General features: G+C 71.4%; 51 protein-coding genes (1 of these 51 cut by a window edge). 28 read left to right on the top strand and 23 right to left on the bottom strand.

What is annotated here, in order from left to right; all coding sequences use genetic code 11:
• Window positions 1–774, top strand: the 3' portion of a protein-coding gene (locus QSK26_RS00250; protein ID WP_285773511.1) for a tyrosine recombinase XerC. 144 nt of this gene lie to the left of the window's left edge; the window shows 774 of its 918 coding nt (coding positions 145–918); its start codon lies beyond the left edge, outside the window; the stop codon is at window positions 772–774.
• Window positions 775–997: 223 nt separating this feature from the next.
• On the opposite strand, the gene QSK26_RS41665 is transcribed toward QSK26_RS00250, so the two are convergent.
• The gene (locus QSK26_RS41665) at window positions 998–2,269 is read right to left on the bottom strand and encodes a murein hydrolase activator EnvC family protein (protein WP_352244272.1); all 1,272 of its coding nucleotides are present in this window, start codon (window positions 2,267–2,269) and stop codon (window positions 998–1,000) included.
• On the bottom strand, window positions 2,203–4,131 hold the full coding sequence (locus tag QSK26_RS00245) for an MFS transporter (RefSeq protein WP_285772851.1): 1,929 nt from the start codon (window positions 4,129–4,131) through the stop codon (window positions 2,203–2,205). The genes QSK26_RS41665 and QSK26_RS00245 overlap by 67 nt, the downstream gene beginning before the upstream one ends.
• Before the next feature lie 374 nt (window positions 4,132–4,505).
• Between QSK26_RS00245 and QSK26_RS00240 the strand changes: the two genes are divergently transcribed.
• The 6 genes from QSK26_RS00240 to QSK26_RS00215 all read left to right on the top strand — a co-directional run bounded on the left by QSK26_RS00240 (window position 4,506) and on the right by QSK26_RS00215 (window position 9,856).
• Window positions 4,506–5,090, top strand: coding sequence for an ArsR/SmtB family transcription factor (locus tag QSK26_RS00240; protein ID WP_285772850.1), 585 nt, complete (start codon window positions 4,506–4,508; stop codon window positions 5,088–5,090).
• Window positions 5,091–5,337: 247 nt separating this feature from the next.
• On the top strand, window positions 5,338–6,321 hold the full coding sequence (gene rpsB / locus QSK26_RS00235) for a 30S ribosomal protein S2 (protein WP_285772849.1): 984 nt from the start codon (window positions 5,338–5,340) through the stop codon (window positions 6,319–6,321).
• A 185-nt stretch (window positions 6,322–6,506) separates the two neighbouring features.
• Window positions 6,507–7,340, top strand: coding sequence for a translation elongation factor Ts (gene tsf / locus QSK26_RS00230; RefSeq protein WP_285772848.1), 834 nt, complete (start codon window positions 6,507–6,509; stop codon window positions 7,338–7,340).
• Window positions 7,341–7,452: 112 nt separating this feature from the next.
• Window positions 7,453–8,148, top strand: coding sequence for a UMP kinase (gene pyrH, locus QSK26_RS00225; RefSeq protein WP_285773510.1), 696 nt, complete (start codon window positions 7,453–7,455; stop codon window positions 8,146–8,148).
• Window positions 8,149–8,202: 54 nt separating this feature from the next.
• Window positions 8,203–8,760, top strand: coding sequence for a ribosome recycling factor (frr, locus tag QSK26_RS00220; protein WP_285772847.1), 558 nt, complete (start codon window positions 8,203–8,205; stop codon window positions 8,758–8,760).
• Window positions 8,761–8,869: 109 nt separating this feature from the next.
• Window positions 8,870–9,856 (top strand): phosphatidate cytidylyltransferase, encoded by a 987-nt coding sequence (locus tag QSK26_RS00215; protein ID WP_285772846.1) that lies wholly within the window; start codon window positions 8,870–8,872, stop codon window positions 9,854–9,856.
• A gap of 50 nt (window positions 9,857–9,906) precedes the next feature.
• Here the strand turns inward: QSK26_RS00215 and QSK26_RS00210 are convergent, their stop codons facing one another.
• The 4 genes from QSK26_RS00210 to QSK26_RS00195 form a co-directional block, all read right to left on the bottom strand.
• The gene (locus QSK26_RS00210; RefSeq protein WP_285772845.1) at window positions 9,907–11,013 is read right to left on the bottom strand and encodes a CU044_5270 family protein; all 1,107 of its coding nucleotides are present in this window, start codon (window positions 11,011–11,013) and stop codon (window positions 9,907–9,909) included.
• Window positions 11,010–11,507: a SigE family RNA polymerase sigma factor gene (locus tag QSK26_RS00205; protein ID WP_285772844.1), complete on the bottom strand. Its 498-nt coding sequence runs from the start codon at window positions 11,505–11,507 to the stop codon at window positions 11,010–11,012. The genes QSK26_RS00210 and QSK26_RS00205 overlap by 4 nt, the downstream gene beginning before the upstream one ends.
• A 136-nt stretch (window positions 11,508–11,643) precedes the next feature.
• Window positions 11,644–12,021: a YbaB/EbfC family nucleoid-associated protein gene (locus tag QSK26_RS00200; RefSeq protein ID WP_285772843.1), complete on the bottom strand. Its 378-nt coding sequence runs from the start codon at window positions 12,019–12,021 to the stop codon at window positions 11,644–11,646.
• The gene (locus QSK26_RS00195) at window positions 12,018–12,410 is read right to left on the bottom strand and encodes a YbaB/EbfC family nucleoid-associated protein (protein ID WP_285772842.1); all 393 of its coding nucleotides are present in this window, start codon (window positions 12,408–12,410) and stop codon (window positions 12,018–12,020) included. Before QSK26_RS00195 ends, QSK26_RS00200 begins: the two co-directional genes overlap by 4 nt.
• A 155-nt stretch (window positions 12,411–12,565) precedes the next feature.
• On the opposite strand from QSK26_RS00195, the gene QSK26_RS00190 reads away from it, so the two are divergent.
• Entirely contained in the window at window positions 12,566–12,814 is a 249-nt protein-coding gene (locus tag QSK26_RS00190; protein WP_285772841.1) for a hypothetical protein, read from the top strand.
• A 118-nt stretch (window positions 12,815–12,932) separates the two neighbouring features.
• Window positions 12,933–13,103 (top strand): hypothetical protein, encoded by a 171-nt coding sequence (locus QSK26_RS00185; protein WP_285772840.1) that lies wholly within the window; start codon window positions 12,933–12,935, stop codon window positions 13,101–13,103.
• A 181-nt stretch (window positions 13,104–13,284) separates the two neighbouring features.
• On the opposite strand, the gene QSK26_RS00180 is transcribed toward QSK26_RS00185, so the two are convergent.
• Complete coding sequence (locus QSK26_RS00180; protein ID WP_285772839.1) at window positions 13,285–14,373, bottom strand: suppressor of fused domain protein; 1,089 nt, start codon at window positions 14,371–14,373, stop codon at window positions 13,285–13,287.
• A 78-nt stretch (window positions 14,374–14,451) separates the two neighbouring features.
• On the opposite strand from QSK26_RS00180, the gene rlmN reads away from it, so the two are divergent.
• Window positions 14,452–15,582: a dual-specificity RNA methyltransferase RlmN gene (gene rlmN / locus QSK26_RS00175; protein ID WP_285772838.1), complete on the top strand. Its 1,131-nt coding sequence runs from the start codon at window positions 14,452–14,454 to the stop codon at window positions 15,580–15,582.
• A gap of 1 nt (window position 15,583) precedes the next feature.
• Here the strand turns inward: rlmN and QSK26_RS00170 are convergent, their stop codons facing one another.
• The 3 genes from QSK26_RS00170 to QSK26_RS00160 are packed head-to-tail and all read right to left on the bottom strand — an operon-like array spanning window position 15,584 to window position 18,593.
• A complete protein-coding gene (locus QSK26_RS00170) occupies window positions 15,584–16,264 on the bottom strand; it encodes a hypothetical protein (protein ID WP_285772837.1) in 681 nt (226 codons plus the stop codon).
• Window positions 16,261–17,079, bottom strand: a complete 819-nt coding sequence (locus tag QSK26_RS00165; protein ID WP_285772836.1) for an ABC transporter ATP-binding protein — start codon at window positions 17,077–17,079, stop codon at window positions 16,261–16,263. Before QSK26_RS00165 ends, QSK26_RS00170 begins: the two co-directional genes overlap by 4 nt.
• Window positions 17,080–17,129: 50 nt before the next feature.
• On the bottom strand, window positions 17,130–18,593 hold the full coding sequence (locus QSK26_RS00160; protein WP_285772835.1) for a PucR family transcriptional regulator: 1,464 nt from the start codon (window positions 18,591–18,593) through the stop codon (window positions 17,130–17,132).
• A 308-nt stretch (window positions 18,594–18,901) separates the two neighbouring features.
• Here QSK26_RS00160 and speB point away from each other — a divergent pair, with 308 nt between their 5' ends.
• On the top strand, window positions 18,902–19,849 hold the full coding sequence (gene speB, locus QSK26_RS00155) for an agmatinase (protein ID WP_285772834.1): 948 nt from the start codon (window positions 18,902–18,904) through the stop codon (window positions 19,847–19,849).
• A 104-nt stretch (window positions 19,850–19,953) separates the two neighbouring features.
• Window positions 19,954–20,685 (top strand): cyclase family protein, encoded by a 732-nt coding sequence (locus QSK26_RS00150; RefSeq protein WP_352244271.1) that lies wholly within the window; start codon window positions 19,954–19,956, stop codon window positions 20,683–20,685.
• Here QSK26_RS00150 and QSK26_RS00145 read toward each other — a convergent pair.
• Window positions 20,645–21,139 carry an Lrp/AsnC family transcriptional regulator gene (locus tag QSK26_RS00145; protein WP_285772833.1) on the bottom strand — a complete coding sequence of 165 codons (495 nt, stop codon included), beginning with the start codon at window positions 21,137–21,139 and terminating at the stop codon, window positions 20,645–20,647. The genes QSK26_RS00150 and QSK26_RS00145 overlap by 41 nt on opposite strands.
• 204 nt (window positions 21,140–21,343) lie before the next feature.
• On the opposite strand from QSK26_RS00145, the gene QSK26_RS00140 reads away from it, so the two are divergent.
• From QSK26_RS00140 to QSK26_RS00115, 6 genes are read left to right on the top strand one after another with little or no spacing between them, the layout of a single operon-like run.
• The gene (locus QSK26_RS00140; RefSeq protein WP_285772832.1) at window positions 21,344–22,777 is read left to right on the top strand and encodes an aminobutyraldehyde dehydrogenase; all 1,434 of its coding nucleotides are present in this window, start codon (window positions 21,344–21,346) and stop codon (window positions 22,775–22,777) included.
• A gap of 25 nt (window positions 22,778–22,802) precedes the next feature.
• Window positions 22,803–23,948 carry an ABC transporter ATP-binding protein gene (locus tag QSK26_RS00135; RefSeq protein ID WP_285772831.1) on the top strand — a complete coding sequence of 382 codons (1,146 nt, stop codon included), beginning with the start codon at window positions 22,803–22,805 and terminating at the stop codon, window positions 23,946–23,948.
• A gap of 44 nt (window positions 23,949–23,992) precedes the next feature.
• On the top strand, window positions 23,993–25,201 hold the full coding sequence (locus QSK26_RS00130) for an ABC transporter substrate-binding protein (RefSeq protein WP_285772830.1): 1,209 nt from the start codon (window positions 23,993–23,995) through the stop codon (window positions 25,199–25,201).
• 4 nt (window positions 25,202–25,205) lie between these two features.
• Window positions 25,206–26,057, top strand: coding sequence for an ABC transporter permease (locus QSK26_RS00125; protein ID WP_285772829.1), 852 nt, complete (start codon window positions 25,206–25,208; stop codon window positions 26,055–26,057).
• Window positions 26,054–26,842 (top strand): ABC transporter permease, encoded by a 789-nt coding sequence (locus tag QSK26_RS00120; protein ID WP_285772828.1) that lies wholly within the window; start codon window positions 26,054–26,056, stop codon window positions 26,840–26,842. Before QSK26_RS00125 ends, QSK26_RS00120 begins: the two co-directional genes overlap by 4 nt.
• On the top strand, window positions 26,839–28,233 hold the full coding sequence (locus QSK26_RS00115; RefSeq protein WP_285772827.1) for an NAD(P)/FAD-dependent oxidoreductase: 1,395 nt from the start codon (window positions 26,839–26,841) through the stop codon (window positions 28,231–28,233). The genes QSK26_RS00120 and QSK26_RS00115 overlap by 4 nt, the downstream gene beginning before the upstream one ends.
• Window positions 28,234–28,248: 15 nt before the next feature.
• On the opposite strand, the gene QSK26_RS00110 is transcribed toward QSK26_RS00115, so the two are convergent.
• The gene (locus QSK26_RS00110) at window positions 28,249–29,022 is read right to left on the bottom strand and encodes an SDR family oxidoreductase (RefSeq protein WP_285772826.1); all 774 of its coding nucleotides are present in this window, start codon (window positions 29,020–29,022) and stop codon (window positions 28,249–28,251) included.
• Window positions 29,023–29,103: 81 nt separating this feature from the next.
• Here QSK26_RS00110 and QSK26_RS00105 point away from each other — a divergent pair, with 81 nt between their 5' ends.
• The 3 genes from QSK26_RS00105 (at window position 29,104) to QSK26_RS00095 (ending at window position 32,798) form a co-directional block, all read left to right on the top strand.
• Entirely contained in the window at window positions 29,104–29,694 is a 591-nt protein-coding gene (locus QSK26_RS00105; protein WP_285772825.1) for a TetR/AcrR family transcriptional regulator, read from the top strand.
• Between the two features lie 65 nt (window positions 29,695–29,759).
• Window positions 29,760–31,541 (top strand): thiamine pyrophosphate-requiring protein, encoded by a 1,782-nt coding sequence (locus QSK26_RS00100; RefSeq protein ID WP_285772824.1) that lies wholly within the window; start codon window positions 29,760–29,762, stop codon window positions 31,539–31,541.
• A gap of 108 nt (window positions 31,542–31,649) precedes the next feature.
• Window positions 31,650–32,798 carry a DUF418 domain-containing protein gene (locus QSK26_RS00095; RefSeq protein WP_285772823.1) on the top strand — a complete coding sequence of 383 codons (1,149 nt, stop codon included), beginning with the start codon at window positions 31,650–31,652 and terminating at the stop codon, window positions 32,796–32,798.
• A gap of 4 nt (window positions 32,799–32,802) precedes the next feature.
• Here QSK26_RS00095 and QSK26_RS00090 read toward each other — a convergent pair whose 3' ends face one another.
• The 8 genes from QSK26_RS00090 to QSK26_RS00055 form a co-directional block, all read right to left on the bottom strand.
• On the bottom strand, window positions 32,803–34,680 hold the full coding sequence (locus QSK26_RS00090) for a propionyl-CoA synthetase (protein ID WP_285772822.1): 1,878 nt from the start codon (window positions 34,678–34,680) through the stop codon (window positions 32,803–32,805).
• A 110-nt stretch (window positions 34,681–34,790) separates the two neighbouring features.
• Window positions 34,791–35,534 (bottom strand): SDR family oxidoreductase, encoded by a 744-nt coding sequence (locus QSK26_RS00085; RefSeq protein WP_285772821.1) that lies wholly within the window; start codon window positions 35,532–35,534, stop codon window positions 34,791–34,793.
• A 34-nt stretch (window positions 35,535–35,568) separates the two neighbouring features.
• Window positions 35,569–36,516 carry an acyl-ACP desaturase gene (locus tag QSK26_RS00080; protein ID WP_285772820.1) on the bottom strand — a complete coding sequence of 316 codons (948 nt, stop codon included), beginning with the start codon at window positions 36,514–36,516 and terminating at the stop codon, window positions 35,569–35,571.
• A 91-nt stretch (window positions 36,517–36,607) separates the two neighbouring features.
• The gene (locus QSK26_RS00075) at window positions 36,608–37,279 is read right to left on the bottom strand and encodes a DUF998 domain-containing protein (RefSeq protein ID WP_285772819.1); all 672 of its coding nucleotides are present in this window, start codon (window positions 37,277–37,279) and stop codon (window positions 36,608–36,610) included.
• Complete coding sequence (locus tag QSK26_RS00070) at window positions 37,276–38,508, bottom strand: glycosyltransferase (RefSeq protein WP_285772818.1); 1,233 nt, start codon at window positions 38,506–38,508, stop codon at window positions 37,276–37,278. Before QSK26_RS00070 ends, QSK26_RS00075 begins: the two co-directional genes overlap by 4 nt.
• 14 nt (window positions 38,509–38,522) lie before the next feature.
• On the bottom strand, window positions 38,523–39,341 hold the full coding sequence (locus QSK26_RS00065) for a DMT family transporter (RefSeq protein WP_285772817.1): 819 nt from the start codon (window positions 39,339–39,341) through the stop codon (window positions 38,523–38,525).
• 262 nt (window positions 39,342–39,603) lie between these two features.
• A complete protein-coding gene (locus tag QSK26_RS00060) occupies window positions 39,604–40,242 on the bottom strand; it encodes a DedA family protein (protein ID WP_285772816.1) in 639 nt (212 codons plus the stop codon).
• Between the two features lie 221 nt (window positions 40,243–40,463).
• Window positions 40,464–41,114, bottom strand: coding sequence for a VC0807 family protein (locus QSK26_RS00055; RefSeq protein WP_285772815.1), 651 nt, complete (start codon window positions 41,112–41,114; stop codon window positions 40,464–40,466).
• Between the two features lie 260 nt (window positions 41,115–41,374).
• On the opposite strand from QSK26_RS00055, the gene QSK26_RS00050 reads away from it, so the two are divergent.
• Window positions 41,375–41,767, top strand: coding sequence for a luciferase domain-containing protein (locus QSK26_RS00050; RefSeq protein ID WP_285772814.1), 393 nt, complete (start codon window positions 41,375–41,377; stop codon window positions 41,765–41,767).
• Here the strand turns inward: QSK26_RS00050 and leuE are convergent.
• Window positions 41,700–42,386, bottom strand: a complete 687-nt coding sequence (gene leuE, locus QSK26_RS00045; protein WP_285772813.1) for a leucine efflux protein LeuE — start codon at window positions 42,384–42,386, stop codon at window positions 41,700–41,702. The two genes, QSK26_RS00050 and leuE, sit on opposite strands and share 68 nt — an antisense overlap.
• A gap of 196 nt (window positions 42,387–42,582) precedes the next feature.
• Between leuE and QSK26_RS00040 the strand changes: the two genes are divergently transcribed.
• The 5 genes from QSK26_RS00040 (at window position 42,583) to QSK26_RS00020 (ending at window position 50,223) form a co-directional block, all read left to right on the top strand.
• Complete coding sequence (locus tag QSK26_RS00040) at window positions 42,583–43,341, top strand: siderophore-interacting protein (RefSeq protein WP_285772812.1); 759 nt, start codon at window positions 42,583–42,585, stop codon at window positions 43,339–43,341.
• A 123-nt stretch (window positions 43,342–43,464) separates the two neighbouring features.
• Window positions 43,465–45,057 carry a chitinase gene (locus QSK26_RS00035; protein WP_285772811.1) on the top strand — a complete coding sequence of 531 codons (1,593 nt, stop codon included), beginning with the start codon at window positions 43,465–43,467 and terminating at the stop codon, window positions 45,055–45,057.
• Between the two features lie 17 nt (window positions 45,058–45,074).
• Window positions 45,075–46,637, top strand: a complete 1,563-nt coding sequence (locus QSK26_RS00030) for a cellulose binding domain-containing protein (protein WP_285772810.1) — start codon at window positions 45,075–45,077, stop codon at window positions 46,635–46,637.
• A gap of 97 nt (window positions 46,638–46,734) precedes the next feature.
• The gene (locus tag QSK26_RS00025) at window positions 46,735–48,552 is read left to right on the top strand and encodes a chitinase (protein ID WP_285772809.1); all 1,818 of its coding nucleotides are present in this window, start codon (window positions 46,735–46,737) and stop codon (window positions 48,550–48,552) included.
• A gap of 309 nt (window positions 48,553–48,861) precedes the next feature.
• Window positions 48,862–50,223, top strand: coding sequence for a putative hexosyltransferase (locus tag QSK26_RS00020; protein ID WP_285772808.1), 1,362 nt, complete (start codon window positions 48,862–48,864; stop codon window positions 50,221–50,223).
• Between the two features lie 4 nt (window positions 50,224–50,227).
• Here QSK26_RS00020 and QSK26_RS00015 read toward each other — a convergent pair whose 3' ends face one another.
• Together QSK26_RS00015 and QSK26_RS00010 are read right to left on the bottom strand one after the other, a co-directional pair.
• Window positions 50,228–50,902, bottom strand: a complete 675-nt coding sequence (locus tag QSK26_RS00015) for a helix-turn-helix domain-containing protein (protein ID WP_285772807.1) — start codon at window positions 50,900–50,902, stop codon at window positions 50,228–50,230.
• Window positions 50,903–50,987: 85 nt separating this feature from the next.
• Window positions 50,988–52,148, bottom strand: coding sequence for an AI-2E family transporter (locus tag QSK26_RS00010; protein WP_285772806.1), 1,161 nt, complete (start codon window positions 52,146–52,148; stop codon window positions 50,988–50,990).
• A gap of 364 nt (window positions 52,149–52,512) precedes the next feature.
• On the opposite strand from QSK26_RS00010, the gene QSK26_RS00005 reads away from it, so the two are divergent.
• Window positions 52,513–55,839, top strand: a complete 3,327-nt coding sequence (locus QSK26_RS00005) for an ATP-binding protein (protein WP_285772805.1) — start codon at window positions 52,513–52,515, stop codon at window positions 55,837–55,839.
• The last annotated feature ends 397 nt before the right edge of the window (window positions 55,840–56,236 follow it).

The raw sequence follows: 56,236 nt of genomic DNA, 5'->3' as shown, positions 1-56,236 counted from the left end.
ACCGGTCTCGACATCGGGCTGCTGCGGGAGTGGCTGGCGGACCAGCATCGCGCCGGACGGTCGAGGGCCACGCTCGCCCGCCGTACGGCATGCGCCCGCACGTTCACGGCTTTCGCCCACCGCAAGGGTTGGCTGCCGGGTGATCCGAGTCTGCTGCTGGGATCGGCGAAGGCCGGCCGGACACTGCCCAAGGTCCTCGCGCAGGACGCGGCGCAGGCCGTTCTCAACGGCTCCGTGACGACGCTCAATGGCTCCGTGACGACCGAGCCCAAGGACCTGCGGGACCAGGCGATCATGGAGGTCCTCTACGCGACCGGCATCAGGGTCGGCGAGCTGTGCGGACTAGACGTGGACGACGTCGATCGGGACCGGCGTACGCTCCGCGTCCTCGGCAAGGGGCGCAAAGAGCGGACCGTGCCCTTCGGGTTGCCCGCGCTGCACGCGCTGGACAAGTGGTGTGTGCAGGGGCGCTCCCGGTGGATCCGTGAGGGCACCGGTCCGGCGCTGTTCCTGGGCGCCAGGGGCGGGCGAATCGATCAGGGCACTGTGCGTCGAGTCGTGCACGCCCGCCTGGGCGAGGTCGAGGGAATTCCGGACATGGGGCCGCACGGCCTGCGGCACACCGCGGCGACCCATCTGCTGGAGGGCGGCGCAGACCTGCGCAGCGTCCAGGAGATGCTCGGCCACGCCTCGCTCAACACCACGCAGATCTACACCCACGTCTCCACCGAACGTCTCCGCGCCGCCTACCGCCAGGCACATCCACGGGCGTAGATCACATCCACGGGCGTAGAACACATCTACGGATGTAGATCACCTGCCTGGAGTGAACCGCCATGGCCGGCCGGAGTGGCCACCGAGCTCTGGTCCTGGCTGCCGGCTGGCATTCCCGGGACATGTTCAGGGGCGTTGTCGCGCGGGTGGGCGGAGCGGCCCCCGACGTCCCGTCTCCGGGTGCTCAGAGGGCGGATGGTCAGAGGGCGGATGGTCAGGGCCTTCAGGAAGTGGTTGTCCAGAGGGGGAGGAGGCGGGGGTGGGTGGCGCCTACGAGGAGGAGGGGGTCGAGGTAGAGGGGGCCACGGCGCAGTCCCCAGTGCAGGCATGAGGTCGGACAGTGGGTTGTGAGACCTGTAGGAAGCGCTGGGATCTCAGCGCCTCTGGAGGCCGCAGTGCCTTGCGCGTCTTGGAGGACCGGAGCGTTTGCAGGGATGTTCGCTCTATTGGAGACCGCAGTGTGGTCCATGCCGTAGAGCGGAGCGCGTCCAGGGATCTCTGCGCCTCTGCAGAACGCAGCGGCATGCGTGTCTTGGGGGACCGGAGCGTGTGTAGGGAGCTCAGTGCCTACGGAGGCAGTGCGGTGTGTTTCGTAGGTCACTGGAGCGTACGCAGAGGTGCTCGCGCCTTGGGGTACCGCAGCGTGGGCCGTGCCAGAGACGGAAGCGCGTACAGGGATATTCCCGTCATCGGAGACCGGAGAGTCTGTAGGGAGAGGAGTGGTTGGGGTGGGGGCTGTTGTGGCTGTGGGGAGTGGGGGCGTTGTGGGGGTGGCGAGGGTGCCTAGGGGGTCGCCTTTTTGGACTTGTTGGTTGCGTTTCACGGTGGGGGTCAGCGGCAGGTATGACGTGCGGAGGCCGTTTTCGTGGGTGATCGTGACGACGCCTCGCCCGCCGACCGGTCCGGCGAAGCCGATGACGCCGTCGCCTGCCGCGTAGACGGTGTCTCCCGGGTTCGCCGCGAGGTCGACGCCGCGATGGCCGGACAACCACGGCTCCGGCGGCGGATGGAAGCGGCGGAGGACGCGCGGTTGCCCCGCCACGGGCCAGCCCCATCGCCTGGCCTGGCCACCCTCTGGTGCGGTTGCCGGGGGGACGCCTGGCGTAGTTGCCGGGGGGACGCCGGGTTGGGGGGTCGTCGCCGGTTTTGTGGGGGTGGGGTCGGCGGGCGATGACGCGACCGGGAGGTCGTGGGCGTCGGCGGCCGGGTGCGTCGCGATGGTGCTCGTGCGGGGTGGTGTCGTCGAGGGCCACACGAAGAGGGCGGCGACGCAGGCTACGAGCAGACCGGCGGTGAGGGTGTGCGGGATGCGGAGCGGGTTCACCTCGGAAGGGTGACGTGTTCCGGGGGTGGTCGGCGTGGTGGGAACGAGAGCTGTTGAAAACGGAATCGGGTTCTGCGGTGACCTGTGGACAGTGGGGATGCGAGTCAGGGGCGGAGCGGGGAGAGCCAGGTCAGGGGGATGGCCAGGGCGGCGAGGGCGGCGCAGATCCATAATGCTGGGCGCAGGCCGAGGAGTTCGCCCAGCAGGCCGCCGGTGATGCCACCGAGGGCCATGATCCCGTGTGTCGCCACGGTCATGGTCGCGTTGACTCGGCCGAGAAGCGCCGGAGGCGTCTCGCGTAGCTGGATGGTGCTGTAGCAGACGCTCGCCATGCCCAGTGCGATCCCGGTGACGGCGCCGCTGACCGCCAGGAGCGGCATGACGAAGCCGAGCGGTCCGTTCGCCGCCGCCACCGCCGCGAGATCCACGGGGATCAGCACGATGGCGGTGAGGAGCAGTCGGTGCTCTCCTAAGCGGCGGGCCAGGCGAGGGGAGGCGGCGGCGCCGGCCACCCCGCCGATGCCGCCGGCCGCCGTGAGCAACCCCACCAGACCGGCGGGGATCCCGAGTACCTGGACGGCGAAGAGGATGAACAGCGCCATGTGGGCGGCGCCGACGAAGTTCACCGTCATGGCGGCCGTCACCAGCGGGCGCAGGATCGGATGGGTGAACGCCATCCGGATCCCCTCGCCCATCTCACCCACCAGGTTCGTCCCCGGCCCCCGGCTTGGACGGCGGGTGGCCGCGCCGTCAGCGGGGCGGGAGCGCCGGTCGGTGGGAGAACCGGGAGCGGGGGAGGACGGGCACACACCCGGCGATCCGGCATCGGGGAGGGAGCTTCGGTCGGTGGTCGGCACTGGTCCGGGGGGCGTCCGATCGGCGGATGGTTCCGGGGAGAGGAAACCCCAGTTGGGGGTTGGCGCCTGTGACGGGAGCGTTAGGTCGGTGGTTGGTTCCGGTGAAGGGAAAGCCCGGTTGGCGGTCGGCGCTTGTGAGGGGAGGGATGGGTCGGTGGATGGCTCCGAGAAGGTGAGACCTCGTTCGGTGGATGGCGTTTGTGAGGGGAAAGCCCGGTTGGGGGTCGGCGTCTGTGTGGGGAGCAATGGGCCGGTAAATGGTTCCGGTGAAGGGAGACGCCGGTTGGGGGTTGGCGTTTGTGAGGGGAGCGTCGGGTCGGGGGTTGGCGCCGGTGGGGAGGGGCGTCGGTTGGGGGTTGGCGCTTGTTTGGGGAGCGTCGGGTCGGTGGATGGCTTCAGGGGGCGGGAATCACCGTCGGTGGTTGGCGCCGGTGGGGAGGGGCGTTGGTTGGTGGATGGCGTCTGGGAGGGGAACGTTCGGTCGGTGGATGGTTTCGGGGTGGGGGGATGCCGATCGGTGGGTGGGTTTGGAGAGGGTGGGTGTCGGTCAGTTGGGGGATTTAGGGGGGAATAGGTGGGTTCGGGGGTTTGGAGGGAGTGGAGGGAGAGGGCGGAGGCGGTGAAGGTGGCGGCGGTGGCGAGGATGGCCAGGGGGGCGCCGAAGAGGCCGGCCAGGGTGCCGGCGAGGGCGGGGCCGCCGGCGTTCGCGGCGGAGTAGATCGCCTGGAAGCCGGCGACGGCGGGACCGCGCTGGTGCTCGGCGGTGACGACGCTCGGCAGGTGCGGCAGCCAGCAGGCGCGGAACATCACGGCGCACAACCCCACCACGAAGGCCACCGCGATCAGCCACGGGATCGTCAGCAGCCCGGCGAGCCAGGCGAGCGGCACTGTGGCCATGGCGAGCGCGGAGACCGCCTCGCACGCCACCAGCACCGGCCTGCGCCGGGGCAGCCGGTCGGCGAGGGCGCCTGCGGGGAGCCCGACCAGCAGGTACGGCAGGGCGGATGCCGCAGTGAGGACGCCCATCTCCAGCGCCGAGCCGCCGAGCAGGGCGACGGCGGTCAGCGGCAGGGCGAGACGGGACACCTCCATGCCGGTCTCGGACACGGCGCGGGCGGACCACAGGAGGCGGAAGTCGCGCTGCCTGCGAAGCGGGGGAACGTTCAGTACGGTCATAACTATGAAAGTAATCCTTCAAAGTTATGAAGGGAAGCTTTCGGGATTGTGTCGCGCCTGAGGAGGCGCCTTGGGGCGCGCCTTTAGCGGTGCGGAGGCGCTGCGGTGCGGTGCGGGGCGGGGTGCTGCGGTGCGGGGCGCAGGCGCGGCGGTGTGGGTGTGGAGGCGCGGTGGTGCAGAGGCGCTGCGTCCCAAGGTCGCCGGTGCGGCTGTGCGGCTGTGCGGTGGTGCGGAGGCGCTGCGTCCCAAGGTCGCCGGTGCGGTGGTGCGGTGGTGTGGAGGCTGGGCCGCCGGGTGCCGGCCGGTGCCGGTCGGTGTGGGTCGGTGTCGGCCGGTGGCGGGGAGTTGAGGTGGGGAGGCGTTAGCGTTTGGTCATGGAGCGGCAGAACAGGATGGTTGACGACCCCCGGGCGATGCGGGCCCTGGCGCATCCGGCGAGGCTCGCCATCCTGAGCAGGCTGCAGGCGCAGGGGCCGGCCACGGCGACGGAGTGCGCGGCCGCCGCGGAGGTCTCGCCCAGCGCGGCCAGCTACCACCTGCGGATGCTGGCGAAGTACGGGTTCGTCGGCGACGCGCCGGCGCGCGCGGACGGGCGGGAGCGGGTCTGGCAGGCGCTGCACCGCGGGCTCACCATGGTGGAGAACGACCGCGCGCCGGACTCCGCCGAGGCCGTCGGCGAGGTGACCAGGGCGGCGATGAACATGTGGACGGCCGACGTCATGCGCTTCCTCGACCGCTACGGCGGCGAGTCGCGGGAGTGGCGCCAGGCCAGCAGGATCGGCCAGGCGCTGCTCCGGGTGGACGCCGAGGAGCTGGAGGGACTGGTGGCGAGCATGGACGCGCTGCTGGAGCCGTATCTGGCGCGGGACCGGGCGCCGCAGGACGCTCCGACGGGGGCCAGGAGGGTGCAGGTGCTGATGCAGATGTTCCCGTTGGCGCCGGAGAGAGACCGGGCATGACACCCGGGTGAGGGGGAGGTGACTCTAGGGGGTTGACTGGTCGCGGTCAACCGGAGGGCCCGGATACGGGTACACTTTTCGATGGCCTGTGACATGCGGGCCGACTTCGCACGCCCGGCAGCGATGCCGCCTCCTCGGTCCGGATGTGAGTCCGGTCAGGGCGGCTCGGGGCGTCAGGGCGAGGGCCGCGAGGCTCTCGCGAACCGAGATCAGCGCCCAGCGATGGGCGCTCCGACCAGGAGGCACCATGGCTCCCGTCGTCACCATGCGACAGCTGCTCGAAAGCGGCGTCCACTTCGGGCACCAGACCCGTCGCTGGAACCCGAAGATGAAGCGCTTCATCTTCACCGAGCGCAACGGGATCTACATCATCGACCTGCAGAAGTCGCTGTCGTTCATCGACAGGGCCTACGACTTCGTCAAGGAGACGGTCGCCCACGGCGGCACCATCCTGTTCATCGGCACCAAGAAGCAGGCCCAGGAGGCCATCGCCGAGCAGGCGACCCGGGTCGGCATGCCGTATGTCAACCAGCGCTGGCTGGGCGGCATGCTCACCAACTTCTCCACCGTGCACAAGAGGCTCCAGCGCCTGAAGGAGCTGGAGGAGCTCGACTTCGACAACGTGGCAGGCTCCGGGCTCACCAAGAAGGAGCTTCTGATGCGCCGCCGCGAGAAGGAGAAGCTGGAGCGCACCCTCGGCGGTATTCGCGACATGTCCCGCGTGCCCAGCGCGGTGTGGGTCGTCGACACCAAGAAGGAGCACATCGGGATCAACGAGGCTCGCAAGCTCGGCATCCCGGTGGTCGCCATCCTGGACACCAACTGTGACCCCGACGAGGTCAACTACCCGATCCCGGGCAACGACGACGCGATCCGCGCCGTCAGCCTGCTCACCCGCGTCATCGCGGACGCGGTGGCCGACGGCCTGATGGCCCGCGCCGGCGCCGGCCGCGGCGACGAGAAGCCCGCCGGTGTCGCGCAGGCCGAGCCGCTGGCCGAGTGGGAGCGCGAGCTGCTGGAGCGCGCCGAGGGCGAGGTCACCGCCGAGACGGCGACCGAGGCCGCCGAGACGGCGACCGAGGAGACCACCGAGGCCCCCGCCACCGAGGCCCCCGCCACCGAGGCCCCCGCCACCGAGGCGCCCGCCGCGGAGGCTCCGGCCGAAGAGGCCCCCGCCGCCGAGACCCCGGCCGCCGAGGCTCCGGCAGCCGAGCGTCCCGCCGAGGACTGACCTTTCCCGCGTACGGCGGGGCCGCGGCGCCGGCCGTAACGAAAGGCTGGCGTTACCGCCCCGCCGTACGCGGAAAGCAGCGGAAGCGTAAGGTACGGCCGCGCCGTACAGGAAAGGCTCGACTGGGGTGGGCGGCACCGGCTCGCCCACCCGATCCACGACGACTCCCATGAGGGTTTAGGACAATGGCTTCTGTGAACATGGCCGACGTCAAGCGGCTTCGTGAGCTGACCGCGGCCGGCATGATGGACTGTAAGAAGGCGCTGGAGGAGTCCGAGGGCGACTTCGACAAGGCCGTCGAGATCCTGCGCATCAAGGGCGCCAAGGACGTCGGCAAGCGCGAGGCCCGCACCGCCTCCAACGGCCTGGTCGCCGCGAAGCACGTGGGCGACTCGCTGGCCGCCCTGCTGGAGCTCAACTGCGAGACCGACTTCGTCGCCAAGGGTGAGCGCTTCCAGGAGCTCGCCGCCACGGTCGTCGACCACATCGCCGAGGCCAAGCCGGGCGACGTGCCCTCGCTGCTGGAGAGCCAGATCGACGGCAAGACCGTCAAGGAGCTGCTCGACGAGGCCAACGCCGCGCTGGGCGAGAAGATCGAGATCCGCCGTTTCGCCGTGCTTGAGGGCGGCTACATCGGCTCTTACCTGCACAAGACCGACCCGGCGCTGCCGCCGGCCGTCGGCGTGCTGGTCCAGCTCGACGTGCCGAACGCCGAGGTCGCCAAGGACATCGCCCAGCACGCCGCGGCGATGGCCCCCAAGTACCTCAGCCCCAACGCGGTGCCCGCCGACGTCATCGAGAAGGAGCGGGCCGTCTTCGAGCAGATGACCCGCGAGGAGGGCAAGCCGGAGGCCGCCCTTCCCAAGATCGTTGACGGCCGCATCAACGGCTGGTACGGCGACTTCACGCTGCTTCAGCAGTCCTTCGTGAAGGACCCGAAGAAGAAGGTCGCCAAGGTCGCCGAGGAGGCGGGCGTCAAGGTCACGGCCTTTGTCCGTTACAAGGTTGGTCAGGCTTAGTCTTACTACAGTTTTCATTCGAGACGAGGAGGCCGCCGCCGTGCAGGAGAACACCGAACCCGCCACGACGGCGGCTTTGTCGAATTCCGGCCCGCTGCGCTGGAAGCGCGTCATGCTGAAGCTCTCCGGTGAGGCGTTCGCCGGGAGCGAGCCGCTGGGCATCGATCCCGCCGTGGTCGGCAAGCTGGCCGACTCGATCGCCGAAGCCGTGCACGAGGGGGTCCAGGTCGCCGTCGTCGTCGGCGGCGGCAACATGTTCCGCGGAGCAGCGCTCTCCGAGCAGGGCATGGACCGCGCCCGCGCCGACTACATGGGCATGCTGGGCACGGTCATCAACTGCCTCGCCCTCCAGGACTACCTGGAGAAGCGCGGGATCGAGACCCGGGTGCAGACCGCCATCACCATGCAGCAGGTCGCCGAGCCCTTCCTGCCCCGCAGGGCCATCCGTCACCTGGAGAAGGGGCGCGTGGTCATCTTCGGCGCGGGCCTCGGCTCGCCGTTCTTCTCCACCGACACCTGCGCCGCCCAGCGCGCGCTGGAGATCGGTGCCGCCGCTCTGCTCAAGGGCACGCAGGTGGACGGGGTCTACGACTCAGACCCACGGAAGAACCCCGACGCGGTGAGGTTCGACCACCTCGACTACGGGGAGGTGCTCACGCGGGGCCTCGGCGTCATGGACGCCACGGCGATCAGCCTGTGCATGGACAACGGCCTTCCCATCGTGGTCTTCGACCTCATGGGCGACGGCAACATCCTCCGGGCGGTCCGCGGTGAGAAGATCGGCACGCTGGTGAGTCCGGCAAGGTAAGTCAAGCCCGTGGCCCGCGGGCTTCCCCCGCGGGCAGGGAAATAGGGAGCCGCTATGATCGACGAAACCCTCCTCGAAGCCGAGGACAAGATGGACAAGGCCGTGGCGGTCGCCAAGGACGACTTCGCCGGCATCCGCACGGGCCGCGTGACCCCATCGATGTTCAACAAGATCAGTGCCGAGTACTACGGCACGCCGACCCCGATCCAGCAGCTGGCTTCGTTCCACGTGCCCGAGGCCCGCATGGTGATCGTGCAGCCCTATGACAAGGGCGCCATGACCGCGATCGAGAAGGCGATCAGGGACAGCGACCTGGGAGTCAACCCCGGCAACGACGGCGCGGTGATCCGGGTGGTGTTCCCCGAGCTTTCCGAGGAGCGTCGCAAGGAGTACATCAAGGTCGCGCGGACCAAGGCCGAGAGCAGCCGGGTCTCCGTCCGCAACATCCGCCGCCACGCCAAGGAGACCCTCGACAAGATGGTCAAGGACGGCGAGGCCGGTGAGGACGAGGTGCGCAGGGCGGAGAAGGAGCTCGACGATCTGACCCAGAAGCACGTGGCCAAGATCGACGAGCTGCTCAAGCACAAAGAAGCCGAGCTGCTCGAAGTCTGAGCGAGCAAGCATGATCATGATCCTTGCGCCGTCCGCTGGCCGGTGCAGGGATCATGTGTAAGAGGGCCGGGCAGATCGGCTGCCGCAGGCCCTGAGAGAGTGGGATTCTTTGGAACCTGCCGCGGAAGGCGCCACCCCCCCGGGTGCCGCCGGCGGTGAGCCGTCGAGTGCCGCCTACAACACCAGGGACGACACCCACGGCGGCCCCGTGGGCGGCGGCACGGGAAGGACCACGGGCGAAACCGCGGACATGACCCCGGACGAGACTCCGGACAACACCCCGGAGAAGAACGGCCGCACTGGGCGCAACCTGCCCGCCGCGATCGCGGTGGGGCTGGTGCTCGCCGGGCTCGTCCTCGGCACGATCTACACCTTCAAGGTGCTCTTCCTGGTCGTGGTCGCCGTGGCGGTGGGCATCGGGGTGTCGGAGATGGCCGGCGCGGTCGCCCAGCGGGGCATCAAGGTGCCGACGGTCATCGTGCAGGCCGGCCTGGCGGCCATGCTGGCCGCGGGCTACTGGGGCGGCCCCGCGTCGCTGCTGGGCGTTTTCGTCATGCTGGTGCTGGTGCTGCTGGCCTGGCGGATGTTCCAGGGAAGCGACGGGTACGTCAGAGACGCCTCGGCGGGCGTGCTTATAGCGGTCTATCCGGCACTGCTCGCCGCGTTCGTCGGCCTGCTGCTGTCACCGCAGGACGGGCCGCACCGGATAGTGGTGTTCGTCGCGGTCACCGTGGCCAGCGACATCGGGGGATATTTCGCGGGCGTGCTGTTCGGCAGGCACCCGCTGGCACCGGTGATCAGCCCGAAGAAGACCTGGGAGGGCTTCGCCGGGTCCGCGATCGCCTGCATGGCGGTCGGCGCGTGGCTGGTGACCTGGTTGCTGCACGGCGCGATCTGGCAGGGGGCGCTCATCGGCGCGGTCGTCGTGGTGCTCGCCACGATGGGCGATCTCATCGAGTCGGTGATCAAGCGAGACCTGGGGATCAAGGACCTCGGCAGCGTGCTGCCCGGCCACGGCGGCCTGATGGACCGGCTCGACTCGCTGGTGGTCACCCTGGTCCCGGTCTGGGCCCTGCTCACGATCTTCTTCGGCTAGTGCCGTGACCGGAAAGGATCACCGTGACCTTGGCAGGACTCTTCTAAGCGTCAATCGGTGTCAGGACGCTCGCCCAGGCCGCTGACCCAGCCCATGTCCTCGTAGGTGACCTGCAAGGCCGGTGCCGACTGCCCGTAGGAGCGGAACTCGTGGCAGAGCAGCTCCGCCGTGTCGTCGTCCACGATCAGTCGTGACTCGCCCGCACCGTCCCCGTTGTCCGCCGTGGTCAGTGACAGGGCGATCCCGGTACGGCCCAGCGGATCGGTGACCTCTCCCAGCGACTTGATCGCGGGCTGTTCGGCCAACAGCCGGTAGAGGGCGGCGCGGGTCCCGGGGCTGATCGGACCGGCCAGCAGGTCCTGCGCCGCCGACCACACGTACTCGGTGAACCCCGGCTTGGCCGGCCACCAGTCGCCGGGGGACTCCTCGTCGAACAGCCGCCGCAGCCGGCTCTCCAGCCTGTCCTTACTGGTCGGCAACTCGAGCAGGTGCCGGGTCGTGAAGCGGTGATTGCCGATCTGATGGAAGAGTTGCCCGTCGTAGTCGTTGGTCGACGGCTTCTCCCGGGTCAAGGGGGGCGAGCCCAGGCGCTTCCACGTCGCCTCGTCAGCCGGGGAGGCGAAGGCCACCTTCGGATCCTGGCCGGTAACGGTTCGGCTGGGCGCTCCCTTGTCGCCGGCGTACCAGCTGTCCTGGGTGCTCGCCACAGTCGCCGAGAACGGAATCTTCTCCTGCCCGGACTTTCCGATCTTCGTTCCGCTTCTCGGCAGGGAGTGCACCGGCTGGAAGGTGCGTTGCCGGGTGTACCAGTAGGAGCCCGACGTGACCGGCTCGCGGGCGGCGGTCTCGGCCGCGGCCAGCAGGACGGACCGGGCGTCCAGAGATCGTGAACGGGGGGCACCGTCTTCGATGAGCGGTGCGCTCGCGGTCGGAGCCGTGCTCATGGGCGTGCCCGCGGGGTTGACGCCGCCACCGCCCACGACCAAGACGACGGCTGCCGAGGCGAGGGCCGTCGCGGCGATGGCGCCCGCCGTGGCGCGGGTCCGCCTGGCCCGGCGTCCCCGGCGCACCAGGTCCGGCACCGGTGCGGGGGTGACCGGTTCACGATGGGCGAGGGTCCGCAATGCCTGTGCGAGCTGGTCCTGGTCGTCGTTCATCGTGCCGCCTCCTGGCTTTCCCGAAGAGCCGTGCGCAGCCGCGCCATCGCTCTGAAGTGCTGATTCTTGACGGTGCCGACTGTGCAGCCGAGGGCCGCCGCGACCGCTTTCTCCGTCATGTCCTCGTAGTGCCGGAGCACGACGATGGCGCGCTGCCTGCGTGGCAGGGAGAGCAGCGCGCGCCGTAGATCCTCGTGCGGCTCGTACGGCCCGGACCGTGGATCGGCGTGATCAGGCGGACTGGCAGTGGGCTGTTCCCGTTGACGCCGCCGCCACCAGCTGACGTTCCCGTTGACCAGCATGCGTCGCAGGTAGGCATGCGGGTCGGTGGAGCCTACGCGCCGCCACCGCACGTACAGCCGCACCAGGCAGTCCTGGAGTAGTTCCTCAGCCCGATGACGGTCGCCGGTGAGCAGGATGGCGACCGCCATGTGCCTGTTCCAGGCCGCCTCGACGAAGGCGGCGTACGCGGCGTCTTCCGTTGGATCACTCACATGGCGTCAACGCGAAGGTGCCGGAAAAGGTTGGCAGAAGGGCAGAAAGGGCAGAATCGTCTCCGGCCAGAGCACCGGCGGCCGGTCCGGCTTCGGCTGGGTGAGCCGCCGTCCGCTGTCCGGACGGCCGTGGCGGTCACCAGGGAGTGCCGGTGATGCGCTCGATCAGGGTCCGGGCCTCCTGAGGGTCGAAGTCGTCGAGTGTCTCGCGCATCAGCTCTTCGGTCTGCCTGGCGGCGTCCTGCTGGGCGCGCTCGATGGCCGTCAGCAGCTCCGCGGCCAGGGTTCCGCTGTCCAGCCGTACGGCCCGCGGCCCGAAGGCGACGTGCCGTACCCGGCCGTCCGCCGCGGCCTCGACCGTGACCTGGCCCGCCGCCGCCTCGCCGTGCCCGGCGATCTGGTCGAGCGCGGCCTCGACCTCCTCGATCCCGGCCAGCATCCTCTCGGCCTGCCGCCCGGCCCGCTCCGGCTCGTCGTCGCGGATCTCACCCGGTTCCAGGGGGTACATGGTCATCCTCCGAGGAGCTCGCGAGCGACCCGCTCGACCCGGTCGCGGACGAAGGACTCGTCGAGCGGCGCCGGCAGGGCGGACGTCTCGTCGAGGGCCTCGCCCAGGATCTTCCGCGACTTACGCTCGCCGTCCGCCTGGGCCTGCTGGATCGCGGCCAGCACGGTCGTGCCGAGCGCCGGACGGTCGAGCCGCAGCACCCGCGGGTCGAGCTTGATCTGCGTGACGTGCCCCTGCCCGTCGGCGGTGACCTGGATGAGCCCGTCCGCGCTGTGGCCCTCGCCGACCACCTGCCCGGCCGCCGCCTCGGCCTCCTTGAGCCTGCGCATCGCTCTCCGGGACTGCGCCATGAACCGGTCGAGCAACTCCTGATCATCTTCCGACGTGTACGCCATGCATGCTCCCGGTGCGACGAGACCTAACACGCGGGCGGTGCGAGAGTTCACCAAACCGCCCGAAGCGGACAATTCTACGGCGTCCCCTCGCTAACGTTGATCACATGGGTGAAGAACTATGGCTTGATCATGTCGGTTTCCGTCATTCCTCACGGATGGTGACCGTGCATGGTGAGGACTATCAGGCGGGAGCCGGCGGGCCGATCGGCTCCTCCTGGGGTGACGTCGGGCTGGTCGCCGGGTTCGCGGCCACGGTCGAGGCGTGTCCCTGGCAGGAGGTGCGCGACCGACTGGGCGCGCTGATCGCGGAGACCGGCGACCAGATGGACGTGGCGGCGAGCCGTGTCCGCGACGCCGAGGACGCGGGCTCGCAGGCGGCCCGGCGACTGCAGGAGGAGCTGTGAACATCGTCGTGCCCGGCCAGGTGCAGCCCGTGATGGACGCCCGCACACGGCGTTCCTGATGGGCGGTCCGACCGGCCCCGCGCGGGCCCAGGCCGAGCTCTTCAGGGGGCGAGGCAAGATGGGTCTGGTCCTGCGCGAGGTCGGCCAGGGGACGAATCGCACCCTGGCCGAGATCTTCCATCGACTCGTGACCCGGCCAGGATGGTTCGGCCGTGCGGGCGAGGACGATCTCGGTGCGGCATCGATGCGGCGCGGGGCCGACATGGAGGCGCAGAACCAGGGAAGCTAGATTCCGGCTGAGGCCGCGGAACAGGCACGGGGCCATCGCGCGAGGGCGGAAGAGGCACGGGCCGAAGGTAACGAGACGTTCGCGAAAATGTTCGATCACCTGGCGGATAAAATGGACGATTTCGAGAAAACGTTCTTGAAGCAGAGAGACTCCAACTAGTGGCCGTCATGCGACCTCGGCACTAGCAGATCAGCCGGTCCGGCGGGAGTCGCAGATCGCCGCCGGGGGCGTGCAGCTCAGCCTCGGTGACCGGGGCCAGCCACAGCCACCGTACGGCCTCGCCGCCGAAGGTGAAGCCGGTGAGGGCGGGGAGTCCCGGCGGGTCGGCGACCATGACCACCCCGCGGTATCCGGGGCCGAGCGGGAACGTGGCCGGCTCGTGGTACCACTTGGCGGTGTGGCCGTGGCCCAGCCAGGTGACCGAGTGCCAGGGATAGCGTCCCAGCCACAGGAACAGCCTGGCCGCGTCCCTGGGGTCGCCGCGGGTGGCGACGGCGAGTTCGATCCGGGCGTAGGCCTCGGGCCGGTCGAGATACTGCTCCACGGTCGGCATCCGCTGGCAGCTCATGCCGACGGTGGACAGGATCGTGTAGTCCCGGCCGCGTTCCGGCGGGCGTTCGGTGATGCCGACGGTGGGCAGCCGGTCGCCGCCGGAGTCCCAGTACCGGCCGGCCGCGCCCGCCCTGGCGTCCAGGTGGCCGAGGACGAACTGCTGGAACGACGTCCAGGCGCCTTCCGCGTGCCGCCACTGCCAGTAGGCGGACGCCTTGGCGACCCGCGGGGCGAGACCTTCCAGTGCCTCGGTCAGCGACCAGGCGAAGGTCGTCTCGCCGATCGCGTCCCGCGCGTAGCCGGGCATGCCGCGGGACAGGTCGGCCCAGCCGGGGATCACCGCCAGCAGTTCCCGCTCCTCGTAGAGCGCGACGCCGTCGCCCTCCTCGAACCACAGGACGCTCAGCCGGCCGAGCGGCGGCCGTCCCGACGGGTGCCGGGTGTGGGATCCCGGCATCACCGGGGGCAGGCCCGCGCCGAGCCGGACGGGATCGGACACGGCGGGGGCGGGCCGGTGGTTGGCCAGCCACACAGCTCCGTGGACCTGGCCTCCCGGACCGCACAGGTAAGCTACTGAGGAGGTCTCGTCGCGTTCGACCACCACGGTCCGGCTGCCGTACGGGCTGGCGCCGGACAGCACGACTTCGGCGCCGTCCGGCGTCCACAGCCGGTCGCCGCCACGGTCATCCGGGGAGCCGGCCGGGCGCGATATCGCCATATAACTGGACTTTAAAGTACGGTCGGCCTCCTTCCGCGGGGTGACGGGACAATTGCTGCAGAGGGAGAGTGTGCACGAGTGTCGTCCGACCATCCGAAGACCGTTGCTCCGAGGGCCGCGGGCCAGCTCACCCTGGTGGCGCCGCGCCGGGCCAAGCCCGCGCGGCATCTCGCCGACCTGTCCATGGACGAGCGCCGTTCGGCCGTCGCGGAGCTGGGCGAGAAGGCGTTCCGGGCCGACCAGCTCTCCCGGCACTACTTCGAGCGGCTCACCGGCGACCCCGCCGCGATGACCGACCTGCCCGCGGCGTCCAGGGATCTGCTCACCACCGCGCTGCTGCCGTCCCTGCTGACCTCGGTCAGGGAGATCACCTGTGACGGCGGGACCACCCGCAAGACGCTGTGGCGGCTGTTCGACGGCGCCCTGGTCGAGTCGGTGCTCATGCGCTATGCCGACCGGACCACCATGTGCGTCTCCTCCCAGGCCGGCTGCGGGATGAACTGCCCGTTCTGCGCCACCGGGCAGGCCGGGCTGACTCGGAACATGTCCACCGCGGAGATCGTCGAGCAGGTCGTCGCCGGCGCCCGCGCCCTCGCCGCCGGGGAGGTCCCGGGTGGGGCCGGCCGGGTGAACAACGTGGTCTTCATGGGCATGGGCGAGCCGCTGGCCAACTACAAGGCCGTCATCGGCGCGGTGCGCCGGCTGGTGGACCCCTCGCCGCACGGGCTGGGCATCTCGGCCCGCGGCGTCACGGTCTCCACCGTGGGCCTCGTGCCGGCCATCGGCAAGCTCGCGGAGGAGAACCTCCCGGTCACGCTCGCGGTCTCGCTGCACGCCCCCGACGACGAGCTGCGCGACACGCTGGTGCCGATCAACACCCGGTGGAAGGTCGCCGAGGTGCTCGACGCCGCCTGGTCCTACGCGGCGAAGACGAAGCGCCGGGTCTCCATCGAGTACGCGCTGATCAAGGACGTCAACGACCAGGAGTGGCGGGCCGACCTCCTCGGCAAGCTGATCAAGAACAAGCTGGTGCACGTCAACCTGATCCCGCTCAACCCGACCCCCGGTTCCAAGTGGACCGCCTCCCGGCCGCAGGACGAGCGGGCCTTCGTCCGCCGTCTGGAGTCGCACGGCGTCGCCGTCACGGTCAGGGACACCCGCGGGCGCGAGATCGACGGCGCCTGCGGCCAGCTCGCCGCCGCCGAGTGACTCAGGGCCGGGTACGGCGCAGCCGTACGTAGAGCAGGACGGCCAGGCAGGACCACAGCACGGTCGGCAGGGCCAGCGCGGGCAGCATGGCCCCGAGCGCGCCGTCCCCGGCGGCGCGCATCCAGCCCACGATCGGCACCAGCAGCGGGCCCGCGGGCGTGATGCTGAGCAGCAGCAGGCCGACGAAGCCGCCGAGCAGCGCGAACATCGAAGCGGCGGGCGACGGGATGATCTGCGCGCTGCTCAGCGCGCCCAGCCCGATCCCCACCAGCACCGCCAGCCCGTGCAGCGCCGCGCCCTGCGCGATCACCGCCGCGGACGGCGTCTCGACGAAGCCGTGCGCCAGCGGGACGGCCACGGCGATCGCGGCGAGCGCCGCGTCGACCATGAGGGCGGCGGCCAGCCCGGCGGCCACCTCGCGTCCCGGGCCGCCCGCGGAGGTCATCGAGATGAGCCGCTGCGTCGGGGGCTCGGTGTCCAGCAGGCTGCGCGCCGCCCAGGCGAACACGATCACCAGCAGGCCGGCCGCGTCGGCGTACGCGGACGGTTCGCCGCCCGGCGAGGTCGGGGCCCCGTAGAAGATCGCGAGCATGCAGACCAGCGCGAACAGCGGCTGGAGCAGGCGGTGCGAGCGGGCGTAGGCGGCCAGTTTGAACCGGACGAGCGCCATCGTCGCGGTCATCGGTGCACCTCCGTGGTGGCCGGGGCGGTCGCGTCCGCCGCCGTGGGGGCGTCCGGGGGCGTGGGGGAGTCCGCCTCAGCGGGGGCGTCCGGGGGCGGGGCGGGGCGCAGGTGGGCGTCGTAGCCCCTGGCGCGGAGTTCGGCGGTCAGCTCGGGGGCTTCGGCGGAGTCGACCAGGATCTCGACGACCGACAGCCGCGGCCGTGCCTCCTCCGCCTCCGGCGGTGCGTCGGCCAGCCGGTGGTCGACGACCGACAGGCGGCGGCGGGAGGCGAGGTCGCGCAGTCCGCCCTGGTGGTCGCTGACCACCACGATGCCGCCCGCCGCGGCGATCTCCCCGGCGATGACCGGCAGCTCGGCCCTGGTCTGCGCGTCCAGGCCGGCGAAGGGCTCGTCCAGGATGAGGAGGCCGGGGGAGGCGAGCAGCGCCTGGGCGAGGCCCACCTTGTGCGCGCTGCCCTTGGACAGGTCGCCGAGCGGCAGGTCGAGGAGCTCGGTCATGCCCAGCCGTTCCGGCCACGGCCCGGGGCCTGCCACGCCGCGGATCCTGGCCACCGCCGCGAGGTACGCCGCGACGGTGAACGGCTGCCCGGTGGGGAAGGCGTCCGGGGCGTAGCCGACGACCGGCGGGCGGTCCACGACGGAGCCCCGGGTGGGGCGCAGGGCGCCGGCCAGCAGCTTCAGCAGGGTGGACTTCCCCGCCCCGTTGCGCCCGACGATCTCCACCACCTCCCCGGGACGCAGATCGAGCTCGACCTCGCGCAGCACCCAGGGGCCGCGCCGCATGTATCGGAAGGACACATTGGACAGGCGCATAGGACGATGACCCTATCCAACGGAGCCGCCCGCCCGGTGAGCGCCGGGGATCAGTCGATGAGGCCGACGTGGGTGGCGGCCCGGATGGCGAGCCAGATCTCGGCGAAGTCACCGGTGGAGGAGAGGTCCTTGCCGGTGAGCGCGCCGAACCTGCGCAGGCGGTAGGCGAGGGTGTTCGGGTGCACGTGCAGGGTCCTGGCGGCGTTCTCCAGGTGGCGGTCGTGTTCCATCCAGGCGCGTACCGAGGCGACCAGCCGGGTCTCGTGGTCGGCGTCGTAGCGCACCACGTCGCCGAGGACGTGGTCCACCAGGCCGGCGAGCACGGCCGGGTCCTCCGGCAGCCAGCGGTCGGCGGTGTCCTCGCCGTACAGGACCAGCGGTTCACCGGACTCGGCGGCCTCGTTGGCGGCCCACACCGCCTCCCGCTGCGGCACCTTGAGCGGTCCGCCGGGGACGAGGGGACGGCTGGCGCCCGCCACGACGCCGGGGATCGCGGCGAGCGCCGACCGCACCTCCGCGAGGTCGGGGGCGAGCACGTAGAGGTCCTCGCGGCGGCGCAGCATCAGGTGGGGGTGGTCGCCGAGCGCCCTGAGCACGGCGTCGTCGCCGGCCCGCCGTACCACCAGGAGCAGCAGGTCGCGTTCGAGGGGCAGGCCGAGGCGGTGCAGGCGGCGCCGCGCGATGGCCTGGTCGAGCATGTCCTGGAGCATCTCGGCGAGGGTCTCCGCGCCCTCACGGCGCAGCGCCTCGCGTTCGTGGCGGAGCATGGCCACCTGGAGGGCCGCCACTGTGGCGATGTGCTGCACCACCGCGAGCCCGGCCGGCTGGGCGCCCTCACGCTCGAACGCCACCAGGAAGCCGGCCGAACCGCCGGGCGCCGGCACGGGGAGCGCGAAACCACCGGGGATGCTCGGCGGTATCTCGAACGAGGTCGGCACCACGGCCGGGTCGGGCACCGGCACCCCCGGCAGCAGTGGCCCCCCGCTCGGCGTGCACAGGAACACCTGGTACCCCGACAGCCGCTCCAGTCGATGGAACAACGTGGCGACGTCGAGATCCTCCGAGGTCAGCCAGCGCAGCGCGCCGAACACCTGGAGCTGCGCGCCGAGCCGTTGCCTGGCGTCCTGCTGGAGGCTCGCCGCCACCTCCTGGGAGATGGCGATGAACGGCACCGTGAGCGGCACCTCCAGCACGGGCAGCCCGCGTTCCTCGGCGGCCCTGAAGAACGCCTTGTGCAGCGGCGGGCAGTGCAGGTCGGCCGACACGGCGAGGGCGGCCACCCCGGCGTCGTCGAGCCGCTCGATGTAGGCCCGCTGCTGCGCGGCCGTACGCGGCACGGCCAGTCCCGCCGTCATGATCACTTCGGCGCCGAGCAGCCACGGGGTCGGATCGCCCAGTTCGCTCACGTGCGCCCAGGAGACCGACCGGGACAAGCCGGCCTCGCCCGCCAGGACCCGGAGCTGGAGGGCGGGGAAACTGATCAGTTCGGCGACGGTGAGTTTGTCGTCTGCCACAAGACACACGGTAACTCTTCGTGACAAGCCCACTTGTATCGGGACAGTAAAAGCGCAGAGACTGACACGACGGCTATAGGAACGACCTGGTCCCCCTGCAGGTCGTGCCACGCATAGCCGGAAGGTGTGCCGTTGTTCGGGGGAAAGCGTGCCCACCGCACGAGTGCCCGCCGACGGACGTGGCCAGCAGGTGACGTCCGCGCCGGTCGGCCGGGCGCTCGCGCCACCGGTTGCCGACCCCGCGGCAGGGAACGCCTGCCGCGGGCGGTGGTGTGCGTTCGGCACTGAGCCGAAGGGAAGACTGTTAGATGTCCGAGCCCCGTGGGCCCGCTGACTCCTCCCTCATACCCCGTTTCGCAGGACCTGCCACATTCGCCCGGCTGCCCCGTCTGGACCAGGTGGAACACTGCGCCGTGGCCGTGGCGGGCGTGCCGTTCGACAGCGGCGTCTCCTACCGGCCGGGCGCCCGGTTCGGCCCCTCCGCGGTGCGCGAGGTGAGCCGCCTGCTCCGGGCCTACCACCCGGCCCTCGACGTCGCCCCCTTCGCCGCCGTCCAGGTGGCGGACGCGGGCGACATCGCGTGCAACCCGTTCGACATCGGCGAGGCCATCGAGACCGTCGAGCACGCGGCCGGCGAGATCCTCGGCGCCGGCGCGCGGATGGTGACCATCGGCGGCGACCACACGATCGCGCTCCCGCTGCTGCGCGCCGTGGCCCGCGAGCACGGCCCGGTCGCCCTGGTGCACTTCGATGCGCACCTGGACACCTGGGACACCTACTTCGGCGCCGCCTACACCCACGGCACGCCGTTCCGGCGGGCGGTCGAGGAGGGCGTCGTCGACACCGAGGCGCTCAGCCACATCGGCATCCGCGGCCCGCTCTACGACAAGAAGGATCTCGACGAGGACCGGCGGCTCGGCTTCGGCATCGTGACCAGCGCCGACGTGATGCGCCGCGGGGTGGACGAGGTGGTGGACGCGCTGCGGCAACGCGTGGGCGACCGGCCGCTCTACGTCTCGGTGGACATCGACGTGCTCGACCCGGCGCACGCCCCCGGCACCGGCACCCCGGAGGCGGGCGGGCTCACCAGCCGCGAGCTGCTGGAGATCCTGCGCGGCCTGGCCGGCGGCAACCTCGTCGGCGCCGACGTGGTGGAGGTGGCGCCCGCCTACGACCACGCCGAGATCACCTCGGTCGCCGCCTCGCACGTCGTCTACGACCTGATCGCCCTGCTCGCCCTGAAGGAGAAGGTGTGACCGCCGACGCCGCGGCCGGCCGTGGCGCCGCCGGACCGAGCCGGGCTCCCGACGGCCGGAGGAAGATCGCCGAGGGACCCGTCCCGGCCTGAGAGCATGGTGTCGTGGAGAACGTGATCCTCGACCTGTCGGTGCCGATCGTCTCCGGCATGCCCGTCTATCCGGGTGATCCGGAGGTGCGGGTGGATCCGGCTCTCACCGTGGCGGCCGACGGGGCCAACGTGCTCGGACTGCACCTCGGGTCGCACACGGGCACGCACGTGGACGCGCCCTTTCACATCGACGACTCCCTGCCCACCCTGGACGAGCTGCCGCTGGACCACTTCGTCGGCCCGGTCGCGGTCGCCGACGTGCGGGGGCTGCCGCCGCGCACGCCGATCCCGGCCGCCGCCGTGGCCCCGCACCTGGGCACGGCCGGCATCCTCCTGGTGGCCACCGGCTGGTCGCGGTACTGGGGCACCGGCGACTACCTCGCCCACCCGTTCCTGAGCGCGGAGGCGGCCGAGCTGATCGCCGGGTCGGGGGTGCGCACGGTGGGCGTCGACGCCTTCAGCGTGGACCCCACGCCGGCCGCGGAGTTCCCCGCCCACCACGCCCTGTGCCACGCCCGCATGGTGATCGTGGAGAACCTCGCCGGGCTCGGCCGGGTGATCGACGCCCAGGCGGCCGGCCGTACGGTCGAGGTGTCGCTGTTGCCGATCCGGGTCGCCGGCGGGGACGGCGCGCCGGTCAGGGCGGTCGCCCGCGTCTCCGGCCGAGCTCCGGGCGGAGGCTTCCAAGCTGAGACGGCCGAGGTCAGCGGGTTCCCCAGGAGTAGGTCTGCTTACGGAGCTTGAGGTAGACGAAGGTCTCCGTGGCGCGGACCGTGGGGATGGCGCGGATCTTGCCGAGGATCTCCAGCAGGTGCTGGTCGCCTCCGCAGACGACCTCGACCATGATGTCCAGCGAGCCCGCCGTGAGCACGACGTAGTCGATCTCCTCGATCGAGGCCAGCTCGTCCGCGACCGTCTCCAGGTCGCCCTCGCACTTGATGCCGATCATCGCCTGGCGGGGGAAGCCCAGGGTCAGCGGGTCGGTGACCGCGACGATCTGCATCACGCCCGCGTCGAGAAGCCGCTGCACCCGCTGCCGGACCGCCGCCTCCGACAGGCCCACCGCCTTGCCGATCGCCGCGTACGGCTTGCGCCCGTCCTCCTGGAGTTGCTCGACGATCCGCTTGGAGATGTCGTCGAGGACCACCGGACCGGGTTTGACGTCGCTGCCCTGCCGTACCTTCGGCGGCATCGCCATCAACGTGTCCTCTCTATGGAAATCTGTGCGACTCGCCCGAATGTTGCGTGGATGTTGCGCCTCGCTGCGACATGGTGTCAGCTCAGGCGTTCGTGTCAAGCGATTCCGTAGCGGTTTGATATCTTCGCCACGAATTCCCTTGTCAGAGGACATGTACTCTGTCAGAGTCGCCAGCACTCAGCCACCTCATTAGGGAGGTCAGCGTTGACCAGCCGTCTGCAGAACTTCATCAACGGGAGGTTCGTCGACGCCACCGGCGACCGGTTCGCCGGCGTCATCGACCCCTGTACGGAAGAGGTCTACCTGGAGGCGCCGATCTCCGGCGCGGCGGATGTGGACGCGGCCTTCGAGGCCGCCGTGGCCGCCTTCGGGACGTGGGGCCGGACCACCCCGGGTGAGCGGGCCACCATGCTGTTGAAGATCGCCGACGCGATCGAGGCACGGGCGGAGGAGCTGATCGAGGCGGAGTGCCGCAACACCGGCAAGCCGCGCGCCCGGATGGCCGAGGACGAGATCCCGCCGGCCGCCGACCACTTCCGGTTCTTCGCGGGGGCGGCGCGCACGCTGGAGGGGCCGACCTCGGGGGAGTTCCTCGCCGAGCACACCTCGGTGATCCGGCACGAGCCGATCGGCGTCGTCGGCCAGGTCACCCCGTGGAACTATCCGATGATGATGGCGGTGTGGAAGATCGCCCCGGCGCTGGCCGCGGGCAACACCATCGTCCTCAAGCCCTCCGACACGACGCCGGTCGCGACGGTCAAGCTGGCCGAGATCTGCGGTGAGATCCTGCCGCCCGGCGTGTTCAACGTCGTCGTCGGCGACCGTGAGACCGGGGCGCTGGTCGTCGGCCACCCGTCCGCGCAGATGGTGGCCATCACCGGCTCCGTGGGCGCGGGCATGCAGGTCGCCAAGACCGCCGCCGACGACCTCAAGCGGGTGCACCTGGAGCTGGGCGGCAAGGCCCCGGTCGTGGTGTTCGACGACGTCAGGGACATCAGGGCGACCGCGGAGGCGATCGCCGGAGCCGGGCTGTACAACGCGGGCCAGGACTGCACGGCGGCCTGCCGGGTGCTGGTGCAGGAGAGCATCCACGCCGAGTTCACCGCCGCGCTGGCCGAGGCCGCAGCGGCCACCCGTACGGGCGATTTGTCCGACGATGAGGCTTATTATGGGCCGTTGAACAACCCCAACCAGCTCGCCCGGGTGGAAGGCTTCTTCGAGCGCATCCCCGGGCACGCCAAGGTGGTCACCGGCGGAAACCGGATCGGCGGCAAGGGCTTCTTCTTCGCCCCGACCGTGGTGGACGGCCTGCTCCAGGACGACGAGATGATCCAGAACGAGGTCTTCGGCCCGGTCATGACCGTGCAGACCTTCACCGACGAGGACGACGCCCTGGCCAAGGCCAACGGCGTGAAGTACGGCCTGTCCGGCTCGGTGTGGACCTCCGACCACGGCCGCGCGATGCGGATGTCCAACCGCCTCGACTTCGGCGTGGTGTGGGTCAACACGCACATCCCGTTCGTCTCCGAGATGCCGCACGGCGGCTTCAAGCACTCCGGCTACGGCAAGGACCTGTCGGTCTTCGGGCTGCACGACTACACCCGGGTCAAGCACGTCATGCACTACATCGGCGAATAGCTCAATAAAGAGGGATAGCCTGGCTATGAGCAACATCCAGGCGGGCACGGGGGCGGTCGCGGCCGTCCCCGACCTCTCTCCGGTGCCCGCCATCGAGCTAGACGGAGTGGTCAAGGAATACCTCGCCCGGGGCGAGACCGTCCAGGCGGTGAAGGGCGTCTCGCTCGGCGTCGCCGCGGGGGAGTTCTTCTCCCTGCTCGGTCCCTCCGGCTGTGGCAAGACCACCACCATGCGGATGATCGCGGGATTCGAGGATCCCACCCGGGGCGTGGTCCGGCTGCACGGCCGTGACGTCACCGACGTGCCGCCGAACAAGCGCGACGTGAACATGGTCTTCCAGTCCTACGCGCTCTTCCCGCACATGAGCGTCTGGGAGAACGTCGCCTTCGGGCTCAGACGCAAGAAGGTGCAGGACGCGGAGATCCGCCGGCGGGTCGGGGCGATGCTGGAGATCGTGGACCTGACCGGGCGGGAGAAGCGCCGGCCCAGGGAGATGTCCGGCGGCCAGCAGCAGCGGGTGGCGCTGGCCCGCGCCCTGGTCAACGAGCCGCGCGCGCTGCTGCTCGACGAGCCGCTCGGCGCGCTGGACCTCAAGCTGCGCCAGGCCATGCAACTGGAGCTGAAGCGGATCCAGCGCGAGGTCGGCATCACCTTCGTCTACGTCACCCACGACCAGGGCGAGGCGCTCACGATGAGCGACCGCATCGCGGTGATGAACGACGGCCTGGTGGAGCAGCTCGCCGCGCCGAGGGAGATCTACGAGCGTCCCGCGACGGCCTTCGTGGCCGGGTTCATCGGCACCTCCAACCTGCTCAGCGGCACCGTCGAGCGGGTCGTGGACGGGACCGCGGTGCTGCCGCTGGCCGGGTACGGCAGGATCCTGGCGGCCGATGCGGCATGCGAGGCGGGCGCCACGATCACGGTGACCGTGCGGCCGGAGAAGATCACGATTTCCACCGAGGAGCCGACGGGGGACGTCAGCGCCGTGCGCGGCACCGTCTCCGAGGTGGTCTACCTGGGCACGTCCAACAGCTACGCGGTCGGCCTGCCGGACGGCGCCGAGGTGACCGTCTACCAGCAGAACGCGCACGACAGCAGCACCACCGCGGAACGGGGCGACTCCGTGTGGCTGTCGTGGCAGCCGCACCACTCCTACGCGATTGGAAGTTGACCTCCCCGATGGATCTTCGCACCAGCCCCGCCTTCCTTCGTGGCATGACCCAGAACCGTCACCCCAGCCGCAGGGACGCGCTGCGCCTCGCGGGACTCTCCGCCGCCGGCCTGGCCCTCGCCGCGTGCGGCGTCCAGGGCCAGAGGGTCGCGCCGCCCGCCCAGGACGCCGTGGCCGGGTACTGGTCGGGCAAGAAGAAGAACGGCGCCCTGCGCTTCGCCAACTGGCCGCTCTACATCGACAAGGACGGCTCGAAGTACCCCTCCCTGGAGAAGTTCACCGCCGAGTCCGGCATCAAGGTGACCTACCAGGAGCCCATCCAGGACATGACCACCTGGTTCGGCAAGATCCAGCCGCTGCTGGCCGCGAACCAGGACATCGGCTACGACCTCATGGTGATGACCAACGGCATCCATCTCGGCCGGGCCATCGACCTGGGCTACCTCGTCCCGCTGGACCACGCCAAGCTGCCGAACTTCGCGGCGAACGCCTCCCCGTCGGTGAAGAACCCGGTCTGGGACAAGAACAACACGTACACGATCCCGTGGACCGTCGGCGTCACCGGCATCGCCTACAACCCGAAGTACGTGGACGGGGACATCACCAGCATCCAGGAGCTGTGGAACCCCAAGTACAAGGGCAAGATCGGCATGATGCTGGACGTCCAGGAGGTGGCCAACTTCGGGATGTTCGCCCTGGGCATCGACCCCGACAAGTCGGTCCAGGCGGACTGGGAGAAGGCCGCGGCGAAGCTCCAGGAACAGCGCGACGCCGGACTTGTCCGGAAATACTATGAAAATGACTATGTGGACGCGCTGGTCCGCGGCGACATCTGGATCACGATGGCCTGGTCGGGGGACATCTTCCAGCAGATCACCGAGGGCGAGAACCTCAGGTTCGTGGTGCCGGAAGAGGGCGGCACCATCTGGACCGACAACATGTGCATCCCCAAGACGGCGCAGAACCCGGTGGACGCGCTCACCCTGATGGACTACGTCTACCGGCCCGAGATCGCCCAGATGCTGGTCGAGTACATCAACTACATCACCCCGGTGCCCGCCACCAAGGACCTCGTGCTCGCGCACGCCGGGCAGGAGAAGGGCGAGGACAGGAAGTTCCTCGAAGAGGTCGCGGCCAGCCCGCTGATCTACCCCTCCGACGCCGACCTGGCCAGGCTCCGGTCCTACAAGTCACTCAGTTCGGCCGAGGAGAAGGTGTACGAGGGACTCTTCCAGCCGATCACCCAGGGGTGAGGGGATGAAACGCCTCACCCCCTACCTCCTCATCCTGCCGGGAGGACTGTGGCTGGTGGTCTTCCTGGTGGTGCCGCTGATCTTCATGGTCTCGGTGTCCACCCAGCAGGGCGACGTGGTGAACGGCTTCGTGCAGACCTTCCACATCGCCAACTACACCGACGCGCTCGGTCAGTACCGCACGCAGTTCCTCCGCTCGGCGGTCTACGGCCTGGTCGGCACGGTGCTCGCCATCCTGCTGGCCTACCCGGTGGCCTACTGGATCGCGTTCAGGGGCGGCGCGCGCAAGTCCACCTACCTGCTGCTCGTGCTGCTGCCGTTCTTCGTGTCGTTCGTGCTGCGCACGGTGTCGTGGAAGTTCCTGCTCGCCGACGACGGCATCGTGTTCGAGCCGCTGAAGTCCGCCGGGCTGCTGCCCGCCGACTTCCACGTGCTGCAGACCACGACCGCGGTGATCGGCGGCCTGGTCTACAACTACCTGCCGTTCATGATCCTGCCGATCTACGTGGCACTGGAACGGGTAGACCCCAGCGTGGTGGAGGCGGCCCAGGACCTCTACGCCTCGCGGGTCGCCGCCTTCGCCCGGATCGTGCTGCCGCTGTCGCTGCCCGGCGTGTTCGCCGGGGTGCTGATGACCTTCGTCCCGATGACGTCGGACTACGTCAACGCGGCGATCCTCGGCGGGCCGGACAACACCATGATCGGCAACATCATCCAGACCGAGTACCTCGTCAACCAGGACTACCCGGTGGGCGCGGCGCTGTCGTTCACGCTGATGGCGGCGCTGCTGGTGGGCATCTTCGGGTACGCCAGGGCGCTCGGCACCCAGAACGTGCTGGAGGCGGCGGCCCGATGAGACGCAGACTCGGCGACCGGCTGCTGTTCGGCTACGTCTGGCTGGTCATGCTCTGGCTGTTCCTGCCGATCGCCGTCATGATCGTGTTCGGCTTCAACGACACGCAGAGCAAGTCGAACGTGTCCTGGCAGGGCTTCACCCTCAAGTGGTGGGGACGGCTCGGCGACTACCCCGAACTGCTCGACGCGGTCTACAACTCGATCTCGATCGCGCTGATCGCCACCCTGATCACCACGGTCCTCGGCACCCTCCTCGGCCTCGCCCTCGGCCGGCACCGCTTCCGCGGCCAGGGGGCCACCAACCTGGTGATGTTCGCCGCGATCTCCTCGCCCGAGCTGGTCATGGGCGCCTCGCTGCTGTCGCTGTTCGTCAGCGCGGGCGTGCAGACCGGCTACCGCACGATCGTCATCGCGCACGTGCTGTTCTCGGTGTCGTTCGTCGCGGTCACCGTGCGGGCCCGGGTGGTGGGTCTCGACCCGTCGGTGGAGGAGGCGGCGCGCGACCTGGGGGCGTCGAGCTGGGTGACGTTCTGGCGGATCACCTTCCCGATGATCCTGCCCGGCGTCGTGGCGGGCGCCCTGCTCGCCTTCGCGCTGTCCATCGACGACTTCGTGATCACGCAGTTCACCAGCGGGGCCACCGTCACGTTCCCGCTGTGGATCTACGGGGCGGTGCGCATCGGCATCCCGCCACAGGTCAACATCGTGGGCACGTGCATCTTCGCGGTGGGCGTGCTGATCGCCGTGGTCAACTCGGTGACCGCACGGCGGCGGGCCACAGCATGAACCCGGGGCAGGCGGTCCGCGGGGCGCGCCGCCTGCCGTACTGGCTGGACACGCCGGCCGCGCCGGAGCCGTGCGAGCGGCTCGCCGGGGACGCGCGGGCCGGGCTCGCGGTGGTCGGCGGCGGCTTCTCCGGGCTGTGGACCGCGCTGACGGCCAAGGAGCGCGACCCCTCGCTCGACGTGGTGCTGCTGGAGGGGCGCGAGATCGGCTGGGCGGCGACCGGGCGCAACGGCGGGTTCTGCATGGCCACGCTCACCCACGGCGCGGCCAACGGCCTGGCCCGCTGGCCCGAGGAGTTCGCCACCCTGGAACGGCTCGGCCGGGAGAACCTCGACGAGATCGGCCGCGCGGTCGCCCGTTACGGCATCGACTGCTCCTTCGAGCGCACCGGCGAGCTGCACGTGGTCACCGAGCCCTGGCAGTTCGGCGAGATGGCGCGGGACGCGCGGGAGGCGCGGGAGCTCGGCCTGCCGTTCGAGATCCTGGACCGGGAGCGGGTGCGCGCCGAGGTGAACTCGCCGACCTACCTGGCCGGGCACTGGGACCGCGACGGCTGCGCCATGCTCGACCCGGCCCGGCTCGCCTGGGGGCTGCGGGACGCCTGCCTCGCGCTCGGCGTGCGGATCCACGAGCGCACCCCGGTGCGCGCCCTGCACCAGACGGCGTCCGGCATGGAGCTGCGCACCCCGGCGGGCGTCGTGCGCGCGGACCGGGTCGCGCTGGCCACCGGCGTCTTCCCGCCGCTGCTGCGCCGCCTGCGGCATTTCCTCATCCCGGTCTACGACTACGCCCTGGTCACCGAGCCGCTCTCGCGGGCCGACCTGGCCGCCGTGGGCTGGACCAACCGGCAGGGCGTGGGGGACGGCGGCAACCGGTTCCACTACTACCGGCTGACCGCCGACGACCGCGTCCTGTGGGGCGGGTACGACGCCGTCTACTACAACGGCGGCCTGATCAGGACGGGCCGGGACCAGCGCGACGAGACCTTCGTCAAGCTGGCCGAGCACTTCGCGCGGACGTTCCCCCAGCTCGCGCATCTCCGCTTCACCCACAGGTGGGGCGGAGTCATCGACACGTGCAGCAGGTTCAGCGCCTTCTACGGGAGCGCGTACGGCGGCCGGCTGGCCTACGCGGCGGGGTACACCGGCATGGGCGTCGGCGCGAGCCGGTTCGGCGCGAACGTCATGCTCGACCTGCTCGGCGGCGAGCCCACCGAGCGCACGGAGCTGCGCATGGTGCGGGAGAAGCCGGTGCCCTTCCCGCCCGAGCCAGTGCGCTCCGGCGTCGTCCAGCTCACCCGCTGGTCCCTGGCCCGCGCCGACGCCCACCAGGGCCGCCGCAACCTCTGGCTGCGCACGCTGGACCGCCTCGGCCTGGGGTTCGACTCCTGAACGAGGGGCGCGCCGCTAGGACGCCACGCCGAGGATCGAGCCGCCGGTGGCGTCGAGCCGCTGGCCGGTGACCCAGCGGGCGTCGTCGGAGGCGACGAAGGCCACGACGTCCGCGATGTCGGCGGGGTCGCCGATCCGGTCGAAGGCGGAGTACGCCGCCGCCCTGGCCCGCTCCGCGGGGTCGGTCAGCCAGTCGTTCATGTCGGTGTCCACGATGCCGGGGGCCACCGTGTTGACCGTGATCCCGCGCGGTCCGAGATCCAGCGCCAGGGTGTGGGTGAGCACCTCGACCGCGCCCTTGGTCATCGAGTAGGCCGTGGTGAACGGGAAGGCGATCCTGGTCACCCCGGAGGAGATCGTGATGATCCGCCCGCCGTCCCGCAACCGCTCCAGGCCGTGCTTGATGACGAAGAAGGGCGCCTTGGCGTTGACCGCGAAGACCCGGTCGAAGTCGGCCTCGCCGATCTCGTGGATGCGGCCGTAGAGTCCGATGCCGGCGTTGTTGACCAGGATGTCCAGCCCCGGCCGGTCCGCGTGCGAGGCGACGCCCTCGTCGAAGGCCGCCCACAGCGCCGCCGCGTCGCCCGGCACGCCCAGCTCGGCCCGGAACGCGAACGCCCGCCCGCCGGCCGCCTCGATCGTCGCGACGGTGTCCTTCGCCGCCGCCTCGTTACTGCCGTAGTGCACCGCGACCAGCGCGCCGTCCCGGCCGAGCCGCTCGGAGATGGCCCTGCCGATGCCCCTGCCGCCGCCGGTCACCAGTGCCGTCCTGCCGGTGAGAGTGCCCATGACGTGCCCCTTCAATTTCTGTAGTGGTCGCTATGGAATGACTGTAACAGATTTTCTAGCGGGCGCTATAGAATTGCGGGCATGGAGTCCAGGCGACGCGGACGGCCCAGGTCCTTCGATCGGGAGGCGGCACTCGCACAGGCGACCCTGCTCTTCTGGGAGCGGGGTTACGAGGCGACGTCGGTCGCCGACCTGACCAGGGTCATGGGCATCGGCCCGCCCAGCCTCTACGCCGCGTTCGGCGACAAGCGGGCGCTGTTCGAGGAGGTCGTCGACTCCTACGGCCACGCGTTCGGCGCGTTCGCCGCCCGGGCGCTGGAGCAGGAGCCGACGACCAGGGCCGGCGTGGCGCGGATGCTGCGCGAGGCGGCCGAGGAGTACACCCGGCCCGGCCGGCCCCGCGGCTGCCTGGTGATCAGCGCCGCGACCAACTGCACCTCCGAGGAGGTCGAGGGCGCCCTGCGCGAGCGGCGCAACGCCACCGTGCGCGACATCCAGCGCAGGATCGAGCACGACATCTCCACCGGAGAGCTGCCCGAGGGCACCGACGCGCGGGTGCTCGCGGTGTACGTCGGAGCCGTCGTGCAGGGGCTGTCCCAGCAGGCCAGGGACGGCGCGACCAGGGCGGAGCTGGAGGCGGTGGCCGCCGCCGCGATGTCCGCCTGGCCGTGACCCCGGCGTTAGGCGTCCCGGTCCACGGGTACGCGGATCGGACGCCTATGTCTGGGGGAGATGACATGAAGGTCGCGGACTATGTGCTCGAACGACTCCGCGAGTGGGACGTGGACTACCTGTTCTGCTACCCGGGCGACGGGATCAACGGCCTCATCGCCTCGATCGGCAGGACCGACCGGCCTTACGTGGTCCAGCCTCGGCACGAGGAGATGGGCGCGCTGGAGGCGGTCGGCTACGCGAAGTTCAGCGGCAAGGTGGGCGTCTGCATGGCGACCTCCGGCCCCGGCGCGATTCACCTGCTCAACGGGCTCTACGACGCCAAGCTCGACCACGTGCCGGTCGTCGCCATCGTCGGGCAGACCGCGCGCACCGCGATGGGCGGCAGCTACCAGCAGGAGGTGGACCTGCACTCGCTGTTCAAGGACGTCGCCGGCGAGTACGTGCAGGAGGTCAACGTCCCCGAGCAGCTTCCCAACGTGCTGGACCGGGCCATGCGCACGGCCATGGCCAGGCGGGCGCCCACCGCGGTGATCATCCCCGCGGACGTGCAGGAGGAGGAGCACCGCCTGCCCGCGCACGAGTTCAAGAACGTCCCCTCCAGCGTCCCCGGCTACATCGCGCCGCTCACCCGCGCCCCGGACCGCGAGCTCGACCGCGCCGCCGAGGTGATCAACGCCGGCGACCGGGTCGCCCTCCTGGTCGGCCAGGGAGCCCGGTGGGCCGCCGCCGAGGTGCGCGAACTCGCCGACGTGACCGGCGCCGGAGTCGCCAAGGCGCTGCTCGGCAAGGACGTGCTGTCCGACGAGCTGCCCTACGTGACCGGGTCGATCGGCCTGCTGGGTACCCGGCCCAGCTACGAGATGATGCGCGACTGCGACACCCTGGTGATCATCGGATCCAGCTTCCCGTACAGTCAGTTCCTGCCCGAGTTCGGCAAGGCGCGGGCCGTGCAGATCGACCTGGACGGGCACATGATCGGCATGCGTTATCCGACCGAGGTCAACCTGGTCGGCGACGCGGCGCTCACCCTGCGCGAACTGATCCCCAGGCTCACCCGCAAGCGGCACGGCTCCTGGCGGGAGACCGTCGAGCGGAACGTCGAGCGCTGGTGGCGCACCATGGAGATGCAGGCGAAGGTCGAGGCCGACCCGATCAACCCGATGCTCATCTTCCACGAGCTGTCCGCCCGGCTGCCCGGCGACGCCATCCTCACCAGCGACTCCGGATCCGCGGCCAACTGGTACGCCCGGCAGATCAGGATGCGCGGCGACATGCGCGGATCCCTGTCCGGGACGCTGGCCACGATGGGGGCCGGCGTGCCGTACGCGATCGGGGCGAAGTTCGCCCACTCGGACCGGCCGGTGATCGCGCTGATGGGCGACGGCGCGATGCAGATGAACGGGCTGGCCGAGCTGATCACCATCCGGCGGTACTGGCAGCAGTGGGCCGATCCCCGGCTGGTCGTGGCCGTCCTGCACAACAACGACCTCAACCAGGTCACCTGGGAGCTGCGCGCGATGGGCGGCTCCCCACGGGTGCCCGAGACGCAGGACCTGCCGGAGGTGAACTACGCCGGCTTCGCCAGGTCGCTGGACCTGGAGGGGATCGAGGTGGACAAACCCGAGCAGGTCGGCCCGGCGTGGACGCGTGCCCTGGCCGCGGACCGCCCGGTCGTGATCGACGTGCGCTGCGACCCGAACGTGCCGCCGATTCCGCCGCACGCCGACTTCGAGCAGCTCAAGGACACCACGCAGGCGCTGCTCAGCGGCGACGAGGAGGCGTGGGGGATCGTCCGGCAGGGGGTGAAGACCAAGGCCCAGGAGTTCCTGCCGCATGGCCGATAGTCGCCTCCTGACTACGACTTAGGATCCGCCGGGTACACACTTCGGCCGATCCCCCGGTTCCGTCCCGGCGGCGATGCGCCACCCCCGCCGGGACGGGACCGTGGAAGCATGCGGCGAATCGAAGCGCTCGACGTGCTGCGCGGTGTGGCGATCATGGGCACCCTGGGCACCAACATCTGGATCTTCACCGCTCCCGGCGGACCGGCCGACCTGTTCGGCGCCGGCGCCGGGGCGGCGGAGACCTTCCTCCGTCTTCTCACCAACGGGAAGTTCCTCGGCCTGCTCACCCTGCTGTTCGGCGTCGGCCTGGAGCTGCAGTACCGCTCCGCCCTGCGCCGGGGCCGGCGGTGGCCGGGGTGGTACCTGTGGCGGGCCGCCCTGCTGTGCGCCGAGGGCCTGCTGCACTACCTGCTGATCTTCGAGTTCGACGTGCTCATGGGCTACGCCGCCACGTCGGTGATCGTCGCCTACCTGATCGGCCGCAGCGACCGCGTGGTCCGCGCCTGGATGGCCGCCATGGCCGCGCTGCACCTGACCCTGGTCACCGCCGGCACCCTCGCCCTCCTGTACGGCGGCGCCGCCCTGACCGGCCCGCCCTCGACGTTGTACGCCGAGGGCACCTGGCTGGAGCAGGTCCGGTCCCGGATCGAGCTCATCGCGGTCTACCGGGTGGAGGCGGTCTTCATCCTCCCGATGGGCGTCCTGCTCTTCCTGCTCGGCTCGCGGCTGGTCCGGGCCGGCGTCTTCGAGAGCTCGGCACGCGGCACACGACTGCGCAACCGGCTCATGGTGCTCGGCCTCGGCGTCGCCCTGCCGGTCAACGCCGTCACCTCCTTCGCCGGGCCCGGGTGGTTCCTGGTGGACCGCTACCTGCTGCCCCCGCTGGTCGCCCTCGGCCTGCTCGGCCTGGTCACCACCGTCGTCGCCGGGCTGCGCGGCGAGCCCGGCGTGCTGCGCAGGGGGCTGAGCGACGTCGGCCGCACGGCGCTGAGCAGCTACGTCTTCCAGAACCTGGTGGCGGCGGCCCTGTGCTACGGCTGGGGGCTGGGCCTCGCCGTCCGGTTCGACGCGGCGCGCCCGTGGTGGGTGATCGGCGCCTGGGCCGGGATCTGCGCGCTGTTCATGACCGGCGCGTCCCTCTGGCTGCGCCGGTTCGACCGGGGGCCGCTGGAGCTGGTCTGGCAGTGGGCCTACCGGCTTCCGCAGCGCCGGGCCGCCGCCGAGGAGGACCGGGTCACCGGTACGGCGGCCCGGTGACCCGTCAGCCCGCCTCCCTCAGCGTCCTGCGCAGCCCGTCCAGCACGGAGGCGTCCTCGATCGTCGAGGGCACCGGCTCGTCCGCGCCCTCCACGATGCCCCGCATGGTCTTGCGCAGGATCTTGCCCGAGCGGGTCTTCGGCAGCGCGGACACCACATCCACCAGCTTGAACGCGGCGACCGCGCCCACCTGGTCGCGGACCGCCCGCACCAGCTCGGCCCGGAGCAGCGCCGGGTCGATGTCCACGCCGCTCTTGAGCACCACGAAGCCGCGCGGCACCTGCCCCTTCAGCTCGTCGGCCACCCCGATCACCGCGCACTCGGCCACCGCCGGGTGCGCGGCGAGCACCGCCTCCATGGACCCGGTGGACAGCCGGTGCCCGGCGACGTTGATCACGTCGTCGGTGCGGCCCATCACGAACAGGTAGCCGTCCTCGTCGAAGTACCCGCCGTCACCGGTCAGGTAGAAGCCCGGGAAGGCCGACATGTACGAGTTCACGTAACGCCCGTCGTCCTGCCAGAGGGTGGGCAGCGTCCCGGGGGGCAGCGGCAGCCGGACGCAGATCGAACCTTCCTGGCCCGGCGGGCAGTCGTGCCCGGCGGCGTCGAGCACCCGCACGTCGTAGCCGGGCACCGGGACGCTCGGCGAACCCGGCTTGATCGGCATCGGGGCCAGGCCGCGCAGGTTGGCCGCGATCGGCCAGCCGGTCTCGGTCTGCCACCAGTGGTCCACCACCGGCACGCCCAGGTGCCCGGCCGCCCAGTGGTAGGTGTCCGGGTCCAGCCGCTCACCGGCGAGGAAGAGGGCACGCAGCGAGGAGATGTCGTACTTGCGCAGCAGCTCGGCATCCGGGTCGTCACGCTTGATCGCCCGGAACGCGGTCGGCGCCGTGAACAGCGCCCGCACGCCGTACTCGGAGATCACCCGCCAGAAGGCGCCCGCGTCCGGGGTGCCGACCGGTTTGCCCTCGTACAGCACCGATGTGGCGCCGAGCAGCAGTGGCGCGTAGACGATGTAGGAGTGGCCGACGACCCAGCCCACGTCCGAGGCGGTCCACCAGACGTCGCCGGGCTCGACGCCGTAGATCGCCTTCATGCTCCACAGCAGCGCCACCGCGTGCCCGCCGTTGTCCCGCACGACGCCCTTGGGGCGGCCGGTGGTGCCGCTGGTGTAGAGGATGTACAGCGGGTCGGTGGCGGCCACCGGCACGCAGCCGGCCGGCCGCGCCGCCGCCATCGCCTCGTCCCAGTCCAGGTCGCGCGGCCCCAGCTCGGCGGGCGCCTGCTCGCGCTGCAGGACCACGCACCGCGACGGCTGATGCCCGGCGAGGTCCAGCGCCGCGTCCAGCATCGGCTTGTACGGCACGACCCGGGACGGCTCGATGCCGCAGGAGGCGGAGACCACGACCTTCGGCCGGGCGTCGTCGATCCGCACGGCCAGTTCCTTGGGCGCGAACCCGCCGAACACCACCGAGTGCACCGCCCCCAGCCGGGCGCACGCCAGCATGGCGACGACCGCCTCCGGGACCATCGGCATGTAGATCACGACCCGGTCGCCGCGCTCGACGCCCAGCGACTCCAGCACGCCGGCGAACCGGGCGGTCAGGTCGAGCAGCCGGGCGTAGGTGAAGGTGGCCCGGACGCCGGCGACCGGGCTGTCGTAGACCAGCGCGGGCCGCTCGCCGTTGCCCGCCTCCACATGCCGGTCCAGCGCGTTGTAGCAGGTGTTGAGCTCGGAGCCGGGGAACCAGCGGTAGAAGGGAGGGGCCTCCGCGTCGAGGATCCGCGAGGGGGGTCTGGTCCAGGTGACCGCCCTGGCGGCCTCGGCCCAGAACCCCTCGGGATCGTCGATGCTGCGGGCGAACACGTCGGCGTAGACCATACAAGCATCATGCGCGGTGCGGGCGCGCCGTGTCACCGGTCCGCTCAGGTCGCCGTGTCGGGTCGGCCGTCTCGGTTCGGCGTCTCAGGTCAGTGTCTCGGGTCGGCGTCTCAGGTCATCGTCTTGCCGCCGTTGACGGCGAGTCGCTGACCGGTGACGAACCGGGCGCCGGGGGAGGCGAGGAAGGCGACCGCCTCGCCCACGTCCGAGGGCAGCCCCATGTGGCCGAGGGCCACGCCGTCCAGGTAGGGGGCAGTGTCCTCGCCGGTCACCTCGCCGTGCCGCTCCACCGGGATCCAGCCGGGCTCGACGGTGTTCACCGTGATCCCGGCCGGGCCGAGCTCCCTGGCCCAGGACCGGGTCAGGCCGTGCATGGCCGCCTTCGCCGACACATAGTGGCTCATCTCGGGGTTGCCCAGGTCGGTGACCTCGCTGCCCACGTTGACCACCCGGCCGGAGCCGGCCTCGCGCATGGCGGGCAGCACGGCCTGCAACAGCAGCAGCGGCGCCTTGACGAAGAAATGGAGCTGGCCGAGGTGGTCGTCCCAGGTGAGTTTCTGCACCGGGATCAGCGGCTGCGGCCCGGTGGCGTTGTTCACCAGGAGCCGGACGGGACCGGCCCGCCCGGCGATCTCGGCGACGCCCCGCCGTACGGACTCCTCGTCGGTGACGTCGAACCGCGCCGCGTGGGCGGTGCCGCCGGCGGCCGTGATCCGGTCGACGACGGCCGCCGCGCCCGCGGTGTCGTGCGCGTAGTTGACCGCCACATGCCAGCCGTCGGCGGCCAGCCGCTCGGCGATGGTCGCGCCGAGCCCGCGTGAGGCGCCGGTGACCAGGGCACTTCCGTTGTCCACGCATATCCCCCTTGGATGGGATCTCGCGCGGATTCTACGCCTGACGTGCGGCGGCGGCGGCCTGCCTGGCGGCCCGGCGCTCCTCGAAGCGCGAAGCGCTGGTCTCCAGCCTGGCGAGGAACTCCGAAAGCTCGTCGCGGGCCTTCTCGCCCTCGCCGTCGAGCCCCTTGATGTCGAACACCTCCCACTGGCGCAGCACCGGCATCAGCACGTCGTCGAGGTGCAGCCGCAGGTCGTAGATCCCCGCGTTGGCGATCATCACGGCCTTGCGGGTGAAGCCCTCGATGCTGTGGCCGGGCATCTGGAAGCTGCTCACGACGTCGGTGACCGCGCGCATGGTCTGGCTGGGCGCGACCTCGAAGGCGGCGGCGAGCAGGTTGCGGTAGAAGAGCATGTGCAGGTTCTCGTCGGCGGCGATCCTGGCGAGCAGCCGCTCGCAGTCGACGTCGCCGGAGACCTTGCCGGTGTTGCGGTGCGCGATCCGGGTGGCCAGCTCCTGGAAGGAGACGTAGGCCAGCGAGTGCAGCATCCCCTCGTAGGAGTTGGTGAAGCCGGTGCCCATGTGGATCATCCGGGCCCGCTCCAGGGCGACCGGGTCGACCGCGCGGGTCACGGTCAGGTAGTCGCGGATCGCCGTGCCGTGCCTGCCTTCCTCGGCGGTCCACCGGTGCACCCAGGTGCCCCAGGCGCCGTCACGCCCGAACGCGGTGGCGATCTCGTGGTGGTAGCTCGGCAGGTTGTCCTCGGTCAGCAGGTTGACGATCAGCGAGACGCGGGCCGCCTCGGGCAACCGGGAGTCGCTGTCCTGCCACGCCTCCCCGTCCAGCACGCCGTCGAAGGTACGCCCTTCGCTCCAGGGCACGTATTCGTGCGGGAACCACTCTTTGGCCACCTTGAGGTGTCTGTCCAGTTCACCGGCGACCACCGGCTCCAGCTCGTGCAGGAGTTGGGTCTGGCTGAGCTCGATGCCGGACTTGTGCATTCCATGCTCCCCTTCGTGATCTACGGAACCGTAACCTACGTTACCGTAGGTTTCAGGAAGGAGTGTAACCCGGACATATCTCCGTGTCTGGTTATTGCCCGGGACGCGCCGACAGCGCGATGAAGAAGACCAGCGCCGTCTCGCTGACCAGGAGCAGCCGCTCCAGCAGCCCGTAGTACGCCGGGCCGTGCAGGAGCACGGAGAAGGGGGATCCGGGGTGGGCGCCGAGGAAGGCCAGCACGAGCAGCGCGGCGGTGACGCCCGTCCCGCGTACCAGGCCGCGCAGCGGCATCGTCCGGCGGCGGCTCAGCGCCCACCCGGCGCACACGGGGCCGGTGAGGACCACGGCGGCGGCCCAGCGGTGGACCTGGGCGTCCAGCGAGGTCACACCGGGCGCGGCATCCGTCGGGAAGATCGCGGTGAGCGTCAGCGCCAGGGCCGTCAGGGTCAGCACGACCCGGGCCGCCGCGGTGCCCGCGGGGTCGGTCCGGGTGAGCCCGTAGGCGATCCACAGGCAGCTCATCGCCGCTGTGAGCATGCACACCAGCATGGCCGCCCGGGTGGCGTCGTGCAGGGCGTAGTCGCTCGTCAGGTCGCTCAGCGGGCTGACCCCGCTGCCCGGCACCACGTGCGCGTACGCCAGCGCCAGCATCGCGAGCACCGGGCCGGCCAGCGCCGGCCACAGCCAGATCCGGGCGTCCGCCCCGCGGCCCAGGTCGCGCGGGGCGGCCTCCGGGGAGCCGGGCAGCGACACCGAGCTCATCGGGCCAGCTCCGCGTAGATCTCCTCGAACCTCGCCAGCGACGCCTGGTCGTCGTGGCCGGCCGCGATCGTCCGGCTCGCCTCGCCCATCGTGGCGCGCGCGGCGGGGGAGCCCAGCAGCCCGGTCAGGTGCGTCGCGAGGACCCGGACGTCGCCCGGCGGGTAGAGCCGGCCGTTCACCCCCGGCCGCACCAGGTGGGGCAGGGCCATCGCGTCGGCCGCCACCACCGGCAGCCCCGTCGCCGCGGCCTCCAGCGTCGCGATGCTCTGCAACTCGGCGACCCCCGGCATGCAGAACACGTCCGCCGCCGCGTACACGTCCGGCAGCGTCTCGTCGGGCACGAAGCCCAGGAAGCGCACCCGCTCGCCGACCCCGATCCGGCCGGCCAGCCGCTCCAGCTCGGCCCGCCTGCTGCCCTGGCCCGCCAGCGCCACCTGTGCGTCCATCGTGTTGAGCACGAACGGCAGCGCGCGGATCAGCTCGTCCAGCCGCTTCTCCTCGTCCAGGCGGCCCACGAACAGCACGGTCGGCAGGTCGGGCAGGCCGAGAAGCTTGCGCGACCACGCCTTGGGCCGGTTCGAGGGCTGGAACCGGGACAGGTCGATGCCGCAGGACACCGCCTCCACCTCGCGGGCGAGGCCCTTGCCGGCCAGCAGGCCCGCCGCGGTCGGGGTCGGCGTGGTGACCCGGTCGGCCTGCGCGAAGATCCGGACGAAGTCCCGCCAGGCCAGTTCTCCGGCCCGTGCGCGCATCCGCTCCGGGATGTGCGCGAACTGGAAGAGGTTGTCCGGCATGAAGTGGTTGGTGGCCACCACCGGCGTGCGGGCCCGCCGCGCGGCGGCCATCGCGGCCCTGCCGACCACGAAGTGCCCCTGCGTGTGGACCACGTCCGGGCGCACGCCGAAGATCAGCCGGTCCAGCCTGGCGGGCAGCGACACCCGCATCCCCGACTGGCCGGGCAACCTCGCCGACCGCATCCGGTGCACCGTCACCCCGTCCACCCGCTCGGTCCTGGCCGGCCCGTCGTCGGAGGCGCACACGACGTGCACGACGTTGTCCCTGGCGGCGAGGCCGGCGGCCAGGCGGTGGGTGAAGTACGCCGCGCCGTTCACATCCGGCGGGTAGGTGTCGGTCGCGATCAGCACCCGGCGGCGCCGCGCGGGGACGGGGACCTGCGCCGGGGCGGGTTGCTGGGGCCGTTCGCCGTCGATCGGCAGGGGCATGGCCATGGGAGAGCTCCGTTTCAGCGGGGGAGGGGAGTGGTGCGGGCGAGTGCGAAGGTGCCCGCACAGGTCAGCGCACCCGCCGCGATCGCGGTGAGCACGCCCGTGGGGCCGGTGGGCAGGGGTTCGTCGAGCAGGAGGGCGCCGAAGGCGATCGCGGTCAGCGGGTCGGCGAGCTGGAGGGCGGCGAAGGCGACGCCGAACCGCCCGATCGCGTAGGCACGTTGCAGTACGGCGAGGGCGACCAGGGCGGGCAGCGGCATGACGAGCCAGAACCACCACTCCCACGACCCGTCGAGCAGCACCCGGGTCAGCGTGGCGGTCGCGCCGTACAGCACGCCCGCGGCCATCGCCAGCAGCGCGGCCCGCGGCGCGGGGCCAGTCAGGCGCGCGCCGCCCCACAGTGCCAGCGCGACGGCTCCCGCGATCGCCAGCAGCGCGACCGCGGCCGGGCCGGACAGGTCGGGCGAGCCGGTGGCGGGCGGCACGATGAGCACCAGCCCGGCCAGCCCGGCGGCCACCGCCCCGGCGGCGGCCAGCTCCGCGCGGGAGGGCCGGCGGCCGTGCAGGGCGGCCGCGATGGGCAGGGCGAAGAGCAGGGAGGCCACGCCCATCGGCTGCACCACGGTGAGCGGGCCGAAGGCCAGCGCGACGATGTGCAGCCCGCCGCCGACCGCGATGGAGACGCCGCCGAACAGCCAGCGGGGCCGCCCGGCGAGCGACAGCAGCCCGGTCCGGCCCCGCTCGGCGGCGCGGACCGCCTCGAACTGCTGCACGGCCGCGCCGAGCGCGAAGAACAGCGAGCCGAGCAGGGCCAACGCGGCCGCGAGCACAGTCATGCGCCCTCCTCTCAAGCTGGATCAAGACATGCCGAAGTGACCGTGACACCTCGTGAAGGCATCCGAAAACGAACGTTCAACGGACTAGTGCAGCCTCGTCCCGGAAAGACCCGGTCGGCCATCGGGGATCGCCCTGAGAGTCCTGGGGATCACCCCTGTAGGAGACAAGGGGCGGCGCCGGGCACGGGATGCCCGGCGCCGGGGTGGCGGCCGTGTCGACGGGACGGCGTCCGGTGCCGGACGGCGTGGGGTCCGCGGGCGTTCAGCCCCGCGACGGGACCGGTTCCGGGGCCTCGTCGCGGATACGGCGGCGCCTGCGGAGGTGCCGGGCGACCTCGACCACGACGGTGATGGTGAGGGCGATCCCCAGGCCGAGCAGCAGGCCCCTGATGGGGTCGTTCTCGAAGGCGAGCCCGCCCAGGTAACCGACCAGGGCGGAGTAGATCGCCCACGAGCCCGCGGCCAGCGAGTCGAAGAACGAGAAGGAGCGCAGGGGGTAGCCGACCATGCCCATGGTGATCGTGGCCGCGGTACGGCCGCCCGGGATGTGGCGCGCCACCACGAGCAGCAGCCCGCCGCGCTCGGCCAGCGTCCGTTCGGCCCAGGAGAACGCCTGGTGGCGGCGGGTGCCGGGGCGCATCCGCCGGCGCAGCCGGCTGCCGCCGGTCCGGCCGATGAGGTAGGAGACGTGGTCGCCGGCGAAGGCGCCGAGCGCGGCGGCGGCGATCACGCCCAGCAGGTTGGGATCGCCCGTCGCGGCGAAGACGCCCGCCGTGATCACGGAGGTCTCACTCGGGACCGCGGGGAAGAAGCCGTCGATGAGCGACACCGCGAACAGGGCTGAATAGACCCACGGCGAGGTCATCACCTGGTGCAGGAAGTCGATGAAGGCGTCGGTCATGGCAGGCCGGTCTCCGGTCGTGGTGGGAAGTGAGGAAGGTCACCACCCGAACCTCTGACGCGGGCCCTGCCGCGGGCCATCGGGGATGCCCCCGGAAGATGCGCGGGATCCCCTGGGGCCATGGTCAGGGAAGCGGGTGTGTCTCCGACGCTACGGACGCGTCATCTGTCCCACATCGCCCGAAAGGCATGCCGTACCCCTGACCTTCGTCGGGGCCGGGGTCAGGACGTGGCGGAGGCGGTCCTGAGGGAGTCCTGGTGCAGGTGGCGGAGCACCCGGCGGAAGGTGTAGACGGAGACCGCGACGGCCAGGCCGCTGATCACGGCGACGGCGGCGGTGCGCACCAGCAGGTAGCTGCCGAAGGACTGGTGCAGCAGCAGCCAGATGCTCACCGTGGAGTTGGCCAGCAGGACGAACGCCCAGAGCAGGGTGATCCTGGCGAAGAACCGGCGGACCCGCTCGTGCCGCATGACGAAGGGGGGCAGGTCCACGTAGTCCATGGCGAGCTTCTGCACCAGCGGGCGGTTCAGCCGGACCGAGGCCAGGAAGACCAGGCTGATGACGATCGTGCCCAGCTCCGACGGGAGGAAGAAGACCATGTGGTTGCCGGACCACAGGCTGACCGCCAGCCTCGCGGTGATGGCCACGGCGGCGAGGATCATCGTCCCGGGCACCGGGCGGCGCCGTACCATCCGCCAGGCCACGCCTCCGTAGATCCAGGCCGCCGGCGCGGCCAGCGCCCCCACCTCCCCGAGCACGGCGAGGGCGGCGTAGAAGACCACCATCGGGGCCACGACGGCTTCGAGCAGCCGGGGGATCGCCTGCCGCACGAGCGAAGTGAGGCAGGGCAGGGTGTAGGGCGAGGAGTTCACAGCTGCTCCGTTTTGACGGCCGCCGGGCTCTGGACGGCTACCCGGTCGTTCGGCTTCCAGGCGTCCTCGGAAGATCACGTCGGGGTTACGATGATGTAACGGTATGGACGTCGATGGACCACAGTACCCGACGGTGGTGGCTGCACACCGGCCGACTGGCGAATGGGTATAAGTCGTCCTAATTAGGCCGTGTTTGGGGAGTGTAACGGTTCGGAAACGGAACCTATCAGGATGCGCCCCGGTCCGGGAGCATGTGACATGTGCCAGTCCTCGCGCGTGCTCCCGACGGGTCCACCGACTGTGTAGCGTTCGTCGCCTCGCGGCTCATGACCTGGCCCGACCTCGTCCTGCGGCGCAACCGCCGGGGCCTGGTCTTCCGGGCGCGCGGCAGGGAGATCGTGCGCATGCCCGGCGACCACACGGCCGAGGTCCTGCTGACCGCGCCGGTCATCGCCCGCTGGGCGGCCGTGCTCACGGCGTGCGGCCAGGTCACGCCGGGCAGCCGGCCCGGGTGGGTCACCGTGCACGTCGAGGGCCCCGCCGACGCCGAGCTGGTGCTCTCCCTGGTCAGCGTGGCCCTCAAGGTCAACCAAGACTGGCTGTGGCCAGCGTCGCGCCGAATCCGAGGAACAGCGCGCCCGCGCCCATCGTGAGGCCCGCCGACAGCGCGCGCCGCCGCCGGAACTGCCCGGCCAGGAAGGTCCCGCTGAAGATCAGCACGGACAGGTAGAGCATGCTGAACACCTGGCAGATCGCGCCCAGGATGACGAACGACAGCGCGGGCGTCGCATAGGCCGGATCCACGAACTGGATGAAGAACGACACGAAGAACAGGATCGCCTTCGGGTTGAGCAAGCTGATCGTCAGCGCCTTCCTGAACGGTCGGTCGGCGGCCGGGGTCACCGCGACCTCGGTGACCCCGACCTCGGTGACCTCGGTGACCGAGGTGGCCTCCGCGACCGGACGGGGGCGCCACGTGCGCCAGGCCGAGCGGAGCATCTGCAGGCCGATCCAGGCGAGGTAGGCGGCGCCGGCGTACTTGAGCACCGTGAAGAGGGCGGGGGTGGACTGCAGCAGCGAGGCGACCCCGGCGGAGGCGAGCACCATCAGCACCGTGTCGCCGAGGAAGACGCCGGCGGCGGCCCGGTAGCCGCGCCGCACGCCGTGCCGGGCCGCGGTGGACAGCACGAACAGCGAGTTCGGCCCCGGCAGCAGAATGATGAAGAACGCCCCGACGGTGAACGTCCACAGGTCCGTGACGCCGAAGAACATGCCGCACTCCACACGATGTAGCGCTATGACGGATACAAGGTATCGATCGCGTCAAACCAGGTAAAAGCGGCCTTTGGCTCACTTGTCGGCTGTTGTCGAGAGGCAGGGTTACGGGAGTAGATCCTCCTTGGGTAGGAATCTTCGGACGATATATCGCGATACATTGCTGATACGTCTAGAAGAGGGGAACCCGCCCATGCCCACGACCCGCGGTCCGGTCCGCTCGCTGCTCGAACGCGTCCTGGTCACCGGCACGATCGAAGCCGTGGAGACGGTGACGCCGAGCATGCGCCGGATCAGAATCGTCGGCCCCGCGATGGCCGGGCTGACCTGGACGCCGGGGCAGCACGTCCGGGTGCTCGTCGGCGGTCCCTTCCAGGCCAGGGGCCTGCTCACCGGAGCGGTCAAGGACGCGCTGCGCACCTATTCGGTCTGGCGGCACGATCCCACCTGGGAGGCGCTCGACCTGGTCGGGTTCGACCACGGCGGCGACGCCCCGGGCGCGACCTGGGTGCGCGAGGCCCGGTGCGGCCAGGAGGTGACCTTCACCCGCCCCCGCGGCGACTTCGCCGTCCGGCCGGACGCGCCCTACCACCTGTTCGCCGGGGAGGAGACCGCGTCGGTCGCCTTCGGGGCCATGATGCGCGCCCTGCCGGCGGGCGGGCGGGTGCTCGGCGTCGTCGAGGCGGACACCCCGGCGGACCACCTCGACCTGCCCTGCGGCGACGAACTCGTGCGGATCTGCCGGCACGGCGCCCCGGCCGCAGCCTCGCAGGCCCTGGTGGCCGCCGTGCGCGACCTCGACCTGCCCGGCACCCCCGGCGTGGCCTACCTGGCGGGCGAGGCGCGGACGATCCAGGCCGTCCGCGCCCACCTCGTCCAGGAGCGCGGCTGGGACCGCAGGCGGGTCGTCACCAAGCCCTTCTGGACACCGGGCAGGCGCGGGATGGACTGACCGGAGCGGGGGAGGCCGGTGGCCCGTTTTTGGGCCTTGTAAGGGACGGGTGTCAAAGCTACGATCACGACAACTCTTAGGAAACTTTCCTAAAAGAAAGTCCCAACAGGCTTGAGGGTTGCCATGCGCCACACTCGAAACCCCGTCGTCCTCATCCTCACGCTCTTACTCACGGCGGCTGCCGTGATCCTCACGCCGGGCACCGCGAGCGCGGCTTCGGCGACCGCCACCTTCGTCAAGACCTCCGAGTGGGGGTCGGCCTTCGAAGGCAGGTACACGGTCACCAACGGCACGTCCGCCACCCTCAACGGCTGGTCGGTGGCCTTCGACCTGCCCGCGGGCGCCGCGGTCAGCTCCTCGTGGGACGCCACGATGTCCCGCAGCGGCCAGCGGTTCACCTTCACCAACGTGGGCTGGAACGGCACCCTGGCGCCCGGGGCGAGCGTCAGCTTCGGGTTCATCGCGAGCCCCGGCACGGCCGTACCGGGCAACTGCACGCTCAACGGCGCGTCCTGCGGCGGCGTGACGAACCCGCCCGACCCCACCCTGCCCGGCAGGCCGGGCACGCCCACGGCGACCGGCGGCCAGTCGTCGATCGCGCTCGGCTGGACCGCCTCCACCGGCACGGTGACCGGTTACCGGGTCTACGAGGGCACCGCTGTCAAGGCCACCGTCACAGGGACGAGCGCCACGATCGGGTCCCTCGGCGCCTGCGAGACGCACACCTACACCGTCCGGGCCTACAACGCGCAGGGCGAGTCGCCGGCGAGCGACCCGGTGACCGCCACCACCACCGGGTGCACCGGCGGCGGAGGGACGCTGCCCAGGCACTTCCTCACCGGCTACTGGCACAACTTCGTCAACGCGGCCGTCGAACTGCGGCTCGGCGCCGTGCCCGCCGAGTACGACCTGGTCGCGGTGTCCTTCGCCGAGGCGACCGCCACCCCCGGGCAGCTCGCCTTCCACCTCGACCCCGCGCTGTCCACCGCGCTGGGCGGCTACACCGACGCGCAGTTCCGCGCCGACATCCAAACCCTGCACGCGCGCGGCAAGAAGGTGATCCTCTCGGTCGGCGGCGAGCTGGGCCGGGTGCAGGTGGGCAACGCGCAGGCGGCCACCGCGTTCGCCGACAGCGCCTACGCCCTCATGCAGAGCTACGGCTTCGACGGCGTGGACATCGACCTGGAGAACGGGCTCAACGCCACCTACATGGCCGACGCGCTGCGCAAGCTGCGGGCCAGGGCCGGAGCCGACCTGATCATCACGATGGCCCCGCAGACCATCGACATGCAGTCCACCGGGATGGGCTACTTCCAGCTCGCGCTGTCCATCAGGGACATCCTCACCGTCGTCCACACGCAGTTCTACAACTCCGGCTCCATGCTCGGCTGCGACCAGTCCCAGGCGTACGGCCAGGGCAGCGTCAACTTCATGGTCGCGCTGGCCTGCATCCAACTGGAGAACGGCCTGCGCCCGGACCAGGTGGCGCTCGGCCTGCCCGCCGGACCGGGCGCCGCGGGCGGCGGGGTCGTCGCCCCCTCCATGGTCAACAACGCCCTGGACTGCCTGGCCAAGCGGGTCAACTGCGGCAGCTTCGTCCCGCCCCGCGCCTATCCCGGCATCCGCGGCGCCATGACCTGGTCGATCAACTGGGACGCCGCCCACAACTGGAACTTCTCCCGGACCGTCAAGCCCCATCTCGCCACCCTGCCCTGACCCCCCGAGGAGCAGACATGAGATTCCGCCGTACGGCCACCGCCGTACTGACCGCACTGGCACTGGGCGCGGCGGGGCTGGCGGCGGCGGCCCCCGCGCACGCCGCCCCCGCCACCGCGACCTTCGTGAAGACCTCCGAGTGGGGGTCGGGCTTCGAGGGGAAGTACACGATCACCAACGGGACCACCGCGCCGATCAACGGCTGGTCGCTGGCGTTCGACCTGCCCGCCGGGGGGAACGTCGGCTCCGCCTGGGACGCCGCGATGTCCCGCAGCGGCCAGCGGTTCACTTTCACCAACGTGGGCTGGAACGGCACGCTCGCGCCGGGGGCGAGCGTCAGCTTCGGGTTCGTCGCGAGCCCCGGCGCGGCCGTACCGGGCAACTGCACGCTCAACGGCGCGTCCTGCGCCGGCGACCCCGGCAACCCGGGCGCGCCCGGCACCCCCGGCGCGCCGGTCGTGACCGGGAGCACCAACGGCGCCATCTCGCTGTCCTGGGCCGCCTCCGGCGGGACCGTCACCGGCTACCGCGTCTACGAGGGCACGGCGGTCCGGGCCACGGTCACCGGGACCGGCGCGACGATCTCCGGGCTCGGGGCCTGCACCACGCACACCTACACCGTCCGGGCGTACAACGCGCAGGGCGAGTCGGCGGCGAGCGCGCCGGTCACCGGGACCACCACCGGCTGCGCGAACCCGCCCACCGGCGGCAAGATGCCCGGCGCGCCCTACCTCTACATGGGCTGGGGCAACCCGCCGAGCCCGGCCGCCGTGATGAGCGCCACCGGCGTCAGGTCCTTCACCATGGCGTTCATCCTGTCCAGCGGCGGATGCACCCCGGCGTGGGACGGCAACCGGCCGCTCGCCGGCGGCCCGGACGCGGCGGCGATCTCGCAGATCAAGGCGGCGGGCGGCAGCGTCCAGGTGTCCTTCGGCGGCTGGTCGGGCAACAAGCTCGGCCCGAACTGCGCCACCCCGCAGGCGTTCGCCGGGGCCGTGCAGCAGGTCATCAACGCCGTCGGCCCGGCCGTGGTCGACTTCGACATCGAGAACTCCGACGAGTTCGCGAACTACACCGTCCAGGACCGCATCCTCAACGGCCTCAAGATCGTCCGGCAGAACAACCCGAACGTCAAGATCGCCGTCACCTTCGGCACCACCAGGACCGGCCCGGACGCGCACGGCGTCCGCCTGATCAACCAGTCCAGGGCGCTCGGCGTGCCGATCGACAACTACACGATCATGCCGTTCAACTTCGGCAGCTCCAACATCTACACCGACACCGTCAACGCGTCCGAAGGGCTGAAGAACGCCCTGAAGTCCGCCTTCGGGTGGAACGACGCCACGGCGTACGCGCACATGGGCATCTCCGGCATGAACGGCCTGTCCGACCAGCAGGAACCCACCTCCACCGCCGCCTGGACGCAGATCCGCGACTGGGCCAGGGCCAGGGGGCTGACCCGGCTCGCCTACTGGTCGGTCAACCGCGACCGGCCCTGCCCCGACGGCGGCGTCCAGGCCGGCTGCAGCGGCATCGCCCAGAACGACTGGGACTTCACCCGGATCACCGCGGGCTTCTGACCCGCGCTCCCAGACCGGTACGGCTCGCGCCCGATCCTCCTGCCCGGGAGGAGACCCCCCTCGGGCGCGAGCCGTACCCCTCGCCGAAGGGTTCGCCATGAGACTTCGCACGATCGCGGCGGCGGCCGTGATCGCCCTCGGGTTCGCCGGGCTGCACGCCGGCCCCGCCCTCGCCGCCAACATCGCCACCAACCCCGGCTTCGAGAGCGGGCTGTCCGGCTGGACCTGCGGGCCCACCGCGAGGACCGTGGCCACCCCGGTGCACGGCGGATCGGCCGCGCTGGAGGCCACTCCGCAGGGCAGCGACACCGCCCCCTGCCGGCAGCGGGTCGCGGTCCGCCCCGGCACCGCCTACGCGCTGTCGGGCTGGGTGCGCGGAGCCTACACCTTCCTCGGCGTGACCGGCACCGGCACCACCGACGCCAGCACCTGGGCGTCCTCGCCCTCCGCCTACACCCGGCTGGCCGTCGCCTTCACCACCGGCCCGGCCACCACGTCCGTCACGATCCAGGTGAACGGCTGGTACGGCCAGGGCGCCTACCTGGCCGACGACATCGTGCTCGACGGCCCGGCCGGCGACGGCGGCGGCCCCGACGTCACCCCGCCCGGCGTCCCCGGCGGCCTCACCGTGGGCGGCGCGACCGCCGGCTCGCTCACCCTGAACTGGTCGGCCTCGGCCGACGACTCGGGCACCGTCGCGCGCTACGAGGTGTCCAGGAACGGCGGCGCGGCGACCGGCGTCGGCAACGTCACCCGGCACGTCGAGGCCGGCCTGGCCGCGGCGACGACCTACCGGTTCCGGGTCAGGGCGTGCGACCCGTCGGGCAACTGCTCGGCGTACACGCCCGAGGTGAGCGGCACCACCGCGCCGGCCGCCGGCGGCGGAGGGGACGGGACGCTGCCGGAACGGGTGCTCGTCGGCTACCTGCACGCGTCGTTCGCCAACGGGTCCGGCTACGTGCGGATGCGCGACGTGCCGGACGCCTGGGACGTGATCAACCTGGCCTTCGGCGAGCCCACCTCCGTCACCTCCGGCGACATCCGCTTCCGGCTGTGCCCCGCCGCCGAGTGCCCCACCGTGGAAAGCGAGGCGGAGTTCACCGCCGCCATCAGGGCGAAGCAGGCGGCCGGCAAGAAGGTGCTCATCTCCATCGGCGGCCAGAACGGCCAGGTGCAGCTCACCACCACGGCCGCGCGCGACGCGTTCGTCCGGTCCGTCGGCGAGATCATCGACCGGTACGGCCTCGACGGGCTGGACATCGACTTCGAAGGCCACTCCCTCTACCTGAACCAGGGGGACGACGACTTCCGTAACCCGACCACCCCGGTGATCGTCAACCTGATCTCGGCGCTGAGGACGCTCAAGGCCCGCTACGGCGACGACTTCGTGCTGACGATGGCCCCGGAGACGTTCTTCGTGCAGCTCGGCTACCAGTTCTACGGGCCGGGCGCGAACGGCTCGGCCGACCGGCGCAGCGCGTCCTACCTGCCGGTCATCCACGCGCTGCGCGACGACCTCACGCTGCTGCACGTGCAGGACTACAACTCCGGGCCGATCATGGGCCTGGACAACGCCTACCACACCATGGGCACCCACGACTTCCACGTGGCCATGACGGACATGCTGCTCGCCGGGTTCCCGGTGGCCGGCGGAGCCGTCTTCCCCGCGCTGCGCCCGGACCAGGTCGCCATCGGCCTGCCCGCCGCCCCCTACGCGGGCAACGGCTTCACCACGGTCGCCGAGGTGCAGAAGGCCGTGGACTGCCTGGCCAAGGGCGTCAACTGCGGCCCCTACCGGCCGCGGGGCGTCTATCCCGGCCTGCGCGGGCTGATGACGTGGTCCATCAACTGGGACAGGTACAACGGCTCGGAGTTCTCCCGCGCGCACCGGCCCTACCTCGACGCCCTGCCCTGACCGGTCCCGCCCCCCTCGACGCCCTGCCCTGACCGGTCCCGCCCCCCTCGACGCCCTGCCCTGACCGGTCCCGCCCCCCTCGACACCCTGAGGGGGCGGACACCGGCATTTCACCCCGTGCCCCGGCGCGGTTCCGGCCCCACGTTCCTCACTCTGGGCAATCGTGTCATCACACGGCGTTATGGTGGTGGACACGTTGTCGACAGGGGCCGCTCCACGCCTCCCTGCGGCCTTGGCGTGCCCGCAGGCCCGGTGCCGCGACCGCACGCCCTTCCATGGCCGGGGGCTGGTTCGCGGCCGCGGAGGGTCATGGACTACGCAGTTCTCACGGGAATCGTGCTCATCGCCGGTGTCGCGCTGGCGATCACCGCCCAGTGGCGGGGGTGGCGGCCGAGCCTGGCGGTCGCGCTGGCCGTCGGCGTCGGCTTCCGGGTGCTCATCATGGCGGCGTCGGCGGCGGACAGCTGGCAGCCGGTCGACTTCGTCAACAGCTTCAAACCCGCGGGCGAGGCCGTCCTCGACCGGGTGGACCCGGTCCTCGGCAGCGACGGCGGCTGGCACTTCCTGCCGACCATCCCCTACGTCTACGGCCTGCTGCTGTGGCTCGGCATCCCGTGGGAGATCGCCGGGCGACTGGTCACCGTCGTCGCCGACGTCGTGCTGATCCCGCTGGTCGGCGCGCTCGCCGGCGGCCGTACGGCTTCGCTGCGCGCCTTCCAGTACGCCTGCAACCCGCTCGGCATCCTCGTCGCCTCCGTGCACGGGCAGGTCGAGCCGGTGGCGCTGGTCTTCGGCGTGGCGGCCTTCATCGTCGCCCGCGGGCCGGGCGACCCGCACCGCGAAGGGCTCACCGGCACCTTCGGGCAGCTGTGGACGCGGGCCAGGGCGGGCGTGTCGGCGCTCGGCGCGGGCGGCGCGCTCGCGGCGGCCCTCGCCCCCAGGCCGGACGCGACCCGCCGCGCGGTCTGCGCCGGGCTGCTCATGGGCCTCGCGCTCTGCGCCAAAAGCTGGCCCATCTGGCTGATCCCCGGGATGCTGCTGCTCCTGCCCGGCCTGCGGGCGCGGGTGGCCGGGTTCGTCGCCACCGGCGCGGCCCCGGTGTTCTTCCTGGTCACCCTGCCGGTCTTCGCGGGCACCCCGGTCGGCCAGATCCCCGAGGTGATCCGCATCATCCGGGACATCCGGCCGATCGTCGGCGAGTGGGGCTGGACCGCGATCGCGGTCGGCGGGGACTGGACCCTGGACGGCGGCCTGGCCCGGTTCGGCACCTATCTGATCTACGTCACGCTGCTCGTGGTGGCGTTCCTGTGGCGCAGGGCCGACCCGGTCGATCTCACCACGGCCGTGCTGCTCGCCTTCATGGTCGTCACGCCACGGCTGGGCGCGCAGTATCTGCTGTGGTTCATGCCGTTCCTGGTGGCCCGTCCCACCAGGTTCGCATGGGCCGCCGTGCTCGGGTGCGCCCTGTGGGCCGGGACCGGTTACCTCTATCTCACCCAGTGGACCGGGCACGAGTGGTGGCTGCGCCACTCGCCGTGGGCGATGAGCTCGATCGTGCTGCTCCCTGTGCTGGCCGCCGCGATGCCGTGGGGCCGCCGCCTGGCCCGCCCCGGAACCGGGCGGGACGCGCCCGGCCGCCGCACGGTCCCGATGTCCCAGCCGGCCGGCTGAGCGGTCAGCCGAGGAGGTGGCCGAGCGGCACGCCGGCGAGGCGGCGCACGTCGTTGGCCATGTGCGCCTGGTCGGTGAAGCCGCTTTCTACCGCCACCTGGGCGAACGGGCGCCCCTCCCGGGCCAGCCGCAACGCCCGCTGGAACCGCACCACCCGCTGGAGCGTCTTCGGTCCGTAGCCGAACAGCCGCAGGCACCGCCGGTGCAGTTGCCGCTCGCTGAGCCCCAGGCCGGCCGCCACCCCGGCGATCCTGGCGCCGTCCCGCAGCGCCGCGGCGATCGCCGGGCCGCCGGGATCGGGCTCGGGCGTCCGGCGGAGCCGTACGGCCGCCGCCCGCATGAGGTCGGCGGGGTCGTGCACCTCGGCGCCGGGGTGGCCGGCGGCGGGCAGGTCGGCCAGCGGCACCCGCAGGTCGCGCAGGGCCTCCACCGGCACGCCGAACACCGCGCCGGTGGCGCCCGGCAGGAACCTGATCCCCAGATAGACGTCGCCCGCGGCGAGCCGGACCGGATGCGGCCCGGTGTCCGGCCCGGCGACCTGCGGGCCGCCCGGCGCCCAGATCAGGTCGACGCACCCGTCGGGCACCACCGGCTGGGTCCCCTCGGCCTCCGCGCACAGCCGCCACAGGCAGGCGATCCGGCCGGCGAACGCCGGATGCGGGGCCCACTCGCGATACACGCCTTCCAGGTTAAAGCCCTCGCCGGACGGCATCGTCCCGGGTCACGGCCCTGTCCGGGACACCTGTTCGAACTCCCGGGGCGGCTCAGGGTTCCGGACGGGGTTCGCCGGGGCGGGGGAGGACCGGAGCGCGCCCGGCGGGTCCCGGCGCGGATCTCGAGGATGGTCTCGGGGCGGGGGGACGGTCACGGGGCTCGGGACCGGCGGGCGGCGGCCGTTCGCCGGAGATGAGGGCGGCGGCCCAGCCCGCGCTCGGGTCGCTGTCGATGAGCAGCGCGCGGGTCAGCAGGCTCAGCGGGATCGCCAGCAGCGCGCCCAGCGGCCCCAGCACGAACGTCCACACGATCAGCGACAGCAGCGTCATCGTCGTGTTCAGCCCGACCGCGTCGCCGAGGAACTTCGGCTGGACGAACGACTGGATGACCACGTTGATCAGCGAATAGGCGACGATCACCAGGATCATCGTGCGCACGCCGCCGTCGAGCAGCCCGAGCAGGGCCGGCGGCGCCAGGCCGATGACGAAGCCGATGTTGGGGATGTAGTTCGTGATCAGCGCGAGCACGCCCCACAGCACCGGCAGCGGGACGCTCAGCAGGTAGAGCGCGCCCGCGTCGAGCACGGCGCAGATGAGTCCGAAGACCGTCGAGACGACCAGGTAGCGGCGCGTCTTGCTGGTGAACGCGGCCAGGGCGGTGATGAGGTGCGGCCGGTGGCCGGCGCCCGCGGACAGGATGCGGGCGAAGGCGGGCGCGTCCAGGCACATCGCCAGCAGGACGACGACGATGAGCAGCAGGCTGGACAGCACTCCCAGCAGGCTGCTGAACAACGTCTGGACGAGTTCGAGCACCTTGCCCGGGTCGAAGGAGGCGATGGCGTGGTTCACCTGGGCGCTGCCCACCCCGAACCGTTCGGCCAGTCGCAGGGCCTGCGCCATCAGGACGTCGAACTCCTGGGAGTAGGTCGGGATCAGGTTCGCCACCTGCACCACGGAGAACGTGATGGTCGCCAGCATGCCGAGCAGCACCAGGAACACGATCAGCAGCGGCACCAGCACGAGGACCCAGGTGGGCGCGCCCCTTCTGGCCAGCCAGACGCGCACCGGGGCGACCGCGATCACCAGCACGAGGGCGAGGAGGACCGGGCCGACGATCGAGGAGACGGCCCTGACACCGGCGAGCGTGCCGACCGCGCCCGCCGCGGTGAGCAGCACGATCAAAGCCCGCGGCAACCGTTGATCAATTGCCACGAATTTCTCCCCTAGCCGGATTATTCGCCGCACTTCGCCGAGGCGCTTGCGAAGAGCCGCTATACCGAGTGAAATCCCACGTATGTGGGAGTTCGGCGTCCTTGGCCCTATCGAGGTGCGGGGCATGGGCGGCCCTCTCGACCTCGGCGGGCGGCGGCAGCGTGCGGTCCTGGCCCGGCTGCTTGTCGCACGCGGTGCGGTGGTGCCCGTCGACAGGTTGCTTGACGACCTTTTTCATGGTGAATGTCCCACCTCGTCTCTTAGCGCCCTGGTGACGTGCATCTCCTCACTACGCCGAATACTCGAACCTCAAACCTTGGTCAGTCTCGCTCCGGGATACGCCTTACGGACTTCTTCCGTTGACGTGGAGGAATTCGAGCGCCTTATTCGCCGTGCCCATACGGTTGGCGACCTGGACGAAGCCCTCGCCCTCTGGCGCGGCACGCCGTACGCGGATGTCGCCGACCGGCCCTGGGCGGCGGCGGAGGTCGAGCGGGTGAACGAGCTGCGCCTGCTCGCCCGCGAACAGCGGCTCAGCCTGCTCCTCGCCCAGGGAGCCGCCGTCGCGACCATCGACGAGCTGCGCCGGCTCACCGCCGAGCACCCCTACCGCGAGCCGCTGTGGTGCCTGCTCGCCCTCGCGCTGCACCGCTGCGGCCGGCGTTCCGACGCCGTCTTCGCGGTACGGCTGGCGTGTGACGTGATCAGGGACGAGTGCGGCGTCGAACCCGGCCACGACCTGCTCAGGCTCGAAGCGGAATGCCACCGGGACGGGGCGTTCGACCTGCCCGTGCCCCGTGCCGAACTGCTCCCGCACGCCCACGCCGACGCCCCGCCCGACCCCTTCGTCGGCAGGGAGACCGTGATGGGGGAGCTGGGCAGGCTGGCCGACGACGCCGAGTCCGGCACGCCGCGGCTGGTCGTACTCACCGGCGAGGCGGGAGTCGGCAAGACCCGCCTGCTCGGCGTCGCCGCCCAGGCGCTCGACTGGCAGGGCTGGTCGGTGCTGTCGGCGAGCTGCGTCGAAGGCGCGCCCGCGCTGGACCCCTGGCGGCAGCTGCTCCGCCGCAACGACCCGCCGGGCGAGGGCCCCTGCGCGCCCGACGGCCCGCTCGCGCCGCTCCTCGCCGACGAGCCCGTCCGGGAGGCGCGTACGGAGGGCGCGCGGGAGGCGATGTTCGCCGCCGTGACCGGTCACCTGGAGTCCCTCGCCGCGATCCATCCCCTGATGGTCGTGCTGGACGACCTGCACTGGGCCGACCAGACCACGGTCGAGCTGCTGCGGCACGTGCACCTCACCGCCAGGGGGCCGATCCTGCTGGTCGCCGGGGCGCTGCCGCCGGTCCCCGCGTCTCTCGGCGGCTCCCGGGTCGCGCTGCGCGGCCTCGGCGCCGACTCCGTCGCCGCCATGCTCGTCGCGATGAACGCCCCCGCCGGCCGCGCCACCATCGACAGGATCGCCCTCGGCACCGGTGGCAACCCCTACTACGCCAGGCAGGTGCTGCGGCTCGTCACCGGCGGCGCGGGCGAGGGCGAGGCCGTCACCCACGCCCTCGCGGAAGGCACCGCGGGAGCCGTACGGCGCTGCCTGGCCCGGCTGCCCGCCCCGGTCCGGATGACCCTGGTGACCGCCGCGATCCTGGTCACCGACCTCGACCCGGTGCTGCTCGCCCAGGTCGGCGGCCAGCCCGAGGCCGAGGTCAGGGAGGCGCTCGACCTGGCCGTCGTCACCGGCGTCCTCATCGCCGAACCCGGCTCCGGCCTCCGCTTCGCCCACGACCTGATCCGCGAAACCCTCCTCACCGACCTCCCCGCCCTGGAACGCGCCCGCCTCCACCGCTGCGCCCTCCACACCCTCGAATCCCGCAACTCCACCCCACCCCGCCCCATGACTCCACACGTCCTGCCCGTCCACCCCACCCCCAGTTCCGGCCCCAGCCCCAGCCCCAGTTTCGGCCCCAGTGTCAGTCCGAGTCCCACCCTCAGCCTCAACCCCAGCCTCAACCCCAGATCCGGGCCCAGCCCCAACCCCAGCCCAAGCCTCAACCCCACTTCCGGCCCCGGCCCAGGCCCCGGCGACGGCCCCATCGAGCCGCCCCCGTCCGTGTTCTCGTCGGTGTTCTCGTCCATTGAGCCGTACCCGGTCGCGCCGCGCGCTTCGGCCGCCGCGCCGGTGCCGCCGCCTGCCGTCTCGCCCGCCGTGCTGGCCCGGCACGCCTACGCCGCGCTGCCGCCGGCGTCGGCGGGCGGCTCGGCCGACACGGCGAGGGCGGCCCGCTCGCTCGCGACGCGCTGGGGCGTGGCCGCGGCCCGCGAGGCGGAGGCGCGCCTGGCGTACGGCGACGCGGCCCGGTGGTGGGCCCGGGCCGCCGAGACCGCCACCGGCACCGACCGCCCGGAGATGCAGCTCGCCCGGATCCGCGCCCACCGCGACGCCGGTGACCACGAGGCCGCCCGGGCCGCGAGAACCGACGCGCTCCGCCTGTCCGGCGAGGCGCGCGATCCGATGCTGACCGCCCAGCTCCTGACCTCGCTCGACGTGCCCGAGCCGTGGACCCGCCCGCCGAACGCCGCGACCGATCCCGCCTTTCCCGGTCAGCTCGCGGAAGCCCTCGCGGCCCTGCCGAAAGGCGACTTCCCGGCACGCTGCCGCCTCCTGGCCAACCTCGCCACGGAACTCGGCCTCACCCCGGACGACCCGTCGGAGAACTCGCACGATCACCGGGCGGACGGGGAGCCGGAGGGGCCGTCCGGCGGGCGCGGGTACGGAAGCTCGTCCGGCGGTGGCGGCGGGTGGCCGGACGGCGGTGGCCGGGCGTATGACGCCCTGATGGGCGGGCGCCCGGCCGGGGCGATCGGCGGTTCGCCCGGCGGGCGTGCGGATGCGCTCGCGGTGGAGGCCGAGGGGATGGCGCGGCGGATCGGTGACGAGCGACTGCTGGCCTCCGTGCTGTACGGGCGGTTGCGGTTGGCGGTCCTCGCCGGGCGGGAGGCGGAGATCGGGCGGCTGGCGCGGGAGTTGATCGACCTGTCCGACGGCGCGGGGTTGCCCGGGTACGGCCTCGCCGCGCGGTTGGCGGTGATCCCGTCCCACGCGGAGGTGTTCGACCTGGAGGGGGCGGATCGCAGGGCGGCCGAATGCGCGGAACTGCTGCCGAGGACGACGGTGCCCGGCGCGGAATTCCTGCATCGGATATGGCGTTCGACGCGGTCGATCCTGGCCGGAGAAATGGGGAGTATCCCCTTTTCGGCCGCGGACGCGGCCGGTCCGCACGTCTTCGGCGCGGAGCTGGTCGCCGCGGCGCACAGGTTCGTGGCCGGCCGGGGCGACCTCGAACGGCTGCCGCCGGAATTGCTGCGCGCCCTGTCGGAACGCGGCACGTCGCCCGCGGAGCGGAACTGGGGACGGCTGAGCCTGACCTGTTTCCGCGCCGCCGAGCAGGTGCGCCACGGCGACGCCGAGGCCGCCGGCCGGACATATACCGAACTGCTCCCGTACGCCGGCCTTCTGGCCACCGGGCGCGGCCTGCTTCCGGCCGGTCCGGTGGGTTATCACCTCGGCCGGCTGGCCGTGGTGTGCGGCCGTCACGACGAGGCGCGGTCGCATCTGAAAGACGCGCTGGACCGCTCGGCGCAGGCCGGTCTCGCAGCCTGGGAAGGCCGCGCGTCGTCGGCGCTGGAGTCGATTTGACGCTTCACGACAGCGCGCATAACCTTCACGAGTCCTGAGGCGGTGAGCTTGATCGCACACCTGATCAGGAGCCTCCCTCAGACGAGCCCGGCCCGCCGATTCGACAAGAGTCGGAAGGCAGAGTAAGTTAGAGGGGTTGTCCCGGAAACGGGGCGGTCGGAATTCTAAGCGGATCCGCTGGTTTGACTGAAACCGGCGGGGACAATAGAGTGAAGACAACAAAACAAAAGCGGAAACGCCCCGGAAAACGGGTCTTCGGATCGGTCAGACGGTGTTCGCGTCCGTTTCTTGAGAACTCAACAGTGTGCTAAAAGCCAGTGCATGATGAATTAACCCCGTCATGTTGTCTGTGACGGATTCCTTTGGTTGATACTGATTGTATCGGCCGGGATTTTCT

The organism is Microtetraspora sp. NBRC 13810, from assembly GCF_030268685.1.
In the GTDB taxonomy this organism is placed as follows: Bacteria; Actinomycetota; Actinomycetes; order Streptosporangiales; family Streptosporangiaceae; genus BSRQ01.
Note: the sequence above shows the minus strand (reverse complement) of the source record. Positions and strands in the feature narration are given on the sequence as shown.

Excerpts from the sequence above, each read along its gene's own strand:
- QSK26_RS00195 (WP_285772842.1), bottom strand. The coding sequence starts at position 12,410 with ATGGCGTACACGTCGGAAGATGATCAGGAGTTGCTCGACCGGTTCATG.
- QSK26_RS00020 (WP_285772808.1), top strand. The coding sequence starts at position 48,862 with ATGGACTACGCAGTTCTCACGGGAATCGTGCTCATCGCCGGTGTCGCG.
- QSK26_RS00240 (WP_285772850.1), top strand. The coding sequence starts at position 4,506 with ATGGAGCGGCAGAACAGGATGGTTGACGACCCCCGGGCGATGCGGGCC.
- QSK26_RS00040 (WP_285772812.1), top strand. The coding sequence starts at position 42,583 with ATGCCCACGACCCGCGGTCCGGTCCGCTCGCTGCTCGAACGCGTCCTG.
- QSK26_RS00185 (WP_285772840.1), top strand. The coding sequence starts at position 12,933 with ATGGGTCTGGTCCTGCGCGAGGTCGGCCAGGGGACGAATCGCACCCTG.
- QSK26_RS00180 (WP_285772839.1), bottom strand. The coding sequence starts at position 14,373 with ATGGCGATATCGCGCCCGGCCGGCTCCCCGGATGACCGTGGCGGCGAC.
- QSK26_RS41665 (WP_352244272.1), bottom strand. The coding sequence starts at position 2,269 with ATGGATCTGCGCCGCCCTCGCCGCCCTGGCCATCCCCCTGACCTGGCT.
- rpsB (WP_285772849.1), top strand. The coding sequence starts at position 5,338 with ATGGCTCCCGTCGTCACCATGCGACAGCTGCTCGAAAGCGGCGTCCAC.
- QSK26_RS00115 (WP_285772827.1), top strand. The coding sequence starts at position 26,839 with ATGAACCCGGGGCAGGCGGTCCGCGGGGCGCGCCGCCTGCCGTACTGG.
- QSK26_RS00025 (WP_285772809.1), top strand. The coding sequence starts at position 46,735 with ATGAGACTTCGCACGATCGCGGCGGCGGCCGTGATCGCCCTCGGGTTC.
- QSK26_RS00035 (WP_285772811.1), top strand. The coding sequence starts at position 43,465 with ATGCGCCACACTCGAAACCCCGTCGTCCTCATCCTCACGCTCTTACTC.
- QSK26_RS00210 (WP_285772845.1), bottom strand. The coding sequence starts at position 11,013 with ATGAACGACGACCAGGACCAGCTCGCACAGGCATTGCGGACCCTCGCC.
- QSK26_RS00075 (WP_285772819.1), bottom strand. The coding sequence starts at position 37,279 with ATGAGCTCGGTGTCGCTGCCCGGCTCCCCGGAGGCCGCCCCGCGCGAC.
- QSK26_RS00190 (WP_285772841.1), top strand. The coding sequence starts at position 12,566 with ATGGTGACCGTGCATGGTGAGGACTATCAGGCGGGAGCCGGCGGGCCG.
- QSK26_RS00090 (WP_285772822.1), bottom strand. The coding sequence starts at position 34,680 with ATGGTCTACGCCGACGTGTTCGCCCGCAGCATCGACGATCCCGAGGGG.
- QSK26_RS00070 (WP_285772818.1), bottom strand. The coding sequence starts at position 38,508 with ATGGCCATGCCCCTGCCGATCGACGGCGAACGGCCCCAGCAACCCGCC.
- QSK26_RS00130 (WP_285772830.1), top strand. The coding sequence starts at position 23,993 with ATGACCCAGAACCGTCACCCCAGCCGCAGGGACGCGCTGCGCCTCGCG.
- speB (WP_285772834.1), top strand. The coding sequence starts at position 18,902 with ATGTCCGAGCCCCGTGGGCCCGCTGACTCCTCCCTCATACCCCGTTTC.
- QSK26_RS00170 (WP_285772837.1), bottom strand. The coding sequence starts at position 16,264 with ATGACCGCGACGATGGCGCTCGTCCGGTTCAAACTGGCCGCCTACGCC.
- QSK26_RS00200 (WP_285772843.1), bottom strand. The coding sequence starts at position 12,021 with ATGACCATGTACCCCCTGGAACCGGGTGAGATCCGCGACGACGAGCCG.
- QSK26_RS00030 (WP_285772810.1), top strand. The coding sequence starts at position 45,075 with ATGAGATTCCGCCGTACGGCCACCGCCGTACTGACCGCACTGGCACTG.
- QSK26_RS00245 (WP_285772851.1), bottom strand. The coding sequence starts at position 4,131 with ATGACCGTACTGAACGTTCCCCCGCTTCGCAGGCAGCGCGACTTCCGC.
- QSK26_RS00105 (WP_285772825.1), top strand. The coding sequence starts at position 29,104 with ATGGAGTCCAGGCGACGCGGACGGCCCAGGTCCTTCGATCGGGAGGCG.
- QSK26_RS00165 (WP_285772836.1), bottom strand. The coding sequence starts at position 17,079 with ATGCGCCTGTCCAATGTGTCCTTCCGATACATGCGGCGCGGCCCCTGG.
- QSK26_RS00125 (WP_285772829.1), top strand. The coding sequence starts at position 25,206 with ATGAAACGCCTCACCCCCTACCTCCTCATCCTGCCGGGAGGACTGTGG.
- tsf (WP_285772848.1), top strand. The coding sequence starts at position 6,507 with ATGGCTTCTGTGAACATGGCCGACGTCAAGCGGCTTCGTGAGCTGACC.
- QSK26_RS00100 (WP_285772824.1), top strand. The coding sequence starts at position 29,760 with ATGAAGGTCGCGGACTATGTGCTCGAACGACTCCGCGAGTGGGACGTG.
- QSK26_RS00110 (WP_285772826.1), bottom strand. The coding sequence starts at position 29,022 with ATGGGCACTCTCACCGGCAGGACGGCACTGGTGACCGGCGGCGGCAGG.
- leuE (WP_285772813.1), bottom strand. The coding sequence starts at position 42,386 with ATGTTCTTCGGCGTCACGGACCTGTGGACGTTCACCGTCGGGGCGTTC.
- QSK26_RS00120 (WP_285772828.1), top strand. The coding sequence starts at position 26,054 with ATGAGACGCAGACTCGGCGACCGGCTGCTGTTCGGCTACGTCTGGCTG.
- frr (WP_285772847.1), top strand. The coding sequence starts at position 8,203 with ATGATCGACGAAACCCTCCTCGAAGCCGAGGACAAGATGGACAAGGCC.
- QSK26_RS00095 (WP_285772823.1), top strand. The coding sequence starts at position 31,650 with ATGCGGCGAATCGAAGCGCTCGACGTGCTGCGCGGTGTGGCGATCATG.
- pyrH (WP_285773510.1), top strand. The coding sequence starts at position 7,453 with ATGCTGAAGCTCTCCGGTGAGGCGTTCGCCGGGAGCGAGCCGCTGGGC.
- QSK26_RS00060 (WP_285772816.1), bottom strand. The coding sequence starts at position 40,242 with ATGACCGACGCCTTCATCGACTTCCTGCACCAGGTGATGACCTCGCCG.
- QSK26_RS00145 (WP_285772833.1), bottom strand. The coding sequence starts at position 21,139 with ATGGCGATGCCGCCGAAGGTACGGCAGGGCAGCGACGTCAAACCCGGT.
- QSK26_RS00135 (WP_285772831.1), top strand. The coding sequence starts at position 22,803 with ATGAGCAACATCCAGGCGGGCACGGGGGCGGTCGCGGCCGTCCCCGAC.
- QSK26_RS00065 (WP_285772817.1), bottom strand. The coding sequence starts at position 39,341 with ATGACTGTGCTCGCGGCCGCGTTGGCCCTGCTCGGCTCGCTGTTCTTC.
- QSK26_RS00080 (WP_285772820.1), bottom strand. The coding sequence starts at position 36,516 with ATGCACAAGTCCGGCATCGAGCTCAGCCAGACCCAACTCCTGCACGAG.